Raw genomic sequence first — 57019 nt, forward strand, 5'->3', positions numbered from 1 at the left:
AGGGTGCGTCGTGCCTGCTCGTGGGGCTCCGCATCGGACGGATAACCGCCTTGCCCGAGTCGAGGTCAACGGAGCTCGGCGGTGCACCGGATTCGGCGTCGTCTCGGAGGACGAGTTGGCGTTCCCGCTCCTGCTGGACGTGTCGCTGTGATGGATGGAAGAGCTCACTCCACGCCTCAGCGGTTGATGCTCCGCCGCCGCCACGCTTGCGCCGACGCCAGCCGACCCACATAAAGAGGACCAGCCATAAGGCGATGACGACGCTGCCAGCCACAAGCAGCAAGTGCTCTCTCCTCTGGGCGCCGTTGTTTCCTGCCGGCAGTCTGCTGACCACCGGGCAGCATGTTTTCGGCAGCAGCATAGAGCTGTCCGGGAATTCGGTAAGGAGAGGCGGCTCAGCCGCCGCTGTCTCATGAGACACCTCGCAGTCTGGAGAACGACGGTTACCGTGCGCTGCTGCTCTCGTCCGGACGGGAGTGACATCAAAAGTCGCGCGAAAAGCCGAAGGCAAGCTCCCCGCCGCGGAGGCCTGCCCAGGACTCCCGCCGCCGCCAGTAGCTCGTTCGGAGTACGGCCCGGCCGGGCGACGCTCGTTGAACCGGCACGACCACAGCGCCCGCTCACGCCGCCGTTCCCCACGCCCATGGCTGCTCCGTCGGTGCGAAGTCGGGCCGGCGCGACCCGTGCCTCGCGGCCGCGGCTCGGGACGCGGCGGATCATGGCACAGCGGGCGTCCGGGTCCGCCGGCGTGCACGCCGTCACGTCGCCGTGAACAAAGCCGCCCTCCTGGCTGTGCTGACCCCACACCAGGGCAGACCCGTCTGCGCCGGGGGGCTTCCGGCCGGCGAGGACGTCAGCAGGGCGTCAGCGGTGCGCCAACAGGACGTGAGCGCCGAGCAGGAGAGTGATGAGTGTCAGGAGGTCACGGGCGGTTCGCCCGCAGGCCCCATGTCTTTGTCGTGCTGTCACACTTGGGGGGACCCTCATGCGTACGTTCCACAACCGTCACCACGCCACCGTCGTCGGCGCCACCGCCACTGCGGTACTCGCTCTGGCATCGACCGCCTGCGGTGGGGAGGGGATCGGCACGAAGGCCGCCGACTCGGCGGACAGTTCTGTAGCCGCTGCGGCTGCGGTGGGGTCCTCGTGGTCCACCGGGTCGGTGAAGACCAGCGACGCCGTGCAGAACACCGGCACCACGAACGCCGTCACCGTGAACGCCGGCAGCGCGAAGGCGGCCGGCGGCAACGCCAACAGCGACAGTGACGCCTACCCGCACCCGTGCGAGATGCAGAAGCTGTCGGTACACGTGGCCCGCCGGGCCGGTGCGCCCACCCAGCGGGTGATCAAGGTGCGCAACGTCGGCGTGAACACCTGCGGCCTGAGCTACTACCCACGGGTCAGCCTGGGCAACTCGAAGTCCGCGGACCACAGCCACGATGTCAGGCCACTGATCCCCAGCGGCCTCGGTGGGGCACCCGCATACCCGGTCCGGGCCGGACACACCGCCTACGCGGTGATCGACCTCAATCCGAGCGGCGCGACCACCGGGACCGTGCCCAAGATCGACGAGATGAATGTGCTGGCCGACGGCGACCATATGCCCAACGCGAACACGCTCAACTTCCCGCTCGGCACCGGCACGAAGGTACTCAAGCCCAAGCTTGGCCTGTACAGGAACACGATCGCGGACGCGGTCAGTTCCATGACTCAGGCCGACACACAGTCCTGAACGCGCCCCACGCCAACCGGCCCCGCCCGTGGCGCGCGTCTCGCCGGGCGCGGACCCCTCGTACCTGTCCGTCCCGTTGCGCGAGTTGTGATCACCGGCTGCTGCCGCCCTAGTGCACTCCCGGCAGCACCGTTCCCGGCTCGGCCGGTGCGACTTCCACGGCCTCCGTCTTCGGACTGCGCCGCTCCCGCTTGGCCACCCAGGTGGCGAACCAGGAGAGCAGCATGCACATCCCGATGTAGATCGGCGAGATCACCATCACGACGGGGATGAAGGGAAGATCGTAGTCGAGGTTGGACGCGATGAGTTTGCCCGCGTGGAGGAACTCCTCGTACGTGATCAGATAGCCGAGCGAGGTGTCCTTCAGGGCCACCACCAACTGGCTGATGATGGTGGGCAGCATCGCGCGAACCGCCTGCGGGGCCAGCACGAAGGTCATGACCTGCGTCTTGCGCATCCCCAGTGCGTACGCGGCCTCGCGCTGGCCGCGCTCCACCGAGTTGATGCCGGTACGGAACACCTCGGCAAGCACCGAGCCGTTGTAGAGGGTCAGTCCGGCGACCAGTGCGGGCAGCGGCTGCACTTTCAGCGCCACAAAGATGAAGAAGATCATCACCAGGACGGGCATGGCCCGGAAGAACTCCACGACGAGCGTCGCCAGCCAGCGCACCGCCCGGTGTTCGGAGAGCCGGCCGACGGCCAGGACCGCCCCGAGGGCCAGTGAGAGCACAGCCGCGCAGGCGAATGCCTTGAGTGTGTTGCCGAGCCCGCGCAGCAGGAGCTCCTGGATGCCCTTGTACTCGAAGGGGGTCCACTTGGCGCTGGTGAACTGCTCCGTCTCGAAGAGCAGATAGATGATCCAGCCGACCAGGGCAATGATCAGGAGCGTCGAGACGATTCCGTACACGAAGTGGCGTTTCCGGGTCCGCGGGCCCGGGATGTCGTAGAGCGCGGTGGCGGCCTGCGTGTGGGTCATCGGGCCACTCCGTAGCGCTTCTCCAGCGCGTTGAAGAGCGCGCTGATGGACAAGGTGATGATGAGGTAGCCGACGGCGATCCAGACGAAGGTCCAGATGATGCTGTAGCCCAGCTCGTTGAGGGTCTTGTAGGTGCCGAGCAGTTCGGTGACGCTGAACGCCCCCGCGATCGCCGAGTTCTTGGCGAGGGCGATGAGCGTCGAACCGATCGGGGGGATCACCGAGCGGAACGCCTGCGGCAGCACCACGTTGCCCAGTGTCTGTCCGAAGGTCATTCCAAGACTGCGGGCCGCCTCGCCCTGCCCCTGCGGCACGGTGTTGATGCCGGAGCGGATCACCTCGCAGATGAACGCGGAGGTGTAGCAGCCGAGTGCGAGGATCGCGAAGACCTTGAACGGCAGGACCAAACCGAAGCGTGGCAGACCGAGCAGGACAGCGAAGAAGAGCAGAGTCAGCGGGGTGTTGCGCAGCACCGTCACCCAGACGGTGCCGAACACGCGCAGCGAGCCGACGGGCGCCACTCGGAACGAGGCCATGACGAGGCCGAGGAGCAACGCCAGGATCGAGGCGTAGACGGTGAGTTCAAGGGTGCCGAGGAAGCCTGTGGCGTAGAGCGAGAAGTTCTGTGTGAGTACGTCCATGGTCGTGGACCGTCCCCTCAGGTCGCCGGGTAGCGGTCGATGGGCGGCGGAGTCGGCGCGGGCACTCCGGACAGGCCGAGCGTGGCCTCGAACGCCTTCTTCCAGTTGCCGTTCTTCTCATTGGCCTCAAGGGCGTCGTTGAGCGCGAACCGGAGCGCGTTGTCACTGCGCGGGACGCCGATGCCGTACGGCTCCTCGGAGAACGGTTTGCCGACCACCTTCAGCTCCTTGGGCGCCTTGGCCGCGAAGCCCAGCAGGATGGCGTCGTCGGTGGTGACGGCGTCGACCTGGTACGTCAGCAGATTGTCGACGCAGATCGAGTACGTGTCGTACGCGACCAGGATCGCCTCCGGGTAGTCGGCCGCGATGCGCTGGTACGGGGTCGAGCCCGCGGCCGAACAGACGGTCCTGCCGGCCAGGTCCTGCGGGCCGTTGATGTCGTGCTCGTCCGTGCGGACAAGCAGGGACTGGCCCGCCATGAAGTACGGCCCGGCGAACCCGACGAGCTTCTTACGCATGGCGTTGATGGTGTAGGTGCCGACGTAGTAGTCGATCTGCCCGTTCTGCAGCGCGGTCTCGCGGTTGGCGGAGGCGATCGTCCTGAAGCGGATCGTCTTCGGGTCGAAGCCGAGCGAGGCCGACATCATCCGGGCGATCTCGATGTCGAAACCGGAGTAGATACCCGTGGCCGGGTCCTTCTCGCCCAGATAGGGCTGGTCCTCCTTGGCTCCGACCTGGAGATAACCGCGCTTCTTGGCCTTGGTCCAGGTCTTCGACTCGGGCAGCCGGAAAACGGTGTCGACCTTGTAGACCGGCAGCTGGCCGGGCTTGGGCCCCTTCACCGGGGGGCTGCCCTCCTTCCCGCAGCCGACGGCGAGGACGGCCAGCAGAAGGCCCGCGCAGGCGGCCAGAATTCTTCTCGTACGCAACAGGGAGCCTCCCGTCAGTGCTTGAGGATCTTGGACAGGAAGTCCTTGGCCCGGTCGGTCTCCGGGGCGGTGAAGAAGGCCTCCGGGGTGCGGTCCTCGATGATGCGGCCGTCGGCCATGAAGACCACGCGGTTGGCCGCGGACCGGGCGAACCCCATCTCGTGGGTGACGACGACCATGGTCATGCCGTCCCGGGCCAGCTGCTGCATGACCTCCAGAACCTCGTTGATCATCTCCGGGTCGAGCGCCGAGGTCGGCTCATCGAAGAGGAGGGCCTTGGGGTCCATGGCGAGGGCGCGGGCGATGGCCACCCGCTGCTGCTGGCCGCCGGAGAGCTGGGCGGGGTACTTGTCAGCCTGGGAGGCGAGCCCGACCCGCTCCAGCAGCTCCCGGGACCGCAGGTCGCACTGGTCCTTCTTGCGCTTGCGGACCTTGAGCTGGGCGAGCGAGACATTGGCCAGCACGGTCTTGTGCGCGAAGAGATTGAAGGACTGGAAGACCATCCCGACTTCGGCCCGCAGCTCCGCGAGTCCCTTGCCCTCCTCCGGGAGGGGCCTGCCGTCGATGGCGATGTAGCCCGACTCGATCGTCTCGAGCCTGTTGATGGTCCGGCAGAGCGTCGATTTGCCCGAGCCGGAGGGGCCGATGACCACCACCACCTCCCCGCGGCCGACGGAGAGATTGATGTCCTGCAGTACGTGCAACCTTCCGTAGTACTTATTGACGTTCCGCAGCTCGATCAACGGATCGACGGCCATACGCTGCCCTACCCACTTGTCGCTGTGTCGAGGTCAGCGCAAACTATCCATCCCGGCAAGGGACTTCGTACCCGACACGCACAAATGGGATATAAGGCGTTTTATTAGGTTTCAGAGTTGGCTCTTAGCCTTCGGCCGACTCCGCGTACACCTGCGAGAGCTCAGGGCTGCCGGCCATCGCCCAGTCGAGCCCGGCCTCGACGACATCGATCTCGCGCCCGGAGGCGAGCCGCACCACCGGCTGCCCGCTGGGCCAGATGTGCCAGACGGCGCCGGAGACGTTCCGCACCAGGACGGTGCCGAGGTACAGACCGGCGTCGTTACCCAGCCAGGGCAGCTCCTCCGGGTCGTCCCGCCAGCGGGGCGGCAGTTGGTCGAGCGCCGTCAACGAGGCCGGTGTGTCGTCGAGTTCGAGCCCTCGTTGCCCTGCTCGGACACGCAGCAGCTCGCACTCGGCGAGCAGCTCGGCCACGCCGTCCGGGTCGGCCTCGACGGCGGCCGCGAGGCCCGCTCCGTGCCCACCGTTGTGACGCTTACGCCAGTTGTCCAAGAAGGGGATGTTCATACCACTCAGGGTCCCATCCCGGCCCGGTTGCGCACCACAGGCGCGCGGCCTGTCGTTCGAGTGCTGAACCAGGTGCGCACACCCACCGGTACGCCGCCGCGCGCGCCGTCGCCACCGCCGGGCAGGCCGTCACACCGGCCCATCGCGATCACGCGGCCCAAGGGGCGTCCCGTAGCCAGGTTCGTGTGCGGACCATTCTCTTTGACGGGGTGGAGGTGGAGTGATCCGGACTGATACGTTCGCCATCATGTCCAGCCCCGAGGCGAACAGACTCTAGCCACCGGTCCCGCCGGTGGCTGACCCGCTGTCGAGTCGATCCCGCACGGCCGATCAGGCCGGAGGATCGCTTCTGTCCGGCTGCCGCCGCAGGACCACCGCAGTGTGGGCTGCGCTTCCCCTATGCACTCATGCGCAGATTCCCGGCCACGACGGCTGCCTGCCGCGTTGTCGCGTCACGTCCGTGAACAGACCTGACGTTCGTCCGCGTTGCCGCTCGACCTGTCGGGCGGGCACGGCCCACACCCCCTGCCTGGTCCGTCCATCAGTCTGCCCATGGGGTTTCTTCATGCCATTTGCTGTCTACGCGCTCGGGCTCGCCGTCTTCGCCCAGGGCACCTCCGAGTTCATGTTGTCCGGTCTGGTCTCGGACATCGCCAATGACCTGCACGTATCCATCCCGGCTGCCGGCCTGCTGACGTCGGCGTTCGCGGTCGGAATGGTGGTCGGCGCGCCCGCGATGGCGCTCCTCAGCCGGAACTGGCCCCGGCGTCGCGCGCTGCTGTTCTTCCTCTCCGTCTTCACCGCCGTCCATGTCATCGGCGCGGTCACACCCGGATACGGCGTGCTGCTGGCGACACGGGTCGTCGGAGCGCTGGCGAACGCGGGTTTCTGGGCCGTGGCGCTGGTGACCGCGGTCTCCGTGGCCGGACCCGGTGCCCGGGCTCGCGCCACGTCGGTCGTAGTCGGCGGTGTCACCGTCGCCTGCGTGGCGGGGGTGCCCGCCGGCGCGCTGCTGGGCGGGCACTGGGGGTGGCGCGCCGCGTTCTGGGCCGTCGCCCTCGTCTCCGTACCGGCCCTTGCGGTGATCGCCAGGACGATCCCCGGCGAGCGGGCCGAGTCCCACGCGGTGAGCGGGCGTGCCGAACTGCGGTCCCTGACCGAGCCGCGGCTCGCTCTCACGCTACTGACGAGCGCGCTCGTGCAGGGCGCGACCTTCTGCGCGTTCTCCTATCTGGAGCCGCTGGTCACCCGGGTCACGGGGGTCGGTGCCGGGTGGGTGCCCGCGGTGCTCGCAGTGTTCGGGGTCGGCTCGTTCCTGGGTGTCACCGTCGCGGGCCGTATCGTCGATGCGCGACCGGTCGCCGTCACCACCGCCGGGCTGGTGGCGCTCACCGCCGGCTGGGCCGGGCTCGCGCTGACCGCGGGGAGCCCGGTCGCGGTCGTCGCACTCGTCCTGATCCAAGGCATGCTCGCGTTCGGCACCGGAACAGCGCTGATCTCGCGGGTGCTCCAGTCGGCGTCCGGTGCGCCGACACTGGCAGGCTCGTTCTCCACGGCCGCCTTCAACGTGGGCGGCGCGCTGGGGCCTTGGCTCGGCGGCATCACGATCGGTGCGGGGTTCGGCTTCCGGTCGCCGCTGTGGGTGAGTGCGCTGCTGATGGTCCTGGCGCTCGGCGCGACCGCCGCGTGGTCCGCATACGACGCCCCGTCCGGCGCTGAACGGGCGGTGCGGTCCAAGCCTTCGCGAGCAGCCGGCAAGCGGGACAATGACAGGGATCACCGTATCGGCAACCACTGACAATCGGCCCGGGCCGATCTGACATGCTCGCCCTCGTACGCGGGCGAACAGGGGGAAGCGCATGACCGAGGACCGCGACGGCATGGTTGTCTACTGGCGGCCCGGCTGCCCGTACTGCATGAAGCTCCGCCTGCAGCTCCGGTTCACCCGCCTCAGGTACACCGGGGTGAACATCTGGCGGGATCCCGAGGCCGCGGCGTTCGTCCGCTCGGTCGCCGACGGGAACGAGACCGTTCCGACGGTGTCCGTGGCGGGGCACGCGATGGTCAACCCGTCCAAGCGGGAGGTGCTCGACGCGGTCCGGGCCCATGCGCCGCAGCTGGAAGCGTCGTAGGCTACGGGTCTGCAGGGTGTCCCAGGACGTCGCTGATCGAGGCGCCCTAGGGCGTGTTTCGAAAGCAGCGCCGCCCGCCCGCAGGGCGGGCCTGGCGGCGTCTGGTGCGTGCGATCGCAAGGCGGAGGGTCGCCCCGATACTGGGCGTATCGGGGCGAGCCCGACAACGCAGCGAGCGTGCCAGGCGTCGCCAGGCAGGCGGGGCTTTCGAAACACGCCCTAGTGCGCCGGGATCAGCGGACGTCACCGGACGGCGGTCACAAGTCCAGGTCGACGACCACCGGCGCATGGTCGGACGCACCCTTGCCCTTGCGCTCCTCGCGGTCCACGTAGCTGTCCTTGACCGCCGCCGTGAAGGGGGCGTTGCCGTAGACCAGGTCGATCCGCATGCCCTTGTTCTTCGGGAAGCGCAGCTCGCGGTAGTCCCAGAAGGTGTACGGGCGGTCGTACTTGAGCGGGCGCGGCATCACGTCCGAGAGGCCCTCCGCGCGGAGGGTGGCGAGGGCGGCGCGCTCGGCGGGGGTGACATGCGTGGCGCCCTCGAAGAGGGCGGGGTCCCAGACGTCCTCGTCGGTCGGCGCCACGTTGAAGTCGCCGAGGACCGCGAACGGCTGGGAGCCCGCGGCGTCGGGGGCGACCGCTTTCTGCAGGGCCTCGAACCAGCGCAGCTTGTAGGCGTAGTGCTCGTGGGCGACCTCGCGGCCGTTCGGCACGTACACCGACCAGAGACGGACCGGGCCGCAGGTCGCCGAGATCGCCCGGGGCTCCTGCACGCCCTCATAATCGGGGCCGCCGGGCAGCCCCATGACGACGTCGGCCAGTCCGGCCCGGGAGACCAGCGCGACCCCGTTCCACCGGCCCGTGGCGTTGACCGCGGACTCGTAGCCGAGCTCGCGCAGCTCGTCCGCCGGGAACTGCTCGGCCGCGCATTTGGTCTCCTGGATGCACAGCACGTCCGTGCCGGTGCTCTCCAGCCAGGCCAGCAGCCGCGGGAGGCGGGCGGTGATCGAATTGACGTTCCACGTGGCGATGCGCATGTACGTAAACCTAGCGGCTCCCACTGACAGTCGCCGGACCGGCGCCGGTCACAGGCCGGTCGAGTCACCCGGGGTCAGCCGGCCGTGATCGGTGCCGCCGAGGCTGCCGATCTGCCGGTCGTAGATCGGGCGGGCGAGATCGGTGAGCAGCGCGTCGTGGATGTCGATGGCACGCCTCGGCTTGACCTCGCGTACATAGTCGATGACCTCGGAGATCTTGTTCCAGGGGGCCATCACCGGGAGCATCAGGGTGTCGACGGGGTGGTCGGGCACGGTGAGCGCGTCGCCCGGGTGGAAGAGCGAGCCGTCCACCAGGAAGCCGATGTTGGTGATCTGCGGGATGTCGGGGTGGATCACCGCGTGCAGTTCGCCGTGTACCTGTACGTCGAAGCCGGCCGCGGAGAACGTGTCCCCGTGCCCGACGGTGTGGACGCGCCCGGGGAACGCCGCGGAGAGCTGGTCGGCGACGCTGCGCAGGGTCCAGATCTGCGCGGCCGGGTTGGCCTCCATACCGGCCCGCAGCCGGTTCTCGTCGAAGTGGTCGGCGTGCTCGTGCGTCACCAGCAGCGCGTCGGCGCCGAGTGCCGCGTCCTCCTCCGAGAAGCCGCCCGGGTCGATGACGAGCGTCCGCCCGTCCTTCTCCAGGCGGATGCAGGAGTGCGTCTTCTTCGTCAGGGTCAGGTGCACGGGGTTCGCAGCGTTCATGGTCCCCATCCTGCTACGGGTGGGGCCGCGTTTCTTCCTGAATCACGGTCTGGGCGATCGTGAACGCGGCGTCCGCGGCCGGTATGCCGCAGTAGACGGCGGTCTGCAGCAGCACCTCCTTGATCTCCGCGGGGGTCAGCCCGTTGCGCAGGGCTGCCCTGATATGCGCGGCCAGGCTCTCCAGATGGCCTGAGGTGACCAGCGCGGTGAGCGTGATGCAGCTGCGGGTGCGGCGGTCCAGGACCTCGCGGGTCCAGGTCTCCCCCCAGACGTACCGCGTGACGAGCTTCTGGAACTCGCCGGTGAACTCGTCGGAGGCGGCCATGACCCGGTCGACATGGGCGTCGCCGAGCACCTCGCGGCGTACCCTCATGCCCGGTTCGTACGGGTCGGCGCGGCCGCTGGTCACGGCCTCCGGCTGTTCCATGGCGGGGGCGATCTCCGCGATGGGCAGTACGGGGGTGGAGAGCGCGGGGCCGGTGCTCGGGACGGGGATGGCGAGGAGGGTGTCCTGCCAGCTCGTCGAGAAGTGGGTGACGAGCAGGTCGGTGACGGCGGCGGGCTGCTCGACCGGGGCGAGGTGCGAGGCTCCGGGCACGAGGGCGAGCCGGGCATCCGGTATGCCCGCGACCAGGGTCCGGGCCTCGGCGGGCCCGGTGACCCGGTCCTCGGCGCCGACCAGCACGAGGGTCGGGACGCCGATGCGGCTGAGCTCGGTACGGATGTCGAAGGTGGCGAGGGCTTCGCAGGCGGCGATGTAACAGCCGGGGTCGGTGGTGCGGACCATCTGGACGGCCCACTCGACGATCGCAGCCTGGGCGGCGGCGAAGCCGGGGGTGAACCAGTGTTCGGGCGCGCTGCGGGCGATCGGATCCAGGCCGTTGGTACGGACGACCACCCCGCGCTGCCGGAACTCGTCGGCGCTGCCGAACCGGGGCGAGGCGGCGATCAGGGCCAGTGAGGCGACCCGGTGCGGATGGCGCAGCGCGAGGTCGGCGCCGATCGCGCCGCCGATGGAGCAGCCCGCGTACCCGAAGCGCTGGACACCGAGACCGTCGAGGGTGGCCAGCAGCCGGTCGGAGAGCTCACCGACGGCGGTGGCCGGGTGGGCGGGGGCGCCGCCGTGGCCCGGCAGGTCGAAGCGGAAGATCCGCCAGTGCTGGGAGAGCTCCGGTATCTGCCGGTCCCACATGTGCCATGTGGTACCCAGTGAGGGACCGAGGATCAGGACCGGGGCGTCTTCTGGCCCGTCAAAGCGGTATTGCAGGGTGTTCATCGGTGTCTCACTCACCCGCCTGAGCCTCTCATCTGTCACCAGATGTCACATCGCCGGGGTGGACGTAGCGGGCCTTGCCCCGATCCGGGACTGCCGGACCTGCCGACGAGAGCCCAGGGATACGTTCTCCGGCATGTACTCGTGGCCGTGTCGGCAGTGGGCCCTCCGGTACCGGCTACGCCGGCGGTTTCGGTCGCCCCGTGCGGGGCGACATGATGTGTCGTCTCCGCTGATCAGGCGAGTGTGTCCACTGCCTGGCAGACGATCGACAATCGGTGGTTGCCGCAGGAAGGACGCAGGCAACGCGGGCTTCGGATCAACCGGTTACAGGTGCGTGCTCACTGCGGCAGTTCGGTGCCTGCCTGCTCGCGCACCATGTATTCGGCGTACCAGTCGGGCCAGTTCGCGTCATGCGCGCCGGTACGTGCCTCGTGTTCCCCATGCGCGGCCACGGCACGGCGCAGCGCGGCGGCGAGGTCCGAGGCGGAGGTGAAGGTGGTGACCGACGGGTCGAGCCGCCCCGGGAGCCGGGTCGTGACCTCCTGCAGGACCCAGCCGTTGCCGTCCGGATCGTCGAACGACAGGAACGAGCCGTAGCTGCCGCGCTGCGGATCCGGTCCGGACACCCGGGCATCGGTCCCGGCGTGGTGGAAGACGCCCCCGGCGTCATGGAACACGTCGCTGGGACGGGCGCCGAGCCGCTTGAGTTCGTCGTGCGCGGCGTTGATCTCGTCGACGATCAGGTGGAGCCCCTGGGCCGAGCCCGGTGTCTGGGAGGTGACCGACGTACCGAAGATGACGGATGCGGGTGAGCCGGGCGGGGTCACCTGCACCACCCGGAAGTTCTCGCCGGTGGCGATGTCGGCGTCCAGCCGCCACCCCAGCCCCGTATAGAAAGCCTTCGCCCGGTCGACATCCGCGACCGGCACCACGACAACTTCGAGTTTCATGTCCATGATCTGCGCTTTCAGTGTGAGAGTGAGGGCCCGCGCGGCGCGCGAACCCAGCGGCGATGAGGCCTCGAACAGGGGATACAGAAGTTTTTCGGTCCCGCCTCAGCGGTCGCCTCCGCCGAGCCGGCGCCGGCGGTTGAACTCTTCGAGCAGACGGAGCCACACCTCGCTGGGCGTGGGGTAGCTCGGGACGGCGTGCCACAGCGCGGTCAGCGGCACCCACCCGACCACCGCGACGGTCGCGGAGTGCAGCAGGTCGGCGACGCCGCTGCCGACGAACGTCGCCCCGAGCAGGGTGTCGGCCGCCCGGTCGATGACGAGCTTGGCCCGCCCGACATATTCGTCGCGGAGCAGGTAGGTGCCGGCGAGTGCGGCCATGTCGTACTCGACGGTCTCGACGTCGTACCCGGCCGCGACCGCCGCACGCTCGGTCAGGCCGACCGAAGCGACCTCCGGCTCGGTGAACGTCACCTGCGGCACGGCCCGGTGCCCGGGCGCGGCGCTCAGCTCATGGGCGAACCCGCCCGGCTCCGGGCGTCTGCCCGCCCGCGCGGCGATGACCTCGCCGACGATCCGGGCCTGGTACTTGCCCATGTGGGTAAGCCGGGCCTTGCCGCAGACATCCCCGATGGCGTAGAGCCACTCCCCGTCCACGCCCTTGACGGCCTGGTGGTCGTCGACTTCGAGCAAGCCGCCGTCGCGCAAGCCGACGTAGGACAGGCCGATGTCGTCGGTCCGGGGCACCCGGCCGGTCGCCACGACGATCTCGTCGACGGTCACCTCGGTGCCGTCGTCGAGGGTCAGCGTCGCCGGACCGCCGTGCCGGAATCCGATGCCGGCCAGGGTCCCGGCCTTGGCGTCGTCGACGGCCTCCCGGCGCACGTCGACGAGGCCCCGGGACATCATCAGCCGCACGCCACTGCCCTCCAGCGCGGCGGCCACCAGCTCACTCGCGAACGGCTCCAGCCGCTCGAGCAGACCGGCCTCGCGGACGATGACCGTCAGCTCCTCGACGCCCAGACCCCGCAGCCAGGTGGCCGCCTCGCAGGCGACGACTCCGCCACCCAGCACGGCCACCCGCTGCGGGATCTCCTGCAGGTGCGTGACGTCCCGCGAGGTCCACGGCCGCGCCGCCCGCAGCCCAGGCACGTCCGGGACGAACGGCGCCGACCCGGTGCCGACGACGACCGCGTGCCGCGCGGTGAGCGTCCGCACCGAACCGTCCGGACGCGCCCGGGGTAGTGCGGGGCGGCGGCGCCGCGACCGGGCGGCGGTCGTCACCGACCCGCTCGCCTCGCCAGGAGAGAACGCCCGTAGTTCGGACGAGGTGAGTGCGGGTCATCCTCGCCCGGCATCACAACGCTGATTCCAGCCCCGGCGGGCGGCGGTCACATCCCGTCGTTCAGCTCCATCAGTGCGTTGTGCAGGGCCGTACGCGTCGTGATTCCGAGCTTCGGAAACACCTGATACAGGTGAGCGCCGACCGTGCGGTGCGACAGGTAGAGCCGCTCGCCGATCTGCTTGTTCGTCATCCCGGTTGCCGCCAACTGAGCGATCTCCAGCTCCTGCGGCGTCAGCGGGACCCGGTTGGTCACCGGTCCGGTGGCCTGGCCAGCGGCGCGCAGTTCCTTGGCGGCACGCTCGACCCACGGCTTGGCGCCAAGCCGGGTGAAGCTCTTCAGAGCGGTTGTCAGCGGCTCGCGGGCCTCGCTCCTGGCGGCTATGCGCCGCAGCCGCTCGCCGAGCGCCAGCCGGATCCGCGCCGCTTCAAAGACCCAGCGGTCCGCACCCGGCACCGCCAGCGCGTCACGGAAGTGGACGATCGCTTGCTCATCCTTCGCGACCAGTCCGGCCGCGCCGGCGACGATCATCGCGTACCGGTCGGACAGCTGGTCGATCTTCAGCTCTCGCAGGGTCTGCAGATGCGCGAGGGCTTCTTGCCGGCGTCCGGTCCGCATCGCGGCCTCGACCAGGTCGAAGATGCCCCACAAGGTCATCGGGGCGTACGGGGCGAGGGTGCCGGCCGGCGCCAGGGCCGTGGCGTGGGTATAGGCCGCCTCGTAATCCCCGCTGCCCATGCAGACCAGAGCATGCGCCTGGTGCGCGAAGGCCGCGGCTGCGCCGACACCGCGCCGGGTCGCCCAGCGCACCATCTCCTCGGCCAGCGCGTTCCCGGCCTCGGCCTCACCCCGCGCCCCGTGCAGGAGCACCTGGTTGAACTGGAAGTACCAGGCGAAGAACGGGTATCCAGCCGCGCACAAAGCTAGTCCCTCATCGACGAGTTGCTGGCCTTCCTCCCATTCGCCGGTCAGGAAGTCGTCCATGCAGAGGTGCATCAGGGACCCGATATGCCGACGGTGCGGACCGCCGCCGTCCCGGCCGGAGTGGACCAGATCCCACAGCCGGTCGCGGATCTCGCCGACGCGGTCCAGGTAGACGGTCGCGGTGGCACCGCGCACCAGGGTGGTGGGATCGTTGGCCTCGCGCATCAGCGTCCGGAGCTCGTCGAGCCACGGCAGGGCGGACAGCCCGGTGCGCGCCGGGTCGGGGAAGCTCCGGGCGGCCATGGCCAGGACCGGCGGCAGAGCCGGCCCCAGCTTGTCGATCACTTCGAAGAACGGCGCCCATACCTCCTCGCGGCCGCTCCACCAACAGACCAGCTGAAGGGTGTGCAGTGCGTCGATGAGCGCCGGATCGCCGGCGTCGTAATCGGGTCCAGCCGCGTGGATCGCGCCGACCAGCACGCGGTACACCGTCTCCACGGAGGCGTCGCTGTTGACGAGGACGTAGACCGCCGCGGCCGCGGCGTACAGGGCACCGCTGGTGCCCAGCTCCGCGGCCATGTCCGACTCGCCCTGCGCGCGCCGCAGCAGGTCCGACGCCTTGGCGATGTCCCCGCTGGCCTCGGCGCCGACGTAGGCGGCCTCGACCAGGCGGCGGTTGCGAGCGTACAGGTCGGGACTCAGGTCCGCGGCCCGGATCAGTCCGGCCACGGCTCCGACGGTGTCGCCGCGCCGCAGCACCGTGTGGGCGGCTTCCTGCAGCAGCTTCGCAACGGTCTCGTCCGGTTCGATGGCGGCCTCGGCAAGGTGCCAGGCCCGCACCTCGGCCCGGTCGACCGAGGCCGCCGCCAGAGCCAGATGGGCCCGGCGGCGTTCGGCGAGTGTTGCGATGTCCACGACGGTCGACCGGATCAGCGGGTGGTGGAAGACCAGCCGCCGGGTGACGGTGTCGACGCGGACCAGCCGGTCGCGTTCGGCGGCCGCGAGAAGACTCAGCATCTCAGCCACCGAGGCCGGCTTCCGGACCGCCTTGGCCGTGTCCGGTCCCGGGACCCAGTCCGAGTCCGGATCGGGTTCGATCAGCGCCGCGGCCTGGCACAGAACGCCGAGGTCCCCGGTGTGGGCCAGTGCGGCGAGCAGCAGCATCCGGCGATCGGCTGCCGGCAGAACCCTGACCCGCGAGGCGTAGAGGCAACGAGTGCGCTTGCCAAGGGAGAGGACCGTGGGCAGCTCTTCGTTGGCGGCCAGCTGCGATCGAGAGAGTTGACCGGGCAGTTCCAGCAGCGCCAGCGGGTTGCCCTCGGCCTCGGTGATCACCCGGGTCCGGACCTTCGCGGCCAGACCCGGAATACGGGCGCCGAGCAGCAGGTGCGCCGAGTCCACGTCGAGCGGCGCGAGCTCGAACTCGGTAAGGCCACCGCGGTCGAGCGGTCCGTGCACGGAGGTCCGCGACGCCGCCAGAAACCCGATCCGCGTCCCCGCCAACCGGCGCGCCACGAACCCCAGCACCACCGCGCTGGCCTGGTCCAACCACGGCAGATCGTCCACCACCAGCAACACCCGACCATCGACCGCCGCCAACCGCAACAACGCCAACACCGCGTTGACCACCAACAGCCGGTCCGGAGCCGGCCCCGTCCCGAAACCCAACGCCACGTCCAGCGCCGTCCGATGCTCCGCAGGAAGCTCCCCCGCCCGGTCGAGCAGTGGCGTCAGGATCTGGTGCAAGCCCGCATAGGCGACATCGGCCTCGAACTCGACACCGTCGGCCCGCAGCACCCACGCCCCCGACTCCGCCGCCACCTCCGCCACCGCGTCCAACAACGTCGTCTTGCCCACCCCGGCGTCCCCGAGTACATGCAGACCCCGCCCGGAGCTTTTCTCGAAGAACTCGGAGATCACCCTGACGTCCTCGCTTCGGCCGACGATCCACGACCGAACGCTCAACACTGGATTCCCGCCCATCACCAACCACTCGCTCCTATCCGTCTCCTGACGCAGTTCAGGATGGGCGCTGGGCCCCCGGGAGGCACCCGTGGATGTCCCTGGCTGGCTCCCTGGCGCGTGACCGAGCTGCGCTGGCGGTAGGCGGTGGCGGCCCGAAACGGGAGCCCCGGGCAGCACTGACCAGCATGGGACGGAGTCCTTCGGCACTCCAGTAGGTGTCCGGCAAGCTCGGCGTCACCTCGCGACGGGAGCAGGCCGCAGCCTGGAGAGGGTCCCCGTTCCCGCACAGTGACGACAGCCACAGTCAAATGACCGATTCCCCCTGGGTGCCGACCCGGAAGGCTGGGTCAGGGCCGTGAACCATCCTCGGCCGCCACCGCCACCGCTGTCACCTGAGGGACCAGATGTCCTACATCACCGCCGACCACGCGTACGGCGACACCGTCAATCTGTACTACGAGGAATCCGGAACGGGGAGACCGGTCGTCCTCATCCACGGCTATCCCCTCGACTCCCGGCTCTGGACGCACCAGATCACTGCGTTGACGACAGCGGGCCATCGCACCATCGCCTACGACCGCCGGGGCTTCGGCCGCTCGACACCGTTCAAGACTGGCCACGACTTCGACACCTTCGCCGCCGACCTCGACGCACTGCTCACCGAACTCGGACTCACCGATGCCGCCCTGGTGGGCCACGGCATGGGGACCGGCGATATCGTCCGCTATCTCGGCGCGTACGGCTCGGACCGGATTTCACGGGCCGCGTTGCTGGCCCCTCTGCCCCCCCTGTCTGCTCCAGTCGGAACAGAACCCCGCAAGTTTCGAACTTGCGTCGTTCGACGCAGCCCTCGCCCACGCCCGACGTGATCCCGCGGACTACCTCGACCAGTTCATCAACCGCGTGTTCGCCACGGACGACAGTGTCGATGCCGCGACATCCGCCGAGGCGCACGCGCCCGACGCCGCGATCTGGCGCCGGCTGGCCTCCGAGCTGTCGCCGCGGACTTGCGCGGCGGCGATCCCGACATGGATCACCGACTTCCGCCTCGATCTCGACGCGGTCGACATCCCGGTCCTGATCGTCCATGGCGTCTGCGACCAGGTGCTACCGGTGGAGATCACGAGCCTCCGGCTGCTCGACCTGCTGCCGAAAGCGGACTATGCCGCCGTCGAGGGCGCGCCGCACGCCTTGACCTGGACCCACGCCGACGAGGTCAACGGCGTGCTGCTGGACTTCCTCGCCAACTGACGGCAGGGCCCCGGGTAGTCGGGTACTCGGTTGGCCGGCTGCCCATTGATACTGGACGGCGACGTGGCGGCGGCCGCGGCATTTCTGGAACGCGCGGCCGAGATGAGCCCGGATCCGTGCCTTGCGGGAACCGCGCCTTGGCCGCGGCCGGTTTGAAATTCGGCACGGAGGACTCCGAACAAGCAGACCACCTGGTGCAGGAAGCCCTGGCGATCTCGGCCGCGGCAGCCGACGGCCGCTCTCGTCGATCGCGACGCAGTGGTGATGGGTCTTGCCTGCGTCGATGCCGGCCCAGATCGCAGTCATGTGATGCCTCCGTGCGGTGGTGTTGCTGGTGCCACCCACGGACGACCTCGCTGTCGATTCCCTACAGAGCGATCATTCGCGATCCCTCATTGGCAGCCGAGTCGTCGTGGGGCACCGGGCGGCCAATCACTGAGAGCCACAACAGGCAGAACTTTTTCAACCACACCCGACGCCCCTGGGTGGGTGAACCATACGAAGGGCTCACCGCCTCCCGCTGAACAACGTAGGGAGCTCTTTCAGCGTTGCCAAGGTCCACGACCTCCTTGGCAGGCGGAATCGGCTGGTCGCGGAAAGTTCAGGCGTAAGCGTCCTCGATAACGACACGTCGCACGGTGCGCAGCGACGCCCGGAGACTGTCCGGATCGGTCGAGCCGAGAGCGAGGCGGAGCGCCTGTGGTGTGTGCTTCGAGGTGGTGAAGGGCTCCGCGGTGCTGACCGAGATGTGCTGACGCGCGAGGCTGGCGGTCAGGCGATCGGCGCGTGCGTCGTCGGGCAGCGTCAGCCATGTGAAGTAGGACGAGGGGTGGCTGATGAGTGGTAGGCCTGCCAGTTCATGTCTGGCGAGTGCTTGGCGGGCCTTGGCGTCATCTCGTTTCTGTGCTTCCAAGTGGCTCACTGTGCCGTCGTCGAGCCAGCGGCAGGCGATCGCGGTGGTGAGGGCCGGGGTGTTCCAGGTGGTCACCCGAATCGCGCGTTCGAGCGACGGCACCGCAGAAGGCGGGGCGACGACGAAGCCGACCCGGAGGCCGGTGGCGATGTTCTTGGACAGTCCCGAGACGTAGACGGTGATGTCCGGCGCTGTTGCGGCCAGAGGCGGTGGAGGGTCCTCGACCAGGTAGGCGTACGCGGCGTCTTCAATGATGAGCGGACCGTGCTGCCGAGCGATCTCGATCAGACGGCTGCGGTCAGTTGCCGGCATGACCCAGCCCAGAGGGTTGTGCAACGTTGGCATGGTGTAGATCGCGCGCACGGGGCGGGTCGCGCACAGCTTCTCCAGGGCATCGAGATCCGGCCCGTCGGTGGTTGTGGGGATGGGCTCCAGGTCGAGATGAAAGGCCTGCGCGAGCACCTTGAAACCCGGGTAGGTGAGCGCATCGACCGCGACGACGTCGCCGGCGTTGAGCGCGGCCATGACGGTGATGGCTAGGCCGTGCTGCGCACCGCTGACGATGAGGATCTCATCGGCGTCCGGAGTGATTCCCCGACGCCGCAGGTGCCGTGCGATCGAGGCCCTGTCCTGGGGACGCCCCCGATGTGGTTGGTAGCGCAGCAGCGAGTCGAGATCACCGGAGGTGGCCACCTCGCGCAGGGCCTGCCGCAGGAGATCGGCTTGGCCGGGCAGTGACGGATAGTTGAAGTTGAGGTCGACCGCATCCGCGGCGACGACTTGCAGATCGATGCCGTGATCGGCGGGAACCGCGATGTCACGCACGAACGTGCCGCGGCCCTGTTCCCGGCTCACGAGGCCCATCGCTTCCAGCTCGGCGTACACCCGGGTCGCGGTCACCACGGCGATGCCCTCGCGGGCGGCGAGCCCGCGGTGTGTCGGTAGCCGCACCCCTGCGGCGAGCCGGCCTGTCCGGATGTCGGATGCGAGCGCGTCGACCAGGATTTTGTATCGCGGGGCTCCCATACACCGAATTGTATCCAGAACAATTCTTTGACTGTCCTGTTCGCGGGTCCTTACCGTCAGGACCCACTCATCCGGAGGGACAGCCGCCGTGCACATCGCCATTCTCACCTTCGAGGGTTACAACGAGCTCGACTCCCTGATCGCACTCGGTGTCCTCAACCGCATCAAGGCCGACGACTGGCGCGTCACCATCGCCGCCCCCAGCCCCAGGGTGACATCGATGAACGGGGTGGTCATCGAGCAGATGTCCACCCTTGAGGAGGCGTGCGCCGCTGACGCCGTCATCGTCGGCAGCGGCATCGCCACCCGCGAGGTCGTCGAAAACCTGGCGATCATGAACACCCTGCGTGGCCTGGACCCCTCGCGCCAGCTCATCGCGGCGCAGTGCTCCGGCGCGCTCGTGCTGGCCAAGCTCGGCCTGCTCGACGACATCCCCGCCTGCACCGACCTGACCACCAAGCCGTGGGTCGTCGCCGCCGGCGTCGAGGTGCTCAACCAGCCCTTCTACGCCAAGGACAACATCGCCACCGCCGGCGGGTGCCTGGCCTCTCACTACCTCGCCGCCTGGATCATCGCCCGGCTCAAGGGCAACGACGCCGCCGAAAGCGCACTGCGCTATGTCGCCCCGGTCGGCGAGAAGGAGGAGTACATCGAGCGCGCCTGGCGCAACATCACTCCCTACCTGCCCGCTCCCGCACCGGCGCTCGTCTGAAACAACCAGTCGCCAGGAGTGAGCTCTTTCAGCGGTGTCATTCCAGGGCGAGGACGGCCGCGGCGGTGAACGTCATTCGATTCGGGCTGCACCGGGACCTGCGGAAGATCCGCCACGACTTCAGTCGTGCGACGCCGCGCTCGATCGGCGCCCGTGCTGCGGACAGCGCTCGGCTGACGGTTTGCTGAGTCGGCGTGAGGTCACTGCCCGGGCATCTGAGGAGTGTCGTCACCCAGGGGTCGGCTCCCATGTAGGCGCGGTCGCTGACGACAGGGACGCCCTGGCGCTCGCAGACCCGGATGATCCGGCAGATTCGGGCCCCGGTGAGACCGTGCGCACGACCGGGCAGCGTCGGCGAGATTCACAGCAGCTGTACCGGATCGGTCACCACTTCCACGTATACCCCGTGTCGGCGGTGCTCGTGACGGGCGTCGAGATGTCCCTTGGAAGAGGTAAGGAGTCGTGTGGTGCACAAGTTGCTTGGACGTCGTGAGGAGTGCGCCATCCTCGACAATCTTGCGGCTGCCGTGCACAGGGGTGAGAGTCGCGTTCTGGTCCTGCGTGGCGAGGCAGGCGTCGGCAAGAGCACTCTTCTCAATTACCTCTGCCACCAGGTCACCGGCGGCGCGGGAGCCGGTCGGGGGTGGCGGGTCACATCGGCCGCGGGCGTGGAGGCGGAGACGGATCTGGCATACAGCGGCCTCCACCAGCTGTGTTCCCCCCTGCTCAACCATCTCGATGAGCTACCCGCCCCGCAACGCGACGCACTCGCGACAGTGTTCGGGCTGACCACGGGGCCCGCCCCTGACCGTTTCCTGGTCGGACTTGCCACACTGACGCTGATGGCCCAGGCTGCCGAGAAACAGCCGCTTGCCTGCATCATCGATGACGCGCAGTGGCTGGACAAAGCCTCCGCACAACTGCTCGCTTTTGTAGCCCGGCGCTTGCTGGGCGAGCGTGTAGCCCTTGTTTGCGCAGCGCGCACCAGCATCGGAGACGGTGTGCTGGCTGGTTTGCCGGCACTGGAGGTCCGTGGACTCAGCGAGGGCGACGCACGCCGACTACTGCTCGACCATGTGATAGGCCCGATCGATGCGGCCGTCGCCGACCAGATCCTCGCCGAGAGTCGCGGTAATCCGCTCGCACTCTTGGAGTTGCCGCGCACCTGGAGCCCCGACCTGGCCGGTAGATTCAGGCTGCCCGTCGGCCAGCCGGTGGCCAACAAAATCCAGAACAGCTACGTCCGGCGCCTCCAACTGCTCCCGACCGACACCCAACTGCTCATCCTCGCGGCCGCCGCAGAACCCCTTGGCGACCCTGCCTTGTTGCGCCGTGCCGCCGACGTCCTTGGCATCGATGTGAAGGCCGCTGTTCCCGCAGTGGATGCCGAGCTGGTTCAGATGGGCGTCCGTGTTGAGTTCGCGCACCCGCTTGTCCGGACGGCTGCCTACCGAGCGGGGGACGCGGCTGACCGCCGCCGTGTACATCGTGCCCTCGCCGAGGCCACGGATGCGAAGGCCGACCCGGATCGGCGGGCCTGGCACCTTGGTTGTGCCGCCTTCGGGCCCGATGAGGAAGTGGCCTCCGAGCTGGAGCAATCGGCCGGCCGGGCTCAAGCCAGGGCCGGACTTGCAGCGGCCGCCGCCTTTCTGACCCGAGCAACCGAGCTGACTCCGCTCCCGGCCACGCGTGCCCGACGTGCGTTGGCGGCCGCCTTCGCCAACGTGCAGTCCGGCGACTTCGACGAGGCTCGGATCATGGCTTCCGTTGTCCCTGACGACTCGGCCGACAAGCTGCAGCGGGCCCAGGCGGACCTGGTACGTGCCCAGTTGTCATTTGCCTCCAGCCGCGGAAACGATGCGACGCTTCTGATGTTGGATGCAGCTCGGCGCCTGCTGCCGCTGGATCTGAACCTCGCGCGCCAGACTTATCTCGACGCCTTCTCCTCCGCCCAGTTCGCAGCCCGACTGAACGAGGGCCTCAGCACCGTCGAGGTAGCCAGAGCCGCTCGGTCTGCTCCTCGCCGACCAGAAGATGAACCGACGCACGGCGATTTGCTGCTTGACGCTCTTGTCGAACTCACCGACGACTACGCCGCGGGCGTTGCCTCGGGACGGCTGGCCTTGACCGCGCTCCGCAATAAGCCGGGCCCGACCAGAGAGAACCCGCGATGGCTGTGGCAGGGATGCGTACTCGCTCTGGAGCTCTGGGACGACGACAGCGCAGACATCCTGTCGGACCGCCACCTACAACTTGCCCGCCAGACCGGGGCGCTCACCGAGCTTCCGCTCGCGCTCGGCTCGCGGACGCCCATCCTCCTCTTCTGCGGAGAGTTGGAAACCGCAGCCTCACTGGCCGCGGAGTCAAGGTCTGTGCATCAGGCAGCAGGAATCGCCGAGGCGCCGTACGGTGCACTGGTCCTTACCGCGTGGCGAGGCCAGGTCCGCGAATGCCAGGAACTGGTCGCCGCGACGCTTGGTGAAGCACGCGCCCGCGGTGAAGGAATCGGGGTCGCCATCTGCGAGTACGCGCGCGCCGTCTTGTACAACAGCCTGGGTCAGTACGACGAGGCATTCAAGGCCGCCCTCAGCGCCTGCGCGGATCCGACGGAGATGGTGGCCCACAATTGGGGGATGCCCGAGCTCATCGAGTCGGCTGTGCGAACCGGAAACACCGATCTGGCTGAGCTGACCCTCGATCGACTGACTGCAAAGGCACAGGCCTGCCGAACCGACTGGGCACTCGGTATCGAGTCCCGGTCACGCGCCTTGCTGAGCAACGGAGAAGCAGCCGAGCGCGAGTTCGCTGGGGCACTCAAGCACCTCGGCCAGGCACATGTCCATGGCGAGCTTGCCCGCGCCCATCTTCTGTACGGGGAGTGGCTGCGACGCGAGAATCGCCGAGTCGATGCGCGCCGCGAACTGACGATCGCATACGACATGTTCGCCGATATGGGTATGGAGCGTTTCGCCGACCGGACTCGCCGCGAACTCCAGATGACCGGCGCGACGGCACGCCGGCCCACAGCCGATGTCGTCGATCAACTTACCGAGCAGGAAGCACTCATTGCACGACTCGCCCGAGACGGCCTCTCGAACCCAGAGATCGGTACACAGCTGATCATCAGCACCCGCACTGTGGAATGGCACCTGCGAAAGGTGTTTACCAAGCTCGGCATCGCCTCTCGGCGACAGCTGAAAGACGCGTTTCCCCATCATGGTCCCTCCACACCGCCCAGTTACTGACTGGCCGTTCTGAATCTGCTGCCGGTTCCGGGATAGCTGGCGGGCCGCGGCGGCCGGCCGGAGGGCTACTGCCACCGGCAGATGATCGACGCCGGCCTGGGTTCGGTCCCAGACGGCGTCCGACAACACCTGGCGCGCTCCGTGACATCGGGCCGCTCGCGGACCGAGGGCGACCACGACGCCTATCCGTGCAGGCAGGTCAACTCCAGTGTCTCGCGTGTGTTCGAGGTACTCGGATGGCGCTGGGCCAGTCCGATCGTGGCGGTACCGACGGGCGGCCCCGCGTACTTCGAGGACCGGCCTCGGACGCTCCCGGGAATCAACGAGTAGACGGTCTCCGACCGGCTCACTGAATCGACCGGGCGGATCAGGCAGGGGCGCACCCCGTCGGGGTGCGCCCCTCTCAGCAGGAAATCGCCTGGCTTACTGGACTTCCGAACGAGATGCCACAAGGCCGGTCCCGTCGTGCCGGATCTCGCGGCGTCTGGTACACGGCACGCCGGGATGCGGCGTACGCCGCGCCGGCGTCCTTGTCGGACTCGCCGACGCGGCAGACAGGCGGGCCCCTTGGCCTGGCGCGTTCTCAGCTGCGCAGTGACCTGAAGGCCGTGCGCAGCTCCTGGGCCAGCAGTTGCGGCTGCTCCCAGGCGGCGAAGTGGCCTCCTCTGTCGACTTCGTTCCAGTGGATGATGTTGCCGTAGGCCCGCTCGCCCCAGCTCCGCGGCGCGGGATAGATTTCGGCAGGAAACACGGTAACCGCCACCGGGACGTCCGGGATATGGACCGCGTTGAACGGGCCGCCGCCGGCCTGTGTGCCTTCCCAGTACAGCCGAGAGGATGACGCCCCTGTATTGGTCAGCCAGTACAGGGAGATGGCGTCGAGCATCTCGTCGTAGGTGAGGACCTTCTCGGGCTCGCCGCCGGAATCGGTCCACTCCGCGATCTTGTCGTAATAGTACGCCGCCATCCCGAGGGGTGAGTCGGTGAGGGCGTAACCGATGGTCTGCGGGCTCTCGTTCATCATCGCCGCGTAGCCGAAACCGTCACGGTAGAAATGCAGCAGCCTGTCATAGGCGACCTTCTCGCGAGCGGACAGATTCGTGGGCGCGGCATCGAAGTTGCGCAGGTGACGCAGAACATCCGGCGGCACCGTTCCCGGCATGTTGATGTGGATGCCGAGCAGACCTTCCAGCCGTTGCGTGGCCTGGATCTGGGCGATGATAGCGCCGTGGTCGCCGCCCTGGGAGACGTACTGCTGGTACCCGAGCCGGAGCATGAGCTGATGGAGGGCGGTCGCGATGTGGGCGGGGTTCCACCCGGTCGACTTCGGCTTGCCGGAGAATCCGTGGCCGGGCAGCGTCGGCAGGACGAGGTGAAAGGCGTCCTCCGCGCGCCCGCCGTGGGCCGTCGGGTTCGTGAGCGGGTCGATGACCTTCAGGAGCTCGATGATCGAGCCCGGCCAGCCGTGCGTCATGACCATCGGCATTGCGTCGGGATGCGGCGAGCGGATGTGGGCGAACTGGATGTCCACCCCGTCGATCTCGGTGATGAACTGCGGCAGGGAGTTGAGCCTGGCTTCGACCTTGCGCCAGTTGTATCCGGTCCCCCAGTACTCGACGAGCGGGCGAAGCTTCGCCAGCTGGGCGCCCTGGGAGCGGTCACTGACCGTCTCGCGCTCGGGCCAGCGTGTCGTCCGCAGCCGCTGCCGGAGGTCATTGATGTCCCTCTGCGGAACCCTGATGCGGTAGGGGCGCACTCCCTGGGCCGGCTGGGCGGCGCCGGTGGAGGCGCCCGTCACCGACGTGTGACCCGCCGATGCCGATCCGCCTGCCGCCGCCTGCGCCCGGCCGGGCAAGGCGAGTTGAGTGGCGGCGACAGCACCTGCGGCGGCGAGACCCAGGAACCCGCGACGGCCTGGGGTGGGAGTCGCATCTCCGGTTGTGTTCATATGTTGAACTCCTTTTCTTGGTGGTGACGAGTCGGCAACTGACGGCCGAGCCGTTCCTGGCAGGTCGTCGAAAGCAGCCGGCATGCCGTGTGGCTTATGCCTATAACTGGTCAGCTCAGGTCTTTTCCCTGCCTGGAACATCCAGCTCTGCCGGCCAGGAATGCGGGCACACCGGCGGTACCAGCGACGGTGCTGGCCCGCCCTTCGGGACTGACACCCAGCGCCGCGGCGCGTTCGGCGACCGTGTCGGCGAAGTCCCGTACGGTGGTGACCAGTTCGTCAGCGGACGGAGTGAAATCGAGGGCAGTACCGGTTCCAGTGCACCTGCTCGGCCCTCGTCGCGCAGCGCACTGTTGAACCACGGTCATAACAGTGGGAATCTTCCCGGGTGTGACGATGCCTCACTATCGCCTGTCGCCGGCTAGGGCGCATCGGTCAATTGACTGTGGGAGGCCCACCAGTCGCCCCCGCCTGCGCATTGCAGGGGGCGTTCTCCTAGGCGGAACTCGGAGAAGCATGTCTCGCCCGGGTTCCGAGCTTGCGCTGGCCCCGGATTCTTCACCGCGCACATGTGTGTGGTCTCAATCAAAGACACATTGGCTAACCTCCTTGGACGCTCAGGAAGTACAGGTACCTCGCATGGCCCGCACTGACAGCCGTCGGTCTCGCCCGTCGTGGGCCCACTCGCCCCTGGACCTACGTCCTGAAATACCGGGCGTTGTTGGAAACTACGGCCACGCAGGGCCGGCCCGCCGACTCCCGCAGGACGTCATCACTGCCTCCGCTGGACGAGGTTCAGTCGGTCGGTATTTCAGGGTCGAGCAGGTCGGACAGAAACGCATCCCAATCCAACGCGCCTGTCTCGGCCATCGCCGGCACGATCTGGTATGTGGCGGTGAGCCAAACCCCGACGACCGAAATGGGGAGCTCGAAGACTGCTCTCGCGCCCCCTGACTTGAGCAGCAAGCGAGCCGTGTCGCCTTCGCCGCCCTGCGTGGGCCACACCCGTACGTCGCCTTCGCCGGCCTTCTCGTACAGACCGCGGAGAAGCAGCTCACGGCCGATGCGCCAGGTCACACTCGGGCCGAACCAGGGGCTGAAGGTGAGGGACACCACCATGGGGGTGTCGGAACCGAACCGGAATTCCGCATGGACAGGGTGGCACGAGAATCCGTCCACCACATGCCGGACGACGAGACAGAGCGGGGGCATCTCCTCGGGCGCCGTCTGACCGACGCGAAGGCCGGACTGTTCGCCACTCATGGCAGGGTTCCTTTCGTGGGGCGAGGCCGATGCCCTGGACTTTCGTCCATACAGGCCTTCCGGTGAATCGGTCATCTGACCGTCCCTGCGACTCGGTAGCCGGAAGTCATGGCCGTGCCCGGCTGTCGGCCGACGGTGACGGGTACCTGCCCTGTGATGAGCCTCATGAAATACCACCGCGCCCACCTACCAGCACGTTCTGTCCGCGAAGGCACCAACCGAACCCTCCTGGCTCGCCCCCAGGAACGCAGGTTCAGCACGCGATCCAGATGCTGCAAGCACCACGCCGAGTCCCCGCTGACCGCGGAGGATCGCCTGGGCTCCTCCGGCCCCAAGTGGTACCCCTACAAGAGCGGGGTGGTGAGCGGACAATGTCTCTTCACCGGGCGCCTCCGAGGCAACGCTGTCTGCAGGCCGGGGAGGAATCGGACTCCTGCGGAGCAGGGCAGGAACAGCCGGATCGCATGGAACTGACAGACGCCAGACCCTCGCGCTCGCCGGAGCGGGCGCGGCCACCGCACTCGTCCCACTCACCGGCGGCTCCGCCACTGCCGCGGCGGCGGCCGACGATCCGTACGAGCCGCTGCTCGCACGGGCCCTGGAGCAACTGACCGGCGGCGCCTTCGACCCTGCCGACCGCGACTTCGCCACCGCACTGACCGCCCTGGACACCCAGGCCACCGGCTGGTGGGGCAAGCTCGACACCTCCACCGGCCGCAAGGCCCTGTGGGCCGACCTGTCCCCCGCCACCGACTCCGGCATGTTCGGCCAGAGCTACACGCGGCTGCGCACCGTCGCCACGGCATGGGCCACCCCGGGCACCTCGCTCACCGGTGACACGGCCGTGCGCGACGGGCTCCTCGACGCGCTGCGCTTCCTCAACACCGTCGGGTACAACCCGTCCCGCGGCGAGTCCGGCAACTGGTGGTTCTGGGAGATCGGCGCGCCCCGCGCACTCATGGACACGTGCGAGTCCGTTGTTCCCCGTCCCAACTGCACGCTCGTCGATCACGGCGGGACGCCGCCTGGACCGCTGCCACTATCAGCGTCGGTTGCACACGATCGAGGAGCGGACCGGGAGAAAGAACAAGGGCCGCCAGCCAGCCCGCCACACTCACCCAAACCACCCCTGAACAGGGGAAGCGTCAAATTACTGCTGGAGCACTAGTGACATCGGCGGCGCGCCCAGTGTTCTTCACTGGGGCGAACAAGTGGATCGTTTCCTTAGCGTAACCCTGCGACTACGTGGGGAGCGATGAGCCTTAAGGACAAGGTGGGCGTCGTCGGGGCTGGCTCGAGCGGCATCGGACTCGCGCTTTGCACGAGATTCGCCCGCGAGGGTGGGCCCGCCGTCCTGCCGGGCCTCAGCCAGGAGTCCTGTGGCGGGCGGCGCGGACGCGGTCCTCGGCCCTCGCGCGCTGGCGGTGGCTCAGTTCGACTGCGGCGACCAGGAAGTTCTTGGTGTTGGTGGCGAAGCAGGTCAGCCGTATGCCGTCGGCGTCGGTGAAGCGCAACTGGGCGCCGGGGTGAGGGCGTTCTTTGCGGATAACCAGCCGCATCCCTCTGGGCCAGCCGATCAGGCGGTCGCCGCCGAGTTCACCGACGCATGCGCGTCGCGGATCTCGCCGTCCGGCTCGACTCTGCTGCTGCAAAAGGCTCCTCAAACCGACCATGCAGGACACGGTCATACTGCCCGTCTTGCGCCGGTCGACCAGCGACGGACCAGCATCCGCACTCCCTACTTCCTTTGCGCGCCGACGCTGGAGCAGCCTTCCCCGTACGTGTAGGAAGGCACTAAATTTCCGGGTGTGGACCTCGATTCGACCTTCTGGGGCCCTGGGGTACCTGGCCATCATGCTGGCTGGGTTCCAGGGCAGCGGCCCTCGTCGTAGACCGCAGGGGGTCACCGTTGGCCGCATCGCGGATCGAGGTGCGGTCAGCGGTGTGAGGAGCGGGGACGCACTGGCCTGCCGCAGCACCGCAGGCACGCCCTGCCGGGGCGGTCGACCGCGAGTTCGAGTCACATCGTCACAAGGCTGGCCATTCGAGCTGATGTGATCTAATTTCCTCGCTTGAGAAAGGCATGCTCCACGGATCAATGCTGGGCGCGGTTGGCACCGTGACCTGTGGCGATGCTGGAGCGGTACTGTGTGGCCCTTCGCATCACTGGGTACGAACGGCTACCCGATTCGTGATGGGGCTGTGACTATGTTGCAGGGCAGAACCTCGGAATGCCATGGTCTCGACCAACTGCTCGAGCGCGCGCGTGACGGCGAGAGCTCGGCGCTGGTGATCCGTGGGGAAGTCGGCATTGGCAAGACTGCCTTGCTCGACTACGTTGCCGGTAAGGCGTCGGGGTGCCAGCTCCTACGTGTTCGCGGCGTCGAGGCCGAGATGGACTTCGCGTATGCCGCGCTCTTCCAGTTGATGGCCGGCCTCGTCATCACGCATGCTGAGCTGCTCGCGGTCCCGCAGCACAATGCGCTTCGACGCGCCTTCGGGCAGATGGATGGGCCGGCGCCGGAGGCGTTTCTCGTCAGCTTGGCGGCCCTCAGCCTGCTCTCGCAGGCAGCGGAGGAGCGCCCGGTGGTGTGCCTCGTCGACGATGCACAATGGCTCGATCGGGAGTCACTCCTGGCGCTGGCCTTCGTCGCCCGTCGTCTCAAGGCTGAGCGGATCATGATGGTGTTTGCCGTTCGTGAACCCGAGAGCGAGCGCAAACTGGACGGCCTGACCGAGCTCCGGCTCGAAGGGCTCGAGGCGCCGGACGCCCGGCTGCTCCTGGACGCCGGGGTACCCGGGGGGCTTGACGAGCAGGTTCGCGAGCGGATCATCGCCGAGACGCGGGGCAATCCGCTCGCGCTGCTGGAACTTCCACGAGGGCTGACGCCGGCGGAGCTTGCCGGGGGTTTCGGGCTGCTCGACGTGGGGGGACTGACCAACCGGATAGAAGAGAGCCTCGCGCGTCGTGTCAAGGCACTGCCGCCGGAAACGCAGGATCTTCTCCTCATCGCAGCCGCGGAATCCGTTGGCGATCCCCGGGTGATCGCGGAGGCTGCTGAGCAGTTGGGGGCGAACATAGCCGATCTGCTTCCCGCACAGGACGCCGGGTTGGTGGAACGCGGTCTACGGATTCGTTTCCGGCATCCGCTTGCACGCTCAGCCGCGTATTTCTCTGCCACTGCGAACCGCCGTCGACAAGTCCACGCGGCGCTCGCCTCAGTGACGGATCCACAGCTTGACTTTGACCGATGCGCCTGGCATCGCAGTTTCGCGGTTGCTGGACTGGATGAGGAGGTGGCCGCCGAACTCGAAAGGTCGGCTTCGCGTGCTCGTGCTCGCGGCGGCGTGGCGGCGGCTGCGGCATTTCTGGAACGCGCGGCCGAGATGAGCCCGGATCCTGTTCGGTTCGGACATCGCGCCTTGGCCGCAGCCGGTCTGAAATTTGGCGCAGGAGATCTCGAACAAGCAGAGAACCTCCTTGCCGGCGCTGCCGCGGCGCCGCTTGAGGAGATCGACCAGGCGCGGATCGACCTGCTGCGTGCCCAGATTGCCTTCACCCGCACGCGAGGAAGCGACACACCGTCGCTGCTGAGTGCTGCGGCGAGGCGCCTTGAACCCCTTGACCCCGACCTGGCGCGCGAGACCCACCTCGAAGCCCTTTGGGCAGCGGTCCGCAGTGGCCGTTTCGCAAAAGCCGAAGCAGTCGTAGAGGCTGCTGAGGCAGTGGCGCTTGGTCTTGGAGCACCGACTCGTGCGGTCGACCTATTGCTGGTGAGCGTTGTCGCGCGGTTGACGCGCGGTTACGAGCCCGCGTTGCCCATGGTTGCGCAGGCGCTCACTGCATTTCGAGGCGAGGAGTTCTCCCGCGAGAATCTCGCCTGGTGCTGGCTGGCATGCCAGCTCGCCATGGACCTATGGGACGACGGCGCATGCGACGCGATCGCCAGCGAGCTGGGGCGGGTCGCGCGCGCGAGTAGCAATCTGGCCATCCTTCCGCTCGCGCTCAACTACTCCGCAGCGCACCAACTGTTCTTGGGCGAAATCAACGTCGCCGAACAGTTGGTGCAGGAAGCCGAAGCAATCTCAGCCACGACTCGGAACATCCCCCTCGCCGACTTCTCCGTCCTGCTCGCGGCGTGGCGCGGAGACAGGGTCCTGACGGAAAAGCTGAGGGCGGCCGCAATCGAGGCGGGGACGGCGCACGGCGAGGGCTTTGCCGTCGAAGTCGCTGAGTGGGCGGCAGCTGTACTACACAACGGCCTGGGAGAGTACGCGGCAGGAGCGGCAGCCGCTGAACGTGCATACGATCCCGACGGGCTGGGGTTCAGCGTCTGGGTACTGCCCGAGTTGATCGAAGCAGCTGTACGAAGCGGTGACCGGGAAGCTGCCGAAACGGCCTTTTCCCGGCTGACTGAGCGTTCACGGACCAGTACCACCGAATGGGCGCGCGGTGTCGAGGCCGCCGCACACGCGATGCTCAGTGACGATGCGGTAGCAGAGACTTTCCATCGGGAGGCCGTCGACCAGCTCGGGCGCTCGCGGGTCGTCGTGCTTCACGCTCGCGCTCAACTGAACTACGGCGAATGGCTGCGCCGCGCGAACCGAAACGCCGATGCGAGTGTCCAGTTGAAGGCGGCGCACAGCGCCTTCGTGGCGATGGGAGCGCGGGGCTTTGCTGAGCGGGCCCGCAACGGCCTTCTGGCCACCGGCGGAACCATGGAGAAGCGGATGATGGGTTCGGTTCCCGAACTAACCGCCCGAGAAGCGCAGATCGCCCGCTTGGCGTCAGAGCGGTTCACGAACCCTGAGATCGCGGCACAGCTCTACCTCAGTCCTCGTACCGTCGAATATCACCTTTCCAAGGTGTTCACAAAGCTCGGCATCAGCTCCCGTAAGGAGATCGCCGACGCTTTGGCCGTGACGAGATCGCCGAACGTTTGGCGGGGCTCTGGTCCACTTCGTGACGTCCGGTGACGCTCGGTCACGCCAACAGAACGCGCCTGCGGACGAGTTCGAATCCTGCGCGGCCGAACATTTGGCGCTCGAGCATGTGGATCCTGCTGACAGGGCACTCCACGACGCCGGAGTTTCAGCCGAGTTCTGGGATGACGATGATGGCCAAGTGGCACGCGAAGCCGACGCGGACATGCAGACCTGCCTAGACGCACTGGTTGCAGCCCTGACAGCACGCTGGGGCGAGCCGCTCGCAGTTGACCTGTTGCTGTATCTGAGGGCTGGCGTTGAGGGAGAGACGGTGTCCGAGCCGATCAATAGCTTGAGCCAGATGGCTGGAAGCATCGAGCTGTGGCCGCACCAGAGCTCCGGCCGCCGGCTCGGGCTCGCTATCGGACAGGAGGACAAGGAACTACCGCTCGAATTGCTCGCGGCGGTGGGCGACCGCTCCGGCCCGAACGGAACCTGAAGGCTGTCCCGTAAGGGCTCGTGCCCTGGGAGGATGTCCTGGTGGTGAGCATGCAGGAGCGGGAGGAGACACGTCGCCGACTGCACTTCGGGCAGCGCATTTCCGGAAGGGTGGTCCGGGTACCAAGGCCGGGCACGATCGGCGTCTTCGTGGACATCGGACTCGTCGTCGGCGGCTTCGTCGACGTGCTGTTGCTGCCGGAAGATGCCGCTCGGTGGCCGACGGAGGGCACCGAGGCTGAGTTTGAGGTCTGGTGGGTTGATGAACGGCCCCAGATTCGGCTGAAGCCGGTAGATCCTCGGTTCCTGCGAGAGGACTTCGACGAGTGGCTCAGCCGGTGGCGACCCGGGTGGCCCCAGGAGTTTGGTCTGCCAGTCCTGGCCATCGGCTCGCGCCATCTCCGAAATAGAGACGACCGGCCATTTGTTCTACGGAGCAACGGAATCTTGGCGTTGAGGACTCAGAGTCCTCCCTCCGAATGGAGCATATGAATGAATCGCCTCCGCTTCCCTTACAAGTATCTGCGTCGCAAGAATTTCCGTGTCATGGTCAAATCCGACGCGGCGGTCCTCTTGGACGAAGACCTCTTCGTTCCGGCCCTCACCGCCTTCGTGTACACCTCGAAGGATCCCTACGCCGTGCGCATGAGGGTGCGTATCGAGGGCACCAGGCTGCCGGAGTGGGTCTTCAGTCGTGACGTGCTCATCACAGGGTCTGCTGAGCCGACCGGCGTCGGTGAGGTGCGAGTCCGGCCGGTCACGTGGCGGGATCGTTCCCCTGTCACCGCACTCGACACTGTCCTCATCACAGTCGGCGCCCCAGGAGAACAGGCGACGGTGGCCGTCCCGGCCACGGCGGTGCGCGACTTCCTCGAGCGTACCCAGGAAGGTGTTGCACTCGGCTCCGAAGGCCATCTCCTGCGTCTCGATGGTGTCATCGCCAGATTCATGAGATGAGCGGATACTGCTTGGTGATCCAGGCGGTGCGGTATGTATATGAGATCTGAAGTTGCCGGGGATTCCTCGGAATTCGGTGCTGTGCGCTGATCGTTGGAGATGTCTTTGCCTGCGGACATCGAACAACGCAGGAATCGGAGCCAGACCTCGCTGGTGGTCGGGAATGCCGGCTTGGCATGCCGCAACCGTTTCGGCGGCACCATGCCGACGATGGCGACGCTGGACGAGTCCAGCAGCTCTTCCATGCGCGTGCGGTGGCGATGCCCAGGATGTCGGGCAAGGCAGCGCTGGTGCGGGTCGACACCACGACCACATGACGTACTGTCGGCCGGACGACGTCTCTATCAGGGGAGTGCACCGTGATCCGTCGAAGGCGGTCGAGCTGTGTCCGTGTGTACGAAGGAGATCCTCTGACACCAAGTTCAGCCAAGTAGTTCGTGCTCCGCGATGACGGTGCTCAACCTGGCGGTGTGGGTGCTGGCTCTGACGGTTTCATATCAAACCAGCAGAGCCACGGCTGCGTTCGGCAAGGTTCTGGCCGACCGGGCCGACACCGACGACGACCACGTCCTACGTACGGACAGCCTCACCCATCTCAGCTTCTCTCGTCATTGGGGCTCGATCATCGGGTTCCACGGACGGCCTCAGGGCGGCATCCAACACGGCGCTCACCCCTCTAGAAGCGTCGCCAGCAGCGTGACTTCAGGGACGCCTGCCAGCGCCCGGCCGACCGGGCAGGTCGCCTTCGCCGAGGCGGCGATTTCACCGAACCTGTCCGCCTGGATTCCGGGAACCCTGCCACTGGTGACAAGTTCGATCTTTGTGATCGTCGGGGCGCCGTCGACGGGCCGCAGGGTCACCGAGGCAGCAGTCTCGATCGACTCGGCGGGGTAGCCCGCGTCGGCCAGCGCGCCGGCGAAGGCCATCGAGAAGCAGGAAGCGTGAGCTGCGGCGATGAGCTGCTCCGGGTTGGAGCCGGGACCGCCCTCGAAGCGGGACTTGCTGGTGACCCCTCCCGTGATGCTGTCACCGGCGGTGAAGGTGCCGGATCCGCTCGGGATGTCACCGTTCCAGATGGCGTTTGCCTTGGAGACGGGCATGATTCCTCCCACAGGTTGTCGATGGGTGATGTTCTCGCGTGTCGAGCATGGGTGACCGGTGGCGATGCCGACCTCAGCTGAACCGGATGTCGCTGAGGTCCATGGCCACCATGACCTGGCTTTTGATCGGCCGCAGAGCGCCGTCGCGACGATACGCACGGCGCCTGGTCGGCAGCCGGATGCCGTCGACTTCGACGATGTCGTAGACGTACTGCGCAGCGGCGAAGCCGCCGGCGATGTCGACGTGGTAGTCGTGACGGCGCAGGAGCCTGTCCGGGCCGAAGTAGAAGTCCTGACGGGTGCTGTGACCGGCGAAAGTGGACGGGAAGGTCGCACGAAGTCCGCGCCATTCCTGCCCCTGCTCCCGCCAGGGTTCGATCTCCTCGACCTCGACTTCGGGCATGGCCAACAGGAAAGGCGTGGTGAGGTAGGTCCAGAGCGCATAGCCGTTGAAGTAGGCACGGTCCAGGGGGTCCCACGGAGTCTCCAGGACGTGGCCTTGGAAAGCCTTGCGTGGCTCTGTGCGCTCTGCGACGACCGTACCGTCGGCCTTCTCGATGGCGACACGGTCCGGGGTGAAGTCGCTGTGCTGATCGAGTGCTCCGAACGGCGCGACCGAGGCGTGTTCTCGGTGTAGCGACGCCGTCATCTCGCGGGGCGTCGGATCCTGCGGGATTCCCTTGATGATGAATAGGTCACCACCGCTGACGAGGGTTGCACGCACCGTGTCGAACCGGCGCCAACGCTCCATACCGCCGTGGGCGTCCAGGGCCTCGCCGAGAATGGGATTCATGGTTTTCTGCCTCCTGCTCGGCCCTGAGCGGGCCGTCGAGTACTTCGACTGTGATCTGCTCCGCGTCGATCGCAGGCCGGTCGCGGGCCCGACGTCGTTCAGTTCTCACGTTTGGAGCCGGCCGCGTACGGCCTTGGCCTCAGAGTCGCATTCGAGCCCGATCGTTCACCCCGTGACGGCCACTGGTACAGCGGACCAGGGATCGGACGGGGCCCCGACCAGGGCTGCCACTGGTGTCCAACCCGGGGTGAGCACGGGCGCGAACTCGGGCGAAACCAGCGGATGATCGGGAGGCAGTAGGCAGCGCGGGTGAAGGAGCGGGGCTGGGGTGCGTGCATCGCAAGGCGGAGGATTGAGCCAACGCGGAGCGTTGGTGATTGACGACAACGCCGCGAGGTGCGTGCGCCGGCCCCGCGACGCCGCGAAGCCTACTGCCGGGCACTCTAACTTCGACCGCGCCCCAGGGCGCGCCGGGGATGCACGGCTGGGCTGCGGACACCATCGGCGCGATCGGAGAGCCGAAAAGCGGCCCCGAGGGATACCTGCACGCGTCCTTCACCGACTCGCCTTCCAGCAGAACCGCCGGCGAACAGGTCCTGGGGCGGATCTATGCCCGTACCGAGGGGCGCGACGAACAGGCCAGTTGGCGGACTCGCAACGCCCAGTACGACGCGGTCCTGAAATGGGGGACGCCGAACTTCGGTCTGCTGCAACGGCTTTCGGCGATCGAGCAGCCGGTGTTCATCGCGAACGGCGATGACGACCGGGTGATCCTGCCCTGGTACTCGCATCTGACGGCCAGCCTTGTCCCCGACGCGTTCGTCAAGCTCTATCCGGACTCTGCTCATGGGTTCCTGTTTCAGCACGCGCGGACCTTCGCGGCCGACGTGCGCGCGTTTCTGTCATCCCCCTGAGCCGCTGACCACCCGCGCCCGCCAGGCGCCTTGTTCGATGTGGAAGGAGTTACCACCCATGGATCCCATGCGCCTCCTCAGGCACATGCTGGAAAGCATGGCCGCCGGCTTCGGCATGGTCCCGCCCGAACCCGGGGTCTGGGCCCAACAGCCTGCAGACCGCAGTCCGGCGCGCGAGGCTGAGCCGGCGACGGCCGTGGTGGAGCGGTGGGCGACGCTGGTCTGGCCGGAGCAACGAACAGACCCCGTCCGTGCGGCGGGTCGGCCGATCGTGGCGAGATGCCGGCAGCCGTGACGCTCCCGCCGGCCCCGAGCGGCAGGCAGCCGACGGCGTGCTGAGCGGTGCTGATCTCAGGTGGCCGGCGCCCCTGACACCACGAAGAAGCCGTCCGGTGGCGCGTCACCGCGATCGATCCTCGCCAGTGCCTCGGTGACTCGGGCTTCGCCCTGTGGTTCCGCGCGACTCTTACTGAACGAGGCGGGTCTTGCCGAACGAAACGGGAGATCGCCCGGAGACGGCGGGGTGACCAGCAGCGCAGGCGGCCGGCGAAGGGCAAATCGACCTGTCAGCGGGCGAAGCATCGAAATTGGCTCTACCCGGCCCTTTTGCTCCCCGGCTGTATTCCGCCAGGGTGGACGCATGCCTGCACGGCGCCTCGCGCCGCCCGCATCAAGTGCCGGGACGGCGTGTGACGCGATCTGTTCATTCGCCGTTGGGTGCACACTGCGGCGTTCGCCGGGCCGGACGGTGACGGGCGATGGGGATGGCCACGGGAGAGTACGGGATCGTGCATTGGGTGTGTTACTCGGGCGCCGGGAGGAATGTGCCGCACTGGACAAGGTCGTGGCCGACGTACGCGCCGGCACCAGTCGCGTCCTGGTACTGCGTGGGGAGGCGGGCGTCGGCAAGAGCGCGCTGCTGGGACACCTCACCGACCAGATCACCGGCGAGTGGCAGGTCGCGTCGGTCGTGGGGGTGGAATCGGAGCGGGAGCTGCCTTAGAGCCTGCACCAGCTATGCACGCCCCTTCTGGACCATCTCGACGAGCTCCCGGTTCCGCTGCGGGACGCGCTCGCGACGGTGTTCGGGCTCAGTGCCGGCCCCACGCCAGATCGGTTCCTGGTCGGGCTGGCCACTCTGACGCTGGTGGCGCAGGCTGCCGAGCGGAGGCCGCTGGCCTGCGTGGTCGACGACGCACAGTGGCTGGACGGCGCATCCGCCCAGCTACTCGCCTTCGTCGCCCGCCGCCTGTTCGACGAACGGGTCGCCCTGGTCTGCGCGGCGCGCACCGGAGCCGGAGACGGCGTGCTGGTCGGCCTGCCCCGGCTCGACGTCCATGGGCTCGGCAACCGCGACGCCCGACGGCTGCTGCTCGGTCACGTGTACGGCCCGATCGACGCTGCGGTCGTCGACCAGATCGTCACCGAGAGCCGCGGCAGCCCCCTGGCCCTCCTGGAGCTGCCGCATACCTGGAGTGCTGATGTGGCCGGCGGTTTCGGGCTGCCCGCGAGCCGGCCGATAGCCGGAAAGATCGAGGACAGCTACCTCCAGCGTCTCCGGCGGCTCCCGACGAACACCCAACTGCTCGTCCTCGCCGCCGCCGTGGAACCGCTCGGTGATCCGGCGTTGCTCAGCCGGGCCGCCGCAGCCCTCGGCGTCGATATGACGGCGGCAGCCGCGGCGGCCGACGCCGGGCTGGTCGAGGTTCGCCTCCGTGTCGAGTTCACGCACCCGCTCGTCCGTTCCGCCGCCTACCAGGCCGCCGACGCCGTCGGGTGCACCGTGCCCTGGCCGAAGCGACGGCTTCGCGGACCGCGCCCGAGGTGAGCTGCACCCCACCGGTGTGACCGTGCGCCTGTACGTCGCCGATGCCGCCGATCAACTCACGGAGCAGGAAGCGCTCATCGCACGGCTCGGGCGGGACGGCCTGTCAAACCAGGAGATCGGCACCCAGCTGTTCATCAGTGCGCGAACGGTCGAATGGCATCTGCGCAAGGTCTTCGCCAAGCTCGGGATCACTTCCCGCCGACAGTTGAACGTGGCGCTGGCCGATCGTGGGCACCCGGCGACCGATGGATAGCGGTCCGGGCCGCCACGGGCGGCAGTCGGCACACGGTCGGCTGCCATGCTCAGCAGGCGTCGTGGTTCTTCAGCGCCGCCACCGGCGCGGTGAAGCCGGCCGGCATGACGAGCGCGCCGTAGATCTTGCCAGAGGCCAGCTCTTCGTGCAGGCGGGCCTGATCGAGCAGGCGCCACTCCACCGTGTCGGCCGGGGGCGAATCGACGACCACCTGGCCCACCTGCGCGCCCAAGGTCTGCTGGCCCGGCAGCGGCGGCCCCTGGTCCAGATCGACCAGGCCGATCGGCAGCTCGTGCAGGTTCCGGTCAGGACTCAGGATGCCGCCCATATAGAGCAGCGACAGCAGCAGGGCCACCAGAGCGCACAGGACACTCGGGCGACGCCTGCGCCGCTCAGTACGAGTACGTCGTCGAGGTATTCGATCCGCTGGATCCCGTACAGTTCGGCGCCGGGGAACCACAGGAAGCCCGGCAGATTCCACCAGGGCTTTGAGCCGTCCTGGTCCCTCCAGCGCCGGCCGGATCACAGGACTCCGACCCGGTAGCCCTTCTCGGCGGCCCGCAGCACGGCGGCGCTTCCGCCGAACCCCGAACCGCTGATCAATACGCCGTAGTCGAAGTTCGCCATCGGCTCTCTCCTGTCGTAGAAGGCGGAACGTCAGGCGTGACGGCCCGCGCTGCTGCGCCGGGTCGCGGCCGACCCTGCTTTGGCGAGCAGCTTGAAGGCGATTCCGGTGCCCGCGCCGTACGCCAGGTGGGCGCCGAGATCCCAGCCCAGGACCTTGGCGCTGTACTTCCAGATCGGCTGGTAGATCCCGGCGATCGGCAGGGTGATGTAGTCGTTGGCGAACACGGCGGCGCCGAAGGGCACCCCGTATCCGGCAGCCGGCCCGGCCAGCAATCCGATGACGATGCCGTAGGCCGCGCCGGCCGTCGATCCATAGCCCCAGTGGGCGACGGTGCTCGTGATCCCGGCCGCCCGGTCGGGCAGTTCGCGCCGGGTGAGCTTCTCGATCACGCGCTTGGCCAGCCGCCCGGGGTCGGGAGCCGCCTGCCAGTTCTCGACCGCGGGGAACTCCCAGGACAGCGGTCCGTCCGTCCCGCCCGCCCGGCGGTACTTCACGTAGTTGACGGCGTCCAGGCAGACGGTCCCTACGGCCCCTGCGAGCAGGCCGGCCGCCGCTGCCGGCAGCGGGGGCACGCGGTTGGTTCGAGTTCGCATGAGGACCTCCCAGTCTTGATCGATGTCTCTGCTGGCCGGCGGAACGGTGACGATCACGGGCGGCACCGGTCCGGAGCGCGGCGTGGTCATTCGGGGACGTAGCGCCGGCCGTCGGCGATGTCCACCGTCGCGCCCGTGACGGCGGTGTCCAGCATGAGGTGGACGGCCAGCGCGGCAAGGTCGGCCGGGCCCACGGACCGTTCGGCCAGCAGTGTCGATCGCCCGCGGTCGCTGGGCTGCCCGGACGGTGCGGCCGACGGCGGTGTGCTGGTGAAGCTCGCGGTGATCGCGTTCACCCGGACCGGCGCGAGGTCCAGGGCCAGGCTGCGGGTCAGGGCTGGCCTGGCCGCAGTGAGCGCCGCGGCCATCGCGTCCGCCGTACCTCGGCGAGCGGCGGCCCCGCCGATGAGCAGCAAGCTCCCCGCCGGGCGGAGCGCGTGGGCGGCCCGCCGGGCGATGTGCAGCGGCAGCAGAAGATGTAAATCGACGTCGCGTCGCGCCGTGTGGAGATCGAATTCGCCCTGCGGGACCGCACCCGGGGCGCGACCCGTGACCACCACGTGGTCGACAGGCTCCGGCAGCGCGTCGAAGAAGCGTCCGAGCCGGTCGAAGTCTGTGGCGTCGAAGGCGGAAATACCGGCCTCCAGTTCGAGGCCGGCGCGGTGCAGCGGATCCGGATCACGGGCGACCAGGATGATGGCCGCGCCCCTGGCGCGGGCGAGCTGGGCGGTCTTGAGCCCGATGCCGCAGCTGCCGCCGATCACGATCAGCCGCTGTCCGGCAAGGTCCTGCTCGCGCGCTGTCAGAGCGGCGGCGCTCGCATCCGTCATCGTTCCTCCAATGTGTAGCCGCTGGCCGAAGGCCGTGCCTGGGCAGAAGCATCGCGCTCCGGCGGTTGCGTCACACCCGAGGGACACCCGGGTGTGACACCGGTCTGCCCCCGTTCGAAGCCTGGTGGTGGCGTCGGCGCCGGCCAGGCACCACGGTGGAGGCGACTTTCCGTCAACCGGACCCGGGGGCAGGAGGCGGATTCGGCACATCTGATCCCACTCCATGGTGTATTCCTCCTGGCGCGGCGCGCCGTGCAGGGTACAAACGATCAGGTGTCTGAGCAGATGTCGCCGGGCCCCCGTACTGCTGCCGGCCAACCGCCGCACGAAGTCGGCGGTCCTCAAGCGGTTGCTGGGCACCGTGCGGGAGAGCCACGGCGGTGCCCTGGTGATCAGCGGCGGGACAGGGATCGGCAAGACGGCGTCGCAAGCTCGGGATCAGCACGCGCCGGGAAGTGGCGGAGGCGTTGGCCCGCCACGGGGTCGCCGGGGGACAGGATTCGGACCGGCTCCATGGCCGGCAGCCGGGGCCGACGCGATCAGAGCCTTGACGGCGCAGGCTCGGGATCGCGCGCGGGTTCGGCTCGTCGCCGCACGGCCCGGCATTCGAAGCCGGCGCACTGCCCGGCATTCGAAGCCGACGCGAGAGGCTCGCCGGTCTGGCCGCGCGCCCGCCAGGGGTCAGGCCCGTGGGTCACCCGGGCGAAAACGACTGGCAGTTGCGCCACGCTGAGGTCATACCACCCACGCAGGCGGTCGTCGGTGGTCCGACCCACGAGGAGGAAACCATGGGAGTTCTGTCCACCAGGTTCACCGAGAAGTTCGCTGTCGCGTATCCCTTTGCCGGCGCCGGCATGGCCTTCGCGGGCGGCACCCCGGATCTGGCGGCAGCCGTCACCGCGGGCGGGGGGATCGGAGCGGTGGGCGCCGCGCTCCTTCCGACGGACGAGCTGCGCCGCATCATCGCCGACCTCCGGCAGCGCGTCGGGGCGGGGCCGTTCAACATCAACCTGATCTCGTATTTCGACACCGCCGAACAGGTTCGCATCTGCGCCGAGGAACAAGTGCCGATCGTCTCCTTCCACTGGGGGCACCCGCCGGCCGACCAGGTAAAGCTGCTGCGCGCGGCCGGCGTGTCCGTGTGGGAGCAGGTGGGCTCGGTCGAAGCCGCGGAGCGTGCGGTCGACGACGGCGTCGAGGTCGTCGTGAACCAGGGCTGGGAGGCCGGCGGGCACAATTTCGGCGGACTGCCCACCATGGTCGGCCTGCCGGCGGTCGTCGACGCCGTGGGAGACAGGGCGCTGGTTCTCGCCGCCGGGGGCATCACCGACGGCCGCCAGGTCGCCGCGGCGTTGTGTCTGGGCGCCGACGGCGTGTGGGTGGGGACCCGGCTGGTCGCCTCCGCCGAGGCGAACGTGCATCCTGAGCACCACCGTCGGCTGATCGCGGCGCGGGGAGACGAGACCGTTCTCACCTCGATCTTCGGCCCGGAATGGCCGGAGCTCAACCCGATGCGGGTCCAGCGCGACCGGGTGGTGACCGACTGGCACGACCGCGCGGACCAGGTCCCGGCGGTCCGCGACTCGCTCGAACAGGTCGGCACCACGGTGTTCCAAGGGGAGGAGATCGTGCTCCGCAAGTTCAACGTGCTGCCTCCGATTCCCCAGACCCGGGCTGACTGGGAGGAGATGCCGTGGCTGATGGGGCAGGGTGTCGGCCTGATCCATGAGATCAAGCCCGCCCGGCAGATCGTGCGCGACCTGATGGACCAGGCCGAACGGGTGCTGACCCGGCCGGGCCGCTGACCGAAGGCGGTCTGCGGTCTGGCGTGAAGTCCCTGGCCGTCGAGTGCGCGGGCGGGCGTCCGCGCCGGCGCGTGGGGACATGGAACCGCCGAGGCCCCGCACCGGTGAGCAGACACGTTCGACGTCCGGCTCACCGGTGCCGGGCCTCGCCCGCACCGGCACGGATCAGGACCCCGCCGCTCCCTGTCCGTTCTGGGGCACCGTTCCCCGGGCGCGCAGCTCGGCAATCTCCGCGGGCCGAGCACAGGCCGGCGAGGATCTCGTCGTTGTGCTCCTCCAACTCCGGCGCCCGCTTGGCCGGGACCTTCGGGATCCCGCGCAGGGTGACCGGCCTGTTGACGGTGTACCCCATCCCCGCGACGCCTTCGATCGGCACGACGATCTCGTTCGCGCGCAGCTGCGGATCCTTGGCGGAGTCCTCCGGCATCTGAATCACCGCGAAAGTGACTCGTTCGCGGGACAGGGCATCCTTCCAGTGGTCGAACGACCGCGAGCCGAACGCCTGGTCGAACAGCTCCGCCGACACGGCGGAGTTCTTGGTGAGACGCCCCAGGTCCGAGAATCGGGGACCCCGATCAACTCGGTGTGCCTGATGGCCCGGGCCACCCCCGCCGGATGCGTAAGTGACGTCGCCAACATGAACCAGGTGCCGTCATGATGCACCTGGCCATGACCGACCTCATGACCCGCCGCCTGACCGGTGAGACCACCTTCTCCTGGCGCGACCCAACATCACCGGATGAAATCCGTATATCAGGGTGAAACAACGGGAGAAAACCCCCTCTAAGCCAGAAGCTGCAGGCCCGTAATGTGACCAGCCTGGCCTACGTCGCCACGGACGCAACCTCGCGGGCCCTCGACGACAGACGCCGCAAGTGGAGAGCCACGGACGAGAACCCCCTGGTCTTGCTGCACGACGGCCCCAAGACGCGCACTCCCGACCCAGGCGGCCGCACCAACAAGCGGGGCATTGCACTGATGCCCGAAGTCGTCGCCCGCCACGCCCGCGAATCCGGCGAGCGGGTGAACGGCGTGTACGAGGACGTAGAGACCCTCGTCCGTCAGCGCTACCGCCGGGAACTGGAGGATCCCCAGGAAGCGGAGCGGCTGCTCCTGACCCGCTCGACGTTCTGCACACGGATGAAAGAACTCGGCCTGACCGAGGAGTTGAAACAGACCACTCACCGGCGCTCCCGCCAGTCCAGCAAGCCGCCCCCTATACACACCGACGGTGGCGCTACGGCCGGGGCAGTTGGTGCACCCTTCCAAGAATCAGTGCCCTCCATCGAATCCGGAGAGGTTCGTACCGAGTCACGGTGACGGTCAGATGACTGATTCACCGGGAGGCTTGTGCGGACGAGGATCTAGGGCACCGGCCTCGCCCCCGGAAGGAACCCTGACATGAACGGTGAACAGTCCGGCCTTCGCGCGGACGAGGCAACGTAGCCACCGCACAAGGCGAACAGCGGGCGGCAAACGTCGGCCAATCGCTGACGGCCGACGGAGATTTCATCGGATCACCGGCCTCGTCCAGGCCGTCCTCACACTCCCTCTCGCCGCCTCAGCGTGAGTTTGGAAATGGCCGAATGTGCGCCCACAAGTTCGGGAAGAGCGATACGGCTCCGGCCGAGGCAGCGCCGGTTGCCGACCACTTAAAGCCACCACGACTGCCGTCGCTGTCATCCGAATCAGAAAGGGGAGCTGACCATGTCATCGGATTTCGTCCGCTATTCGCCGGAGATCGAGACCTTCGATCCGACGTACAGCGAGAACATGACCAAAATTCTCGACTACTGGAGGAAGAAGGTCGGTGAGTCGCCGGACAAGGAGGGCAGCGGACGGGCCGTGCGCGGTGCCCATGCGAAGTCATTCGGAGTCGTCCGGGCCGAGGTGGAGATGCTGGGCGACGTGCCCCCGGCCTACGCGCAGGGCATCTATGCGAAACCCGGTCGCCACGACGCGTTGATCCGCTTCTCCAGCGCCTCGAACCATTTGGGTCCGGATGCCCAGCTCGGGCCAGTCGTGGGCTTCGCGATGAAGATGTTCGATGTCGCCGGAACCAAGTTGTTGGGGGACGAGCCGAACTCGACCACGTTCGACCTCGTACTCAAGAACAGTCCGACCTTCATCGCGAACACGGCGAAGCACTATCTGTTCATCGAGGATCTCGGTGATCGGGTCGGTGAATACCTGGCGCAGGGGCGGGCCGGGTTCCATCAGTTCTTGGCGGACTACCTCACGGGCAAAGGCACGCTGGAGCAGTCGGACTGGGCGTGGGAGGAGATGTTCGCTTTCGTGAAGACGGCGGCCCAGACGCAGGTGCGCAATCCGCTGCAGGGCACGTACTGGACGATGGCGTCGGTACGCCACGGGGACTATGTCGCCAAGGTCCGGGTCGCTGCGGTGGCCGAGAACGCCGAGAACGTGATCCATCAGAAAATGGACCTCAGCAAAGGGCCGGACGTGTTCGGTCCGGCGCTGGTGGACGAACTGCGCGCACGCGCCTTCGATTTCGACCTCCAGGTGCAGCTGTGCACGGATCTCACGGCGATGCCGGTCAACGACGCGACGGTGGAATGGCCGGAGAAACTTTCGCCGTTCGTCACCGTCGGACGGGTGCACATCCCCCGCCAGGACATCTCCACGGCGGATCCCGAGAAGAGCGACGCTCTGGCGTTCAACCAATGGCGCGTCACGTCCGCCCATCGACCGATGGGCGAAATCATGGACGTGCGACGCGTCTATTCGGAGTCGGCCAGGATTCGCCGGGAGATCAACAACCAACCGCAGCGCGAGCCGGTCAGCGCAGACGAAGTGATACCGCTGCCACAGGGCTGAGAATAACGCTCTGACCGCCTTCCGTCATCGATGCGGGGTGCAGCGCGGGGAGCGAGAAAAGGATCGAAAGGAAGAGTAATGCCGGAATACCTCATCTCCCAGAATGACCCTCGCGGTGAGCGTGTCGAGCAGATGGCCGCGGCCAAGGCGGCGCACACCTACGACATGATGTACGGATTCCCGGTGTCCGCGGGGGCCGACGACGGCAACGGTCCGAGCGCGGCCTGGCAACTCAAGGCCATCGAGGAGCAGGAGCGGATCCGGCTCAACCTGCTGAAGCTCCGGCGCCGGGGTAAGTGGGACTTCGTCAACGAGCTGCAGCCCCTGGCACCTCGCAAGCTTGCCGCAATGGTGCATGACTACGACGTGGGCGGGCTCCTGGACTACTTCATGCCCACGCCCGGCCCCCGCAGGGACGCCGACGCGGTCAATACGCTGAAACAGTTTCAGGAGATTTTCACGGTCATCAAGCCGCCGAGCGTCGTGGACTGGTGCGAAACCGACGAATACTTCGCCGAGATAATGGTCGCCGGACCGGACCCGACACGGCTGAGCCGGCTGGACACGGTGCCCGGCAAGTTCCCGATCACCGGCGAGCACCTGCACAGCGTGCCCGAGTTGGCACACGACACGCTGGAGTCCGCCCTGGCCGCCGGCCGGGTCTACTGGGTTGACCACGAGCCGATGTCCGTTCTGAACAACGGACATCACTACCAGGACCCCAAGTACATATACAGCCCGATGGTGGCCTTCGCGGTTCCGCGTACGGGCGGGGCCATGCGCCCCTTCGCCATCCAGTGCGGACAGGACCCGGCCGGACGCGAGATCTACACGCCCGCCGACGGCTACTCCTGGAAGCTGGCCAAGAACTGCGTGCTGGCCGCGCACAACACCTACCACGGGGTGTTGACCCATCTCGCGTTCACGCATCTGATCAGCGAGGCCGTGATGCTGGCCGCGGTTCGCAATCTCGCGGCGGTGCACCCGGTCGCAGTGCTGCTGCGACGTCACTTCGAGGGCACCATGTCGATCAACAGGCTCGCGATCGAGGTACTGATCCAGCCGGGCCGTGCAGTCGAGTACGTGATCGGCTCGGATCTCAAGAGCACCTACCCGTTCATCGCCGAGCACCGGAAGAACTTCTCGTTCACCGGCAACTACCTCCCGAGGAAGCTCGCCCGTTCGGGCACCGACGGCCTGTCCGGCCTGCCCCATTACCCGTACCGTGACGACGGCCTGCTCGTGTGGACGGCAATCCGGCAGTGGGCCGACGAGTTCGTCAACGCGTACTACCGGTCCGACGCCGAGATCCGCGCGGATCACGAACTGCAGGCGTGGGCGGCCGAGGTGGCTTCGCCCGAGTACGGCGCCATCCGTGACTTCGGTGCCGGTGCGGGGACGATCGCCGACCGCACCGACCTCGCCGAAATCCTCACCATGGTGATCTGGACGGCCGGCCCGCAGCACGCCGCGGTCAACTTCACGCAGGAGGAGCACCTGGGCTACCTGCCGGCCAACCCGATCGCGGGCTTCACCGAGGAGCCGCGCGGCCGCGACCACACCATGCAGGACTGGCTCGCCAATCTGCCGCCGCTCGACGTAGCCGTCCAACAGCTCTGCACCATGCACTTTCTCGGTGTCATTCACGAGACGAAGCTGGGCCACTACGGAGACGACTTCAAGCGCACTCCGGTCGCCGATCGTGTGCGCGCATTCCAGCGGAGCCTCTCAGCCGCCGAGGACGAGATCGTCTTGCGCAACCGACGCCGCCCCCACGACTACGACTACCTGCGGCCGTCCCTGATCCCGAACAGCACGAACATCTGAGGAGGAGAGAAAAGTGCTCGCCTACCGGCTTTTGCAAGCTCAGAACCGACCGGAGTTCCAGGAGGTGACCGAGCCGCACGCGGGACCGGGCCAGGTGGTCGTCAAGGTCGCCGGTTCCGGTCTCTGCCACACCGACTTCACCGTCATCGGCCGCGACCTGGCCTACTGGAAGAGCAATCCGCCGCCCTTCACCCTCGGCCACGAGGTCGCCGGGTGGGTGGAGGAGGTGGGCAGCGGTGTGACGAACTTCCGCATCGGCGACGCTGTCGCGATCGCCCCGTCCTGGGCAAGCTGCGGACGCTGTCACATGTGCCGCTCGGGCGACGAGAACCACTGCCTCTACCAGAAGGGCATCCGCGCTGCCGGTGTCGGATTCGACGGCGGACACGCGCCGTACATCCTCGTCCCCGACGCTCGGTTCCTGGTTCCCATCGGCGACCTGGACCCGGTCCAGGCAGCGCCGCTCACCGACGCGGGCATCACGACGTACACCGCGATCAAGTCCGCGCTGCCGCGGATCTGGCCCGGCAGCACCGCGGTCGTCATCGGTGCCGGCGGGTTGGGGCTCTACGCAATCCAGTTCCTTCGCCTGCTGACCGGCGCCCGCATCGTCGCGGTCGACTCCAGCGATGCCCGGCTGAAGCTCGCACGCGAACTGGGAGCCGACGACGTCTTCGCCGGCGGTCCCGATGCCGCGAAGCAGATACGCGAGCTCACCGGCGGGATCGGCGCGGCCTTCGTGCTGGACTGCGTGGGGGTGGACGCGACGCTCGCCACCGGAGTTACCGCCCTCTCCTGGGGGGGCAGACTCACGATGGTCGGTGCCGGCGGCGGTTCGGCTCCCTTCGACTTCTTCCAGATGCCGCCGGGCGCCGAGCTGACGACCAGCCTGAACGGCGGCAACATAGCCCTGCAAGAGGTCATCGGCCTGGCGGCGCTGGGCCAGCTCAAGATCCTCGTGGATCGCTATCCGCTCAGCGCGGCACAGCAGGCGTACGAGGACTTCGAGCACGGACGGCTGGTCGGTCGCGCGGTGCTCATGCCCGGACAGGACTGATCAGGTGCGACGCCGCTGCCCCGCCACGCGCTGGGCCCACTTGTAGCCCGGAGGGGCCACCGTTTTGATGTCCGTCGACGAGCCCTTGTGCGTGGCCAGGTAGTCCTTGTCGAGGCAGGCACTCACACTCGTGGCACGGTTGCCGTTGGCCGCGTCCTGGGCCCCGTGCTGGACCCATCCGCAGCTGGAATCGTCGTCGTCACCGTCGCCGGTCCGTCGAGGCTTGGGTGAGGGCTTGGGCTCCGGCTCCTCCTCGGCGGAGTCTTCGACGGCTCCAGCAGCGTGCCGTGCTCGACTTCGACGACCAGCACCACATCCTCAACCAGGCGTGGTCCCCGATCGGCGGGATCACCTTCTACCCGGGCTACGGCGAGGACCGCAAGAGCGTCCTTGTGGACCCGGCCGTCACCCGCATCTCCAAGGTGCACGGCAAGAGCCCCGCCCAGGTGCTGCTGCGCTGGGGGCTCCAGCAGGGCCGCTCGGTCATGCCGAAGGCCGAGGATCAGGAGGACGCCGCCGGAGATCTGTTCCAGGCGCTTGCGCACCTGAGCTCGCGTGACGACGGTCTTCATCCGGCCGACGAACCACACGTACGTGGTGTAGTAGCCGACCTCGAAGGTGCCCCAGACGGCCGCGAGAGCGATCATGGCGGGTAGGTGAGGGGCGCCCGTGGGGACAAACTGCGGGAGGAAGGACATCGCGAAGACCGCGGCCTTGGGGTTGGCGAGGTTCACCAGAAGTCCCGCACGGTGGGAGGACCAGCCGGTGCCCGTCGTGACCGGCTTTACGGCACGAAGTTGATGCACTGCACAGGGTTCATGCCGTACGCGGGATCCGCTGCGCACGGCCGTGGAGCCGGAGCGCCGTTACGATCTCGACGATGCCGACCGCGACCAGCCACCAGCCGGCGACCAGGGTGAGCACGGCGATCGAGTTGAACGGCGAGATGATCAGCACGATCCCCGCGATGAAGGTGACGACGCCGAGGAAGGCCTGCCAGCCGCGCGCGGGCATGGTGGGGTCGTGAACGGCGGCCAGAGTATGGGTGATTCCGCGGATCAGCCAGCAGATGCCGATCCACAACGCGAGCAGCAGGATCGACTCCAAGCGACCCCGGAAGCAGAACAGGCCCAGCAGGATCGACAGGGCGCCGCTGATGAAGGCCAGGACACGCAGCGAAGTCGCCTTGTGCGTGCCGAAGGCGGCCGCCAGTTGGAGCGCGCCGCTGAGAATGAGGTAGATGCCGAAGAGGATCCCCGCGACCAGCAGGGACGGGCCCGGCCAGGCCAGGATCACGATCCCAAGGATCAGGGAGGTGATGCCGGTGATCAGGACGACCTGCCAGGCGGTGCGGGAGAGGTGGTGCAGGAACCCCTCGAAGGGTGGCTCCATGTAGCCCAAGGGCGGTTTCGGCGCATGCACGTCACCCGCGGCCTGGGCATGGCCGTCGTTGTATTCCGGTCCCCGGGGGGAGCCGCTCTGTGCGTCAGTCATGATCCATGCTTGTACCGGGCATGGGCGCCCCGCCACCTTCGCCGGTCCACTCGGCTGACGGCGGAGGCACGGGGCCCGGTGAACGGGGCCGGTGAGCGGGCCGTATCCAACCGGTTCCTGTCAGCCGGGAACCCACGGGCATGCGGCGACAGAGCATCGCCCATCTGGACCGGGCGCGGGCGACGGGACCCGCTTGGTCCAGCAGGCCCAGGTGGTACGACACCGTGGCGGGACTGAGGAAGTGACCTGCCGCGGGCCGTGCGGTGGAAGCCGGTCGCGCCGGCGCCGCGAGCAGCCCGGCGCGGGTGGGGCCGAGCAGACTGGCCGGCTCGGCGGAGGGAGCGGTCGGCGCCGCGGTCCTGTCACGCGCGGGGTAGTTCGGCAAGGGCGGCCTACGCCCGCCCCGCACCGGTCCGCTGCCACGGCACCACCAGCGACGGCACCGCGACCACCAGGGGCACGGCCAGCGCCACCGTGAACCCGCTCTCCACTCGCAGCGTGCGTCGGCCCACCGGATGCCGGGGTGCAGCGAGTCGAAGAGTTGGGCCGCACCACGCCAGAACGCCGGCGCACCGTTCGACCTCCGATTCGGGGGCGCTCCTCGCGGCCTCTCAGTGCAGGGTAAAGGCCAGGTCCCAGTAGCGCCGCAGTTCCTCTGCGGCGCTACTGGCCGACATGCCCGCCGCCCCAGGCCATCGCCCCCCTGTACCTCCGGGAGCAGCTCCGGTCCGGCCAGGACGTTGCACGAGCGGCCGTCGCGCAAGGCCTTCAGCTCGCTCAGGACACTTTCGGGCGGGGTGGAACGGACCGGTTCCGGTTCCTCCTCGAGGGTAGGAACGGGCCCGGACGGGTGCGAACTGAGGAAATCCGGCACATGGCCGCCGCCGTCCGGGGCCAGCTCCGACAGCGGCGGCAGCCGTGCCCGGCGAAGCACGCGCCGGGCACGCGCGACCCGCGGATCGGTGTTCGAACCCGGGTGCAGGGCCGCGCGCAGGCCCCACATGAGCAGCGTCGCCGCGACCTCGTGCAACGGCGAGATCGCGAAGCGGTAGCAGGCCTGCCCGGTGGCATCCATGGTGAGCTCGATCGTGGCCCCCGCTGTCTCCCGTTCGCTGGCCCTTCGAATGCCGCGTTGCAGGCCGTTAGCCTGTCGGTATGTCAGAGCGTGTCATGCCGGGTCGCACGGACGGCCTGATCACCCTGGTTGCCGCGGACGCTCTGTGGGTCGATTTGACGGCCGACAGTGCTGTGCCGACGGCTTCCGGGGCATTCACCTGCTCTCCTGCCCGTGCCCAGGTGAGGTACGTCCTGCTCGGCGGCCATGTGGTGGCGACGGTGAGGGTGAGCAACGGTCGGTGGAGTGTTCCGGAGGTCGAGGTGCGCCGGGCGGCCGCGGAACTGAACGCGGTTGGGATGGATCGGCAGGACCTGGTCCGCATCGGTCCGTTTCGTGGGGCGCCGAGGCAGGAGTGCAACGAGCAAACGCCGCTGCGTTGGCGCCGGCGCATCACGGGGGAACTGCAGGAGCTGGGCGGCGACCCTGAGCGGGCAGTCGGCCGGCCGTACCATCTGGCGGGGATCGACTGGCGACAGATACTCGTGGAGCAGACCCGCGACGGGACGCAGCGCACGTGGTGGCTGCCGCGCGCTGTGGTCAGGCTGCTGGACGCGGCCGAGCACGCCGAAACGCAGTGGGTGCAAGCTGCGCGGACCCGCCAGGCAAGCGCAGCCGTCACCGAGGCGCCCTCCCACCCCCGGCAGGCCCGAGACGCCGGCGGTCGGCAGAAGACGAGCCCCGAGGGCCCCACCGCCTCTCTGCGTCCGTACAACAAAGAGCTGGAAGGCCAGCTGTATTCGGTGCTCAGCAGGAAGGCCGGTACCTCCCGCAGGGTGGCTGGGTGGGCGTGCGCCGTCTGCCGCGCTGCGCCCGCCACCGTGCTCGATCACTGCCACGAACACGGCTACGTCCGCGCCCCCGTCTGCCAGTCCTGCAACACACAGGAACGCCCCGACCACCTGTACAGCAACGACATCCGCGTGGCGAACCGCTACACACGCCTCTTCCACACCGACACCGACGACTGGCTCCGCCACTGGCACCGCTGCCCCGGCTGCCGCGCACGCACCACCCTGCCCCTGCCGCACCTCGCCGCATGGACCGCCCACACAGCCTGCCGATCGCTGCGCCCGACCCACCGCGCCCCCCGCGGGCGCAAGCCCTGCGGTGTCCTGCGCGTCTCCTGGACGGGCAGTCAGAACGCGCCCCGTTCCTGCCTGCTCACTGTCGCCGTCGACTTCTGCCCATCCGGCGAGCACCGTGTCCTGGCGCGAGTCCCCTACCGCGAAGCCGCCGAGCGGTTTCGTGCCTGGTTGGCCGAGACGGCCCCTGCCGTGGCCGCCGCGGCCGGTCCTGACCGCCTGGACGGCCTCCCTGCCCAGTTCCGGCCAGTCATCGCGGACACCAGCGGCGAGGACCTAGCACTGTTTTGAGCGGGCACCGGGAGACCTGACACCCCACCGTCGCCTCGCAGCTGCCGGCCCCCGACACGGTCACCCCGCACGCCCCAGCGAAATGCGCAGCAGAGTCCCGCGGCGCAGTGCGCGTCACAAGATCGGCGTGCTGCTTGTCACCGAGGGGGCCGGGAACGGGTCACTGCAACGGACCGTCGCGTTCCGTCCGATCAGCCTTGGCTGTCGGGGACGCTGCGCCGCCGGAGCCTTCGGGGGTCCTGCGAGGGCCTCGGCGGCGGCTGGTGGTGCGATCAGCGGCCGGACCAGACCGGGTCGCGTTTCTCCGCGAAGGCGCGTGGGCCCTCGAGCGCGTCGTCGCTGTCCCTGCGCTTCTCCTCCCAGGTGTACCGGGCGGTGAACGCCTCCTCGAGCGGCATGTCGAGGGAGGCGAGGGTGGCTTCCTTGATGGCGCGTACCGCGAGCGGGGCGCTGCGGACCAGGTCGTTCGTCCACTCCTCGACACAGCGGTCGAGCTGGTCGGCCATCACGACCTCGTTGACCAGCCCGAAGTGCTGGGCCATCGCCGCGATCATCCGGCGCCCGGTGAGCAGGTACCCCATCGCGGCCTTGAGCGGCAGTTGGCGCGCCAGCCGGAACGCACCGCCGGCGCCCGGAACCAGTCCGAGCTGCGCTTCGGGCAGCGCGAACACGGCGTGGGCCGCCGCGATGACGATGTCGCAGGCCAGGACGAGTTCGAAGCCGCCCCCGAGGGCATATCCGTTGACCCGGGCCACCACGGGTTTGGAGAGGGTGAACCTTTCGGTCAGCCGGGGCCAGCCGGGCCGGCCCCGGCTGCCGAAAGTCGTCGGTGGAGCCCCCTCCGCATTGAGCCGGGCGCGTTCCTTGAGGTCCTGTCCGACGGAGAAGGAGCGGTCGCCGGCCCCGGTGAGCACCGCGACCCGGATGTCGTCGTCGGCCTCGACGTCGTCCCAGATCACCGCGAGTTCCTCGTGCATCCGGGTGTCCATGGCGTTCAGGACGTGGGGACGGTCGAGGGTGACGTGGGCGACGTGCCCCTGCTTCTCGTAGCGGACGCGGGGACCGCAGGGAGTCTCCGTCACGAGGCACCACCGCCGAAGCGGCCCACCTTCTGTATGACGTCCTCGCCGTACAGGCGCAGGGCCTGCTGCAGCGCGAACTCGGCCATGTAGCACCGGAATTCCTCCGGCGGCTCCTCGGCCAGGTTGAGCATGGTGCGGTTGGCGGGCACCGCGGGCGCGGAGAGCCGCTCGACCGCCCTTTCGACGGCGCTGTCCATGTCCCCGGGTTCCACGACCTCGTCGACGAGGAGACGCGCGTCGGGTTCCGTCGCCCAGATCCGGCGTCCCTGGAGGATCACCTGGCGGGAGATCCGGGGCCCGGTGTGCCGCCCGAGCCGGAAGTTCCCGGCTCCCGGCACGATACCCTCGCGGGCGGCGGGAAGGCTGAAGTACGCGTCGGACGCGGCCAGTACGTGGTCGAAGACCAGCAGCAGCTGCATGCCGCCGCCGATGGCGAACGTGTCGACCGCGGCGACCCACGGTTTCTCGGACCCGCGGGTATGCCAGGTGCCGGTGCCGTCGTCCTCGCTCAGCACTCCCCTGACGAGTTTGTGGATGTAGCCGAGTTCACGGCGGAGCAGGAAGCCGACCAGGGAGATGCCTCCGGCATGCAGGCTCTTGAGGTTGATGCCGGCGCTGAAGACGCGCTTCCCGCGGTAGCGGGGGTGGGTCATCTCCCCGCCGCGCAGCACCCCCACCCGGACCTGAGGGTCGAGCAGGGCGAGGTCGACGGCCGTCTCCATGTCGTCGACCTGGCGGTCGTCCTCGGCATTGAGGCAGTCGTCGCGGCACATCGTCAGGTGCGCAGCGCCGTCGCGCCGCTCCAGCCGGACCGAGCCGGTGTCCACGACGCCGGTCCGGGTGAACTCCGGGAGCAGCCGCAGCGCCCTGGGCGTGGGCTTGAGCATGGCGTCCATCAGATGCGGGCCGGCCGAGGGCGATCCGAGGACCGCCCTGAGGAAGATGCCCTGGTCGATCTCGTAGCCTTCCTTGTCGGCCTGCGGCCGGCTGCGCTCCGAGGCGAGCTGTGCGGCCGTCGGTACCAGACCCGGGAAGGCGGCCGCGGCGGCCTCGACGAGTTCGGCGATCTTCAGGCTGCGGGTGCGGCCGTCGGTGAGCCCGTCGTACACGGCGTCCGCGTGCGCGTCCAGGAACCGGGTGCGCAGCGCGCGGGCGGTGTCCTTGGCGGCCGCCGCCTCGGCGCGCTGCTCGGGTGACCGCGCACCGGGCGACGGCAGGGACAGGAGCACCTTCTCGACCTGCCGGGTGGTGTCGGCCAGGCCCGCCCAGACGTCGAGGGTCTCCTGCCGGCCAGAGACGGTCGCGGTCACGAGGCCTCCTTCACTGCTGCCCCGCGCAGAGCGCGGTCGGCCGCGGCCAGATGGGCGCCGAGGGCCTGCTCGAAGCTCGTCGTCGTCGCGTCGAACAGCAGTTGACGCCGGATGGCGAGCTCCTTGCCGGCCGGTGCCGACGTGCTGGACGTGAGCCGTGCCGCGGCGGCGTGCGCGGCGGCGTGGTCGTCGGCCAGTTCGTCGACGAGGCCGAGCGCCAGCGCTTCGGCAGTGTCGATCGGGGCACCGAACAGCACCGCCCTCCGCACGCGTGCGGCTCCGGCCTGCTGGACCAGCCGGTACAGGGCCATCCCGGGCCAGGTGGCCTCGCCGTCGACCGGGACGAGCAGCCGGGTGCCGGGGGTGGCGACGCGGACGTCGGTGGCCAGGAACGCCTCCAGGGCCGTGCCTCCGAGGTCGCCGGTGGCCACCGCGGCGGTGGCCACCGGGAGGCGCTCCAGCCGGCGCAGCGCGCGCTCCCACTTGGTGACCAGGGAGATGCCGAGGCCGCCGGTCCAGCCCGCCGCGGGGGCGCCGGAGACCTCCACGGTCACGATGCCCGGTCCGGGCCGGTTCTCGGCCTCGTCGCAGACGGCCGTCACGGCCTTGACCGCTGTGGCCGACACGGGCTCGGTTCCGTCGATTGTCAGGGTGAGCACCTTGCTCTCCGTTCCCGTCACCACTGGATCAGCGCGGTTTCGATGGTGGACCCGGGCCCCATGGTCATGAGTACGCCGTACTCACCGGGCCGGGTGACTGCTTCGTCGAGGAGCCGTTCGTAGGAGAAGAGGAACGATCCGCTCGACACGTTGCCGTAGTCGCGCAGGACGCCGACCGTGTGCCGCAGGTCATGCCGGGTCAGGCCGAGGTTGACGGTGACGGCGTCGATCACCTTCTTGCCTCCGGAGTGCACCAGCCAGTGCTCGATGTCGCTCCTGCGCAGACCGGTCCCGGACAGCAGCCGGTCGACGACGAGTTCGGCGTGCGCGCCCACCACGTACGGGATCTGCGGGTCGAGGAAGAAGCTGAACCTGTCCTGCGCCCGGTCCCAGTCGTAGCGCATGGCGTCGATGGCGTCGGGGATGAGGCAGCTCGCGAACTTGAGGATGCGGGGCCCCTCGGGGGCGATCGCCGCCTCGTCGGCGGGGCCGGTGTCCGCCATGAGCGCGACGGCTCCAGAACCGTCGCCGAAGAGGCTGTTGACAACGGCGGTGCGCATCGTGTCATCCATGGCGTAGGCCGCGGAACACGCCTCGGAGCAGAGCACGACGGCGAGTTCGCCGGGGTGTGCGGCGGCCCAGCCGGTCACCACGTTGAGGGCGTTGAGCCCGGCGTTGCAGCCCATGCCGACGATGTCCGAGCGGCTGCAGTGACGGTCGATGCCCAGTTCCCGGATGAGCTGGGCGCTGAGTCCGGGGGTGAGGAAGCCGGTGGACGTCACGCAGCACAGGTGACGCAGGTCGGAGAGTTCGGCACCGGCCCGCTTCAGGCAGGCCTCCAGCGCCTCGGCCCCCATCCGGACGGCCGTCGCCTTGTGCTTGTCGAGGAGGTCTCCCTGCGGCTCGGAGACGCGCTTGCCTTCGCCGTCCTGAGGAGGCAGCGCGAGGAACCGCCTGTCGATCGCGCTGTTGAGGAAGACGGAGCGGATCCGCGGATCGGTGATCCGGAAGGCGTCGAGCACTTCCTGCTGGGAGTAGGAGTCGTCGGTGGTGGCGGTGCCGACCCCGATGATCCGGGCGAGCGGCGGCAGGACGCCGGTCCTGGGCGGTTCGGTCGTGGTACTCGGGCTCATCGGAAGGTCCACCCCCACATGCGCGGCTTGCTGCGCGGCTTGTTCGCGGACGTGCCACTGGTCACGTGCCTCGCCTTTCCGTCAAAACGGTGCTGAACGGGTGCTGTGCGACGGGTGTTTCTGTCATGACGCCGCGCTCGCGCTCTGCGCCTCGATGAAGCGCGCGAGCCGCGCGGTGCCGTCCTGAATCTCCGCCAGGGTCAGATAGCTGGTGGACAGCCGGATGGCATGGTGGCCACCGCCCGACGGATGGAAGTACGCCATCGGCGTCCAGATGACGCCGAAGTCCTGGGCGGACCGGGTCAGGGCCGTGTTGTCCGCGCGGAAGGGGACCTGGAGCTTGAGGAAGAAGCCGCCGGTGGGCTCGTTCCAGCGCACGCCGAGGGCCGCCCTGCGGTCGGCGGGCAGGCACGCGTCCAGATACTTGAGCGTGGTCCGCATCGCGTCGCCGTAGTACGCGGCGGGCTCGGAGTTCAGTTCCGAGATCCGCCCCTCGGCGGCCAGGAGTGTGCCGGCGACGACGGCCTGGCTGAGCGAGGACGTGTTCACCGTCACCATGCTCTTGATCTTGACGAGTTCGTCGGCGAGCAGGCCCTCGTGGCCGGAGTCGTGCAGCACACGCTGGTCGGCCACGGCGAAGCCGACGCGGGCCCCGGGGAAGACGGTCTTGGAGAACGAGCCGAGGTGGACGACGGTGCGCGCGCGGTCCAGCGACTTCAGGGTCGGCAGCGGCGAACCCGGGCTCACCCTGCGGTAGGGGCTGTCCTCGAGGACGAGGAAGCCGTGGCGCGCGGCGAGTTCCAGCAGTGCGGTGCGGGCCTGTGCGCCCAGCGACGTCCCGGACGGGTTGGAGTGGTCGGGGACCACGTAGAAGGCGCGGGGGCGGCGTCCGCGCGCCAGTTCCGCCAGGACGGCGGCCTCGACGTCCTCGACGTGCAGACCGTCCTCCCGCTCGTCGACCGCCGTGACGGGGACGTCGAGCAGCCGGGCCGCGCCGGTGATGCCGACGTAGCACGGGCTGGCGGCCAGGAGTACGTCCTCGGGGCCGGTCATCAGCGCGCGGAGGACCAGCAGCATGGCCTCCTGTGCCCCGACGGTCACGACGACCGACTCAGGGGGCACGTCGATGTTCTCGTCGGCGCGCAGCGAGTCGGCGATGATCTCCCGGATCCGGCCGGCGGTCGGACCGTACTGGTACATGGCCGTGCGGATGTCCTGGGACGAACTGCCCTGCGCCGCTAGGTGATCCAGGTAGCGGCGCATGTGGGTGAAGATCTGCTCGGTCTCGAAGAAGCCGTCATACGGACGGCCGGGCGCGAAGGAGATGGCGTCGGGATGGCGGAACGTGATCTCGTTGAGGAAGTTCATGGTGTCCAGCACCGGGTCGGACACACTGGCGTGCAGGTCGCTCTGGCGTACGTCCGCCGTCCGCAGGTCCGCCGTCGTCCGTGCGGACCGGCCCGCCGCCCGGCGGGGAGCCGCCGGCGGCGCGGGCGCGGTGCGGATCGACTCGGGTCCGATGTCAGCGGTCGAACCGGCTCCGGTGAACGCCATCGCCTCCGTCAGTTCGCGGACCAGCTCGGCGGTCTCCTCCCGCGTGCCGGCGTGGTCGGTCACCACGGCGTCGGCGCCCAGGGCCAGCGCGACGAGGATGTCGGCTCCCCTGCGGACGCCGCCACGGAGCAGGACAGGGCAGCGCCCCGCCACGGCCGC

Annotated in this window: 50 protein-coding genes and 4 pseudogenes (2 of these 54 cut by a window edge); 22 read left to right on the top strand and 32 right to left on the bottom strand. The window is 68.5% G+C overall.

The features are described 5' to 3' along the window. Positions 1-361, bottom strand: the 5' portion of a protein-coding gene (locus ACIBB8_RS09125) for a DUF6191 domain-containing protein (protein WP_398950116.1). 2 nt of this gene lie to the left of the window's left edge; the window shows 361 of its 363 coding nt (coding positions 1-361); it begins with the start codon at positions 359-361; its stop codon straddles the left edge of the window (only 1 of its three bases is visible, at position 1). 624 nt (positions 362-985) lie between these two features. On the opposite strand from ACIBB8_RS09125, the gene ACIBB8_RS09130 reads away from it, so the two are divergent. Beyond that, on the top strand, positions 986-1732 hold the full coding sequence (locus tag ACIBB8_RS09130) for a DUF4232 domain-containing protein (protein ID WP_398949987.1): 747 nt from the start codon (positions 986-988) through the stop codon (positions 1730-1732). A 109-nt stretch (positions 1733-1841) separates the two neighbouring features. Here the strand turns inward: ACIBB8_RS09130 and ACIBB8_RS09135 are convergent, their stop codons facing one another. The 5 genes from ACIBB8_RS09135 to ACIBB8_RS09155 form a co-directional block, all read right to left on the bottom strand. After that, entirely contained in the window at positions 1842-2708 is an 867-nt protein-coding gene (locus ACIBB8_RS09135; RefSeq protein WP_398949989.1) for an amino acid ABC transporter permease, read from the bottom strand. Beyond that, on the bottom strand, positions 2705-3349 hold the full coding sequence (locus ACIBB8_RS09140) for an amino acid ABC transporter permease (protein ID WP_398949991.1): 645 nt from the start codon (positions 3347-3349) through the stop codon (positions 2705-2707). The genes ACIBB8_RS09135 and ACIBB8_RS09140 overlap by 4 nt, the downstream gene beginning before the upstream one ends. Before the next feature lie 17 nt (positions 3350-3366). After that, positions 3367-4278, bottom strand: a complete 912-nt coding sequence (locus ACIBB8_RS09145; RefSeq protein ID WP_398949993.1) for a glutamate ABC transporter substrate-binding protein — start codon at positions 4276-4278, stop codon at positions 3367-3369. 14 nt (positions 4279-4292) lie between these two features. Beyond that, positions 4293-5036, bottom strand: coding sequence for an amino acid ABC transporter ATP-binding protein (locus tag ACIBB8_RS09150; RefSeq protein ID WP_398949995.1), 744 nt, complete (start codon positions 5034-5036; stop codon positions 4293-4295). Positions 5037-5160: 124 nt separating this feature from the next. After that, a complete protein-coding gene (locus ACIBB8_RS09155; protein ID WP_398949997.1) occupies positions 5161-5601 on the bottom strand; it encodes a DUF6278 family protein in 441 nt (146 codons plus the stop codon). Between the two features lie 565 nt (positions 5602-6166). Here ACIBB8_RS09155 and ACIBB8_RS09160 point away from each other — a divergent pair. Both ACIBB8_RS09160 and ACIBB8_RS09165 read left to right on the top strand, forming a co-directional pair. Then, positions 6167-7399: a Cmx/CmrA family chloramphenicol efflux MFS transporter gene (locus tag ACIBB8_RS09160; RefSeq protein WP_398949999.1), complete on the top strand. Its 1233-nt coding sequence runs from the start codon at positions 6167-6169 to the stop codon at positions 7397-7399. A 61-nt stretch (positions 7400-7460) separates the two neighbouring features. Continuing rightward, positions 7461-7733: a mycoredoxin gene (locus tag ACIBB8_RS09165; protein WP_398950001.1), complete on the top strand. Its 273-nt coding sequence runs from the start codon at positions 7461-7463 to the stop codon at positions 7731-7733. 257 nt (positions 7734-7990) lie between these two features. On the opposite strand, the gene ACIBB8_RS09170 is transcribed toward ACIBB8_RS09165, so the two are convergent. From ACIBB8_RS09170 to ACIBB8_RS09195, 6 genes are all read right to left on the bottom strand, one after another. Continuing rightward, a complete protein-coding gene (locus ACIBB8_RS09170) occupies positions 7991-8770 on the bottom strand; it encodes an exodeoxyribonuclease III (RefSeq protein ID WP_398950002.1) in 780 nt (259 codons plus the stop codon). A gap of 48 nt (positions 8771-8818) precedes the next feature. After that, entirely contained in the window at positions 8819-9475 is a 657-nt protein-coding gene (locus ACIBB8_RS09175) for an MBL fold metallo-hydrolase (RefSeq protein ID WP_398950004.1), read from the bottom strand. A gap of 13 nt (positions 9476-9488) precedes the next feature. Then, positions 9489-10751 carry an alpha/beta fold hydrolase gene (locus ACIBB8_RS09180; protein WP_398950118.1) on the bottom strand — a complete coding sequence of 421 codons (1263 nt, stop codon included), beginning with the start codon at positions 10749-10751 and terminating at the stop codon, positions 9489-9491. A 338-nt stretch (positions 10752-11089) separates the two neighbouring features. Then, the gene (locus tag ACIBB8_RS09185; RefSeq protein WP_398950006.1) at positions 11090-11701 is read right to left on the bottom strand and encodes a VOC family protein; all 612 of its coding nucleotides are present in this window, start codon (positions 11699-11701) and stop codon (positions 11090-11092) included. A gap of 105 nt (positions 11702-11806) precedes the next feature. Continuing rightward, positions 11807-12985 (bottom strand): FAD-dependent oxidoreductase, encoded by a 1179-nt coding sequence (locus ACIBB8_RS09190; RefSeq protein WP_398950008.1) that lies wholly within the window; start codon positions 12983-12985, stop codon positions 11807-11809. Positions 12986-13092: 107 nt separating this feature from the next. Continuing rightward, positions 13093-15951 (bottom strand): AAA family ATPase, encoded by a 2859-nt coding sequence (locus ACIBB8_RS09195; RefSeq protein ID WP_398950010.1) that lies wholly within the window; start codon positions 15949-15951, stop codon positions 13093-13095. Between the two features lie 386 nt (positions 15952-16337). Here ACIBB8_RS09195 and ACIBB8_RS09200 point away from each other — a divergent pair, with 386 nt between their 5' ends. Beyond that, on the top strand, positions 16338-16802 hold the full coding sequence (locus tag ACIBB8_RS09200) for an alpha/beta fold hydrolase (RefSeq protein ID WP_398950012.1): 465 nt from the start codon (positions 16338-16340) through the stop codon (positions 16800-16802). A gap of 34 nt (positions 16803-16836) precedes the next feature. Next, the gene (locus tag ACIBB8_RS09205) at positions 16837-17184 is read left to right on the top strand and encodes an alpha/beta fold hydrolase (RefSeq protein ID WP_398950014.1); all 348 of its coding nucleotides are present in this window, start codon (positions 16837-16839) and stop codon (positions 17182-17184) included. A 601-nt stretch (positions 17185-17785) separates the two neighbouring features. Here ACIBB8_RS09205 and ACIBB8_RS09210 read toward each other — a convergent pair. Continuing rightward, positions 17786-19123, bottom strand: coding sequence for a PLP-dependent aminotransferase family protein (locus ACIBB8_RS09210; protein ID WP_398950120.1), 1338 nt, complete (start codon positions 19121-19123; stop codon positions 17786-17788). A gap of 88 nt (positions 19124-19211) precedes the next feature. Between ACIBB8_RS09210 and ACIBB8_RS09215 the strand changes: the two genes are divergently transcribed. Next, on the top strand, positions 19212-19835 hold the full coding sequence (locus ACIBB8_RS09215; protein ID WP_398950016.1) for a DJ-1/PfpI family protein: 624 nt from the start codon (positions 19212-19214) through the stop codon (positions 19833-19835). A gap of 37 nt (positions 19836-19872) precedes the next feature. Here ACIBB8_RS09215 and ACIBB8_RS09220 read toward each other — a convergent pair. Further along, positions 19873-20268, bottom strand: a pseudogene (locus ACIBB8_RS09220) (transposase family protein); the annotation flags it as partial. Positions 20269-20302: 34 nt separating this feature from the next. On the opposite strand from ACIBB8_RS09220, the gene ACIBB8_RS09225 reads away from it, so the two are divergent. Further along, a complete protein-coding gene (locus ACIBB8_RS09225) occupies positions 20303-23080 on the top strand; it encodes an ATP-binding protein (protein WP_398950018.1) in 2778 nt (925 codons plus the stop codon). Positions 23081-23663: 583 nt separating this feature from the next. On the opposite strand, the gene ACIBB8_RS09230 is transcribed toward ACIBB8_RS09225, so the two are convergent. From ACIBB8_RS09230 to ACIBB8_RS09240, 3 genes and pseudogenes are all read right to left on the bottom strand, one after another. Next, complete coding sequence (locus ACIBB8_RS09230; protein ID WP_398950020.1) at positions 23664-25028, bottom strand: epoxide hydrolase family protein; 1365 nt, start codon at positions 25026-25028, stop codon at positions 23664-23666. Between the two features lie 167 nt (positions 25029-25195). Further along, a pseudogene (locus ACIBB8_RS09235) lies at positions 25196-25361 on the bottom strand (DNA starvation/stationary phase protection protein); the annotation flags it as partial. A gap of 462 nt (positions 25362-25823) precedes the next feature. Beyond that, positions 25824-26291 carry an SsgA family sporulation/cell division regulator gene (locus ACIBB8_RS09240; protein WP_398950022.1) on the bottom strand — a complete coding sequence of 156 codons (468 nt, stop codon included), beginning with the start codon at positions 26289-26291 and terminating at the stop codon, positions 25824-25826. Positions 26292-26898: 607 nt separating this feature from the next. On the opposite strand from ACIBB8_RS09240, the gene ACIBB8_RS09245 reads away from it, so the two are divergent. Beyond that, on the top strand, positions 26899-27459 hold the full coding sequence (locus ACIBB8_RS09245; RefSeq protein WP_398950122.1) for a hypothetical protein: 561 nt from the start codon (positions 26899-26901) through the stop codon (positions 27457-27459). Positions 27460-27673: 214 nt separating this feature from the next. Here ACIBB8_RS09245 and ACIBB8_RS09250 read toward each other — a convergent pair. After that, positions 27674-27901: pseudogene (locus ACIBB8_RS09250) on the bottom strand (IS1380 family transposase); the annotation flags it as partial. Between the two features lie 598 nt (positions 27902-28499). Here ACIBB8_RS09250 and ACIBB8_RS09255 point away from each other — a divergent pair. Genes ACIBB8_RS09255 through ACIBB8_RS09270 form a run of 4 tightly spaced genes read left to right on the top strand, consistent with a single transcriptional unit; the run spans position 28500 to position 32672 of the window. After that, positions 28500-31268, top strand: coding sequence for an AAA family ATPase (locus ACIBB8_RS09255; protein ID WP_398950025.1), 2769 nt, complete (start codon positions 28500-28502; stop codon positions 31266-31268). Then, a complete protein-coding gene (locus ACIBB8_RS09260) occupies positions 31255-31716 on the top strand; it encodes a hypothetical protein (protein ID WP_398950027.1) in 462 nt (153 codons plus the stop codon). The genes ACIBB8_RS09255 and ACIBB8_RS09260 overlap by 14 nt, the downstream gene beginning before the upstream one ends. A gap of 50 nt (positions 31717-31766) precedes the next feature. Then, positions 31767-32207 carry a hypothetical protein gene (locus tag ACIBB8_RS09265; RefSeq protein ID WP_398950124.1) on the top strand — a complete coding sequence of 147 codons (441 nt, stop codon included), beginning with the start codon at positions 31767-31769 and terminating at the stop codon, positions 32205-32207. Beyond that, on the top strand, positions 32208-32672 hold the full coding sequence (locus ACIBB8_RS09270; protein WP_398950029.1) for an SsgA family sporulation/cell division regulator: 465 nt from the start codon (positions 32208-32210) through the stop codon (positions 32670-32672). A gap of 668 nt (positions 32673-33340) precedes the next feature. Here ACIBB8_RS09270 and ACIBB8_RS09275 read toward each other — a convergent pair. Next, positions 33341-33772, bottom strand: coding sequence for an OsmC family peroxiredoxin (locus ACIBB8_RS09275; RefSeq protein ID WP_398950031.1), 432 nt, complete (start codon positions 33770-33772; stop codon positions 33341-33343). Positions 33773-33845: 73 nt separating this feature from the next. Beyond that, positions 33846-34565 (bottom strand): hypothetical protein, encoded by a 720-nt coding sequence (locus ACIBB8_RS09280; RefSeq protein WP_398950033.1) that lies wholly within the window; start codon positions 34563-34565, stop codon positions 33846-33848. Positions 34566-35041: 476 nt separating this feature from the next. On the opposite strand from ACIBB8_RS09280, the gene ACIBB8_RS09285 reads away from it, so the two are divergent. The 4 genes from ACIBB8_RS09285 (at position 35042) to ACIBB8_RS09300 (ending at position 37560) form a co-directional block, all read left to right on the top strand. After that, positions 35042-35479, top strand: coding sequence for an alpha/beta fold hydrolase (locus ACIBB8_RS09285; protein ID WP_398950035.1), 438 nt, complete (start codon positions 35042-35044; stop codon positions 35477-35479). Positions 35480-36278: 799 nt separating this feature from the next. Beyond that, positions 36279-36482 (top strand): ATP-binding protein, encoded by a 204-nt coding sequence (locus tag ACIBB8_RS09290; protein WP_398950126.1) that lies wholly within the window; start codon positions 36279-36281, stop codon positions 36480-36482. A gap of 78 nt (positions 36483-36560) precedes the next feature. After that, entirely contained in the window at positions 36561-37307 is a 747-nt protein-coding gene (locus tag ACIBB8_RS09295) for a hypothetical protein (RefSeq protein ID WP_398950037.1), read from the top strand. A 16-nt stretch (positions 37308-37323) separates the two neighbouring features. Further along, on the top strand, positions 37324-37560 hold the full coding sequence (locus ACIBB8_RS09300) for a helix-turn-helix transcriptional regulator (RefSeq protein ID WP_398950039.1): 237 nt from the start codon (positions 37324-37326) through the stop codon (positions 37558-37560). Positions 37561-37609: 49 nt separating this feature from the next. On the opposite strand, the gene ACIBB8_RS09305 is transcribed toward ACIBB8_RS09300, so the two are convergent. The 3 genes from ACIBB8_RS09305 to ACIBB8_RS09315 all read right to left on the bottom strand — a co-directional run bounded on the left by ACIBB8_RS09305 (position 37610) and on the right by ACIBB8_RS09315 (position 39611). Next, positions 37610-37915 carry a hypothetical protein gene (locus ACIBB8_RS09305; RefSeq protein WP_398950041.1) on the bottom strand — a complete coding sequence of 102 codons (306 nt, stop codon included), beginning with the start codon at positions 37913-37915 and terminating at the stop codon, positions 37610-37612. A gap of 302 nt (positions 37916-38217) precedes the next feature. Further along, positions 38218-38781, bottom strand: coding sequence for a hypothetical protein (locus ACIBB8_RS09310; protein WP_398950043.1), 564 nt, complete (start codon positions 38779-38781; stop codon positions 38218-38220). 86 nt (positions 38782-38867) lie between these two features. Further along, positions 38868-39611, bottom strand: coding sequence for an SDR family oxidoreductase (locus ACIBB8_RS09315; RefSeq protein ID WP_398950045.1), 744 nt, complete (start codon positions 39609-39611; stop codon positions 38868-38870). Positions 39612-40399: 788 nt separating this feature from the next. Between ACIBB8_RS09315 and ACIBB8_RS09320 the strand changes: the two genes are divergently transcribed. Further along, complete coding sequence (locus tag ACIBB8_RS09320) at positions 40400-41416, top strand: NAD(P)H-dependent flavin oxidoreductase (RefSeq protein ID WP_398950048.1); 1017 nt, start codon at positions 40400-40402, stop codon at positions 41414-41416. A gap of 130 nt (positions 41417-41546) precedes the next feature. Here the strand turns inward: ACIBB8_RS09320 and ACIBB8_RS09325 are convergent, their stop codons facing one another. After that, positions 41547-42062 (bottom strand): CoA transferase, encoded by a 516-nt coding sequence (locus ACIBB8_RS09325; RefSeq protein WP_398950128.1) that lies wholly within the window; start codon positions 42060-42062, stop codon positions 41547-41549. A 164-nt stretch (positions 42063-42226) separates the two neighbouring features. Here ACIBB8_RS09325 and ACIBB8_RS09330 point away from each other — a divergent pair, with 164 nt between their 5' ends. The 4 genes from ACIBB8_RS09330 (at position 42227) to ACIBB8_RS09345 (ending at position 47138) form a co-directional block, all read left to right on the top strand. Continuing rightward, positions 42227-42736, top strand: a complete 510-nt coding sequence (locus ACIBB8_RS09330) for a hypothetical protein (RefSeq protein ID WP_398950051.1) — start codon at positions 42227-42229, stop codon at positions 42734-42736. Between the two features lie 387 nt (positions 42737-43123). Next, positions 43124-44254 (top strand): catalase family protein, encoded by a 1131-nt coding sequence (locus ACIBB8_RS09335; RefSeq protein ID WP_398950053.1) that lies wholly within the window; start codon positions 43124-43126, stop codon positions 44252-44254. A 78-nt stretch (positions 44255-44332) separates the two neighbouring features. Further along, positions 44333-46081, top strand: a complete 1749-nt coding sequence (locus ACIBB8_RS09340) for a lipoxygenase family protein (RefSeq protein WP_398950055.1) — start codon at positions 44333-44335, stop codon at positions 46079-46081. A 64-nt stretch (positions 46082-46145) separates the two neighbouring features. Then, a complete protein-coding gene (locus ACIBB8_RS09345) occupies positions 46146-47138 on the top strand; it encodes an NAD(P)-dependent alcohol dehydrogenase (protein WP_398950057.1) in 993 nt (330 codons plus the stop codon). Here ACIBB8_RS09345 and ACIBB8_RS09350 read toward each other — a convergent pair whose 3' ends face one another. The 3 genes and pseudogenes from ACIBB8_RS09350 to ACIBB8_RS09360 form a co-directional block, all read right to left on the bottom strand. Then, a complete protein-coding gene (locus ACIBB8_RS09350) occupies positions 47139-47264 on the bottom strand; it encodes a hypothetical protein (RefSeq protein ID WP_398950059.1) in 126 nt (41 codons plus the stop codon). Between the two features lie 362 nt (positions 47265-47626). After that, positions 47627-47905, bottom strand: a pseudogene (locus ACIBB8_RS09355) (LysE family translocator); the annotation flags it as partial. A gap of 49 nt (positions 47906-47954) precedes the next feature. Further along, complete coding sequence (locus ACIBB8_RS09360) at positions 47955-48632, bottom strand: HdeD family acid-resistance protein (RefSeq protein ID WP_398950061.1); 678 nt, start codon at positions 48630-48632, stop codon at positions 47955-47957. Between the two features lie 1155 nt (positions 48633-49787). Between ACIBB8_RS09360 and ACIBB8_RS09365 the strand changes: the two genes are divergently transcribed. Beyond that, complete coding sequence (locus ACIBB8_RS09365) at positions 49788-51122, top strand: endonuclease domain-containing protein (RefSeq protein ID WP_398950064.1); 1335 nt, start codon at positions 49788-49790, stop codon at positions 51120-51122. 272 nt (positions 51123-51394) lie between these two features. Here ACIBB8_RS09365 and dpgD read toward each other — a convergent pair whose 3' ends face one another. The 5 genes from dpgD to ACIBB8_RS09390 all read right to left on the bottom strand — a co-directional run. Continuing rightward, a complete protein-coding gene (gene dpgD / locus ACIBB8_RS09370) occupies positions 51395-52204 on the bottom strand; it encodes an enoyl-CoA-hydratase DpgD (protein WP_398950066.1) in 810 nt (269 codons plus the stop codon). Further along, positions 52201-53463, bottom strand: a complete 1263-nt coding sequence (dpgC, locus tag ACIBB8_RS09375; protein WP_398950131.1) for a (3,5-dihydroxyphenyl)acetyl-CoA 1,2-dioxygenase DpgC — start codon at positions 53461-53463, stop codon at positions 52201-52203. Before dpgC ends, dpgD begins: the two co-directional genes overlap by 4 nt. Positions 53464-53510: 47 nt before the next feature. Then, positions 53511-54173 carry an enoyl-CoA-hydratase DpgB gene (gene dpgB, locus ACIBB8_RS09380; RefSeq protein ID WP_398950068.1) on the bottom strand — a complete coding sequence of 221 codons (663 nt, stop codon included), beginning with the start codon at positions 54171-54173 and terminating at the stop codon, positions 53511-53513. 17 nt (positions 54174-54190) lie between these two features. Next, positions 54191-55306, bottom strand: coding sequence for a 3,5-dihydroxyphenylacetyl-CoA synthase DpgA (gene dpgA / locus ACIBB8_RS09385; RefSeq protein ID WP_398950070.1), 1116 nt, complete (start codon positions 55304-55306; stop codon positions 54191-54193). 123 nt (positions 55307-55429) lie between these two features. Further along, positions 55430-57019: the 3' portion of an aminotransferase class I/II-fold pyridoxal phosphate-dependent enzyme gene (locus ACIBB8_RS09390; protein ID WP_398950072.1), read on the bottom strand. 642 nt of this gene lie beyond the right edge of the window; the window shows 1590 of its 2232 coding nt (coding positions 643-2232); the start codon falls outside the window, past its right edge; the stop codon is at positions 55430-55432.

Origin of the sequence: Streptomyces sp. NPDC051286, from assembly GCF_044455345.1 — a bacterium.
In the GTDB taxonomy this organism is placed as follows: domain Bacteria; phylum Actinomycetota; class Actinomycetes; order Streptomycetales; family Streptomycetaceae; genus Streptomyces.

Excerpts from the sequence above, each read along its gene's own strand:
- ACIBB8_RS09170 (WP_398950002.1), bottom strand. The coding sequence starts at position 8,770 with ATGCGCATCGCCACGTGGAACGTCAATTCGATCACCGCCCGCCTCCCG.
- ACIBB8_RS09150 (WP_398949995.1), bottom strand. The coding sequence starts at position 5,036 with ATGGCCGTCGATCCGTTGATCGAGCTGCGGAACGTCAATAAGTACTAC.
- ACIBB8_RS09130 (WP_398949987.1), top strand. The coding sequence starts at position 986 with ATGCGTACGTTCCACAACCGTCACCACGCCACCGTCGTCGGCGCCACC.
- ACIBB8_RS09255 (WP_398950025.1), top strand. The coding sequence starts at position 28,500 with ATGTTGCAGGGCAGAACCTCGGAATGCCATGGTCTCGACCAACTGCTC.
- ACIBB8_RS09180 (WP_398950118.1), bottom strand. The coding sequence starts at position 10,751 with ATGAACACCCTGCAATACCGCTTTGACGGGCCAGAAGACGCCCCGGTC.
- ACIBB8_RS09185 (WP_398950006.1), bottom strand. The coding sequence starts at position 11,701 with ATGAAACTCGAAGTTGTCGTGGTGCCGGTCGCGGATGTCGACCGGGCG.
- ACIBB8_RS09315 (WP_398950045.1), bottom strand. The coding sequence starts at position 39,611 with ATGACGGATGCGAGCGCCGCCGCTCTGACAGCGCGCGAGCAGGACCTT.
- dpgA (WP_398950070.1), bottom strand. The coding sequence starts at position 55,306 with ATGAGCCCGAGTACCACGACCGAACCGCCCAGGACCGGCGTCCTGCCG.
- ACIBB8_RS09275 (WP_398950031.1), bottom strand. The coding sequence starts at position 33,772 with ATGCCCGTCTCCAAGGCAAACGCCATCTGGAACGGTGACATCCCGAGC.
- ACIBB8_RS09165 (WP_398950001.1), top strand. The coding sequence starts at position 7,461 with ATGACCGAGGACCGCGACGGCATGGTTGTCTACTGGCGGCCCGGCTGC.
- ACIBB8_RS09230 (WP_398950020.1), bottom strand. The coding sequence starts at position 25,028 with ATGAACACAACCGGAGATGCGACTCCCACCCCAGGCCGTCGCGGGTTC.
- ACIBB8_RS09365 (WP_398950064.1), top strand. The coding sequence starts at position 49,788 with ATGTCAGAGCGTGTCATGCCGGGTCGCACGGACGGCCTGATCACCCTG.
- ACIBB8_RS09360 (WP_398950061.1), bottom strand. The coding sequence starts at position 48,632 with ATGACTGACGCACAGAGCGGCTCCCCCCGGGGACCGGAATACAACGAC.
- ACIBB8_RS09155 (WP_398949997.1), bottom strand. The coding sequence starts at position 5,601 with ATGAACATCCCCTTCTTGGACAACTGGCGTAAGCGTCACAACGGTGGG.
- ACIBB8_RS09285 (WP_398950035.1), top strand. The coding sequence starts at position 35,042 with ATGCACGGCTGGGCTGCGGACACCATCGGCGCGATCGGAGAGCCGAAA.
- ACIBB8_RS09340 (WP_398950055.1), top strand. The coding sequence starts at position 44,333 with ATGCCGGAATACCTCATCTCCCAGAATGACCCTCGCGGTGAGCGTGTC.
- ACIBB8_RS09320 (WP_398950048.1), top strand. The coding sequence starts at position 40,400 with ATGGGAGTTCTGTCCACCAGGTTCACCGAGAAGTTCGCTGTCGCGTAT.
- ACIBB8_RS09240 (WP_398950022.1), bottom strand. The coding sequence starts at position 26,291 with ATGAGTGGCGAACAGTCCGGCCTTCGCGTCGGTCAGACGGCGCCCGAG.
- ACIBB8_RS09160 (WP_398949999.1), top strand. The coding sequence starts at position 6,167 with ATGCCATTTGCTGTCTACGCGCTCGGGCTCGCCGTCTTCGCCCAGGGC.
- ACIBB8_RS09310 (WP_398950043.1), bottom strand. The coding sequence starts at position 38,781 with ATGCGAACTCGAACCAACCGCGTGCCCCCGCTGCCGGCAGCGGCGGCC.
- ACIBB8_RS09175 (WP_398950004.1), bottom strand. The coding sequence starts at position 9,475 with ATGAACGCTGCGAACCCCGTGCACCTGACCCTGACGAAGAAGACGCAC.
- ACIBB8_RS09140 (WP_398949991.1), bottom strand. The coding sequence starts at position 3,349 with ATGGACGTACTCACACAGAACTTCTCGCTCTACGCCACAGGCTTCCTC.
- ACIBB8_RS09210 (WP_398950120.1), bottom strand. The coding sequence starts at position 19,123 with ATGGGAGCCCCGCGATACAAAATCCTGGTCGACGCGCTCGCATCCGAC.
- ACIBB8_RS09265 (WP_398950124.1), top strand. The coding sequence starts at position 31,767 with ATGCAGGAGCGGGAGGAGACACGTCGCCGACTGCACTTCGGGCAGCGC.
- ACIBB8_RS09280 (WP_398950033.1), bottom strand. The coding sequence starts at position 34,565 with ATGAATCCCATTCTCGGCGAGGCCCTGGACGCCCACGGCGGTATGGAG.
- ACIBB8_RS09200 (WP_398950012.1), top strand. The coding sequence starts at position 16,338 with ATGTCCTACATCACCGCCGACCACGCGTACGGCGACACCGTCAATCTG.
- ACIBB8_RS09195 (WP_398950010.1), bottom strand. The coding sequence starts at position 15,951 with ATGGGCGGGAATCCAGTGTTGAGCGTTCGGTCGTGGATCGTCGGCCGA.
- ACIBB8_RS09135 (WP_398949989.1), bottom strand. The coding sequence starts at position 2,708 with ATGACCCACACGCAGGCCGCCACCGCGCTCTACGACATCCCGGGCCCG.
- ACIBB8_RS09270 (WP_398950029.1), top strand. The coding sequence starts at position 32,208 with ATGAATCGCCTCCGCTTCCCTTACAAGTATCTGCGTCGCAAGAATTTC.
- ACIBB8_RS09335 (WP_398950053.1), top strand. The coding sequence starts at position 43,124 with ATGTCATCGGATTTCGTCCGCTATTCGCCGGAGATCGAGACCTTCGAT.